The sequence below is a fragment of the Alteromonas sp. 5E99-2 genome (assembly GCF_017368475.1).
Lineage (GTDB): Bacteria > Pseudomonadota > Gammaproteobacteria > Enterobacterales > Alteromonadaceae > Alteromonas_F.
On sequence record NZ_JAFNJE010000003.1, the window covers coordinates 1 to 57,671 of the forward strand.

Genomic DNA, 57,671 nt, shown 5'->3' on the forward strand with positions numbered 1-57,671 from the left:
GTATAGAAATTCATTGAGTTTTCTCCGTTGGTTTGGTTGCCTATTAGGATAAACTCTGTTTATGCTAATTTGGAGGAGGCTCAATGAGTATCAAAGCGGTCAAGCTGACGGCTATTCCGTCGCTTGTTTATGTGGCGGGCGCTACGCTGACACAACACAATCAACTACATAGCCGCAGCTTACCGCGGCGTTAGGTACCAAGGAAACTTCAATGGATTATCAAGAATCAACAGGACGTTTTAGTGAAGTTTTAATTGGTATTGTTACTGCTTTAATCTCACTCGTCTTTTTCGGGCTTATCTATTTGATTGTTATCAATGCTACGCTTTCTGTGGTTTCAGTAGTTGGTTTCTTTGTCTTAGCGTTAATTGGATACTGGTTTGCGCAAATTTCGTATCGACTACTTTTGCAAAAACAAAGGAATAATGGCGGATTAATCTCTCCAATAGCTTTAAAGTTCTGGTGTGTAGTTTTTGCAATTTCTTCAGTTGGGTTCCTTATCTTTGCAGCGTTTGAAAAAGATATTAACGCTATGTTTAGTGCGGCAGTTATTCTGCCCGCATGTTGGTTTGGTTGGAAGCTTGCAAACAAGAGGAAACAGCGCAATGGTATCTAACAAAACAATAAACAACGCACGCTTCGCGGGCTGGGACAATTCCTCGTTGGCGGCTGTGCCATTTTCGCCAGCAAGTAATTGTCCGTTATTGGAACGTTAGGCCCAAATTTACAATGAATGATTTCCAACCAAACTATTCGACTTATTCATATTTTGAGCTCAAAGAAGCATTAGAATCAATTGATAAATCGCTATTTTCTGAACGAGCTAACCAAATTCAAGCGGAGCTAGATAAAAGAACTAGTAAAAGCCAAATGGTAGGTGATCATGCTGAACAAATAAAAGCGACGGATAATAAACTCAAGACTCCGAATATTCTGACAAAGACCGACTCGAAAATCGTTCATTTTATTATCCGAGTATGGTGCATGATATTGTTTTATTTACCAGCTGTTGAATTATATGAAATTATTACAGTAGGTACTACGTATGCTCGTAGACACGGAACAATTACGTTCGACAGTGATCCTTTCATTTTTAGTATTGAGGTCGTTAAAAGTTTAATTTTTGCTGTTTTACTTGTCCTAGGATTTTTTAAAAACCCTATGATGCTAGGGAAGAAGAATGAGCCAAAGGCCTAACAAATACATAAACCGGATGTTGGCAAGAGCGGCCACCACCGGTTATGTAAGGTGTTAGGCGAACCAGAAGGAATCAACTTTGTCTGAAATCATCAACTATCTTCAAATCGGAACAAATGCCTTTGCTTTATTGGTAGCAGGATGGATTTATGCAGCATATATCAAAAACTTAAACTCAACACTTAAGTTGAAAGATGAACAAATAAAAGCTGTAGATAAAAACATTTCGTTTTTAAGAGACAAAATTACAAACCTTGAGAAAAAGAGCCCAGAGAATATAGAAAAGATACTTAATGAAAGAATCAAAATCAGAGAAGAAGAAATCATTAGGCTTAATGATGATAAAAAAGATCATGTAAGTGAGGTCTCTACAAAAGGAGAGGAAGTTAAGAGGCTTAAAAGCGAACTGGAAAAAGCTAAAGGTATCAGAAGAACAATGGATTTATTAGAACTCGATTTGGAAGAAGAGGATGATAAATACTGGTTGTTTTCAGTAGATGCTGAATATGAGATTGAAGAAATGGGTGAAGTTGCTGTGGATAGTGGGCAACTAATGATAACTGACCCTGGGTATATCAATTCTGAATGGCAAGATGACGAGTTTGAAGATATTCGATTGGTAAAAGATGTAGATACAGGTGAAATCTACCAATTCAGAAAAGACTTTAATAACTACGGTGAAAAAATTTCTGGTTTTGATAATACGGTAAATGAACTAGTTGAATCTGGAAAGTTTGAACATTTAGAAGTGGATAACTCGGATAAAATAAACTTTTCATATGCTGGTGTGTGCCATGCAACTTTGTCAGAAAAAGGTTATGGAGAGTTACCTTTCAAACTAGGTCATGTGGGAGCAGGTATCGCAGTTAGAACCGTGCTAGGTGATGGCATGTATCCTGTGTATGCCGAAAAATATGATGGTAAAATTGTTCGAGTATATTTTAATCTGATATAAAAGTTCGCCTAACAAGTCATTAAACCCAATCGCTTTGCTAGCTGAGACAAAAACGCAATGGGTTTTCGTCCGTTAGTGAAGTGTTAGGCATATATAGGAAGTATTGTGTTAGATTCAAATATAAATAAACCTCTTATTTTGGGGGCATTTTTCAGTGCAGTTGCTGCTTTAGCTCATCTAGGGTGCGTTATATTTGGTGGTGATTGGTATCGCTTCTTTGGGGCAGGTGAAAAAATGGCTATGATGGCCGAGGCAGGAGAATATTATCCTACTATTGTTACATCAGGTTTGGTTTTAGTACTTTTAATTTGGTCTATTTACGGGTTATCTGGTGCGAGGTTGATCATTAAACTTCCACTTTTACGTACAGCTTTAGTTCTTATATCATCTATTTATGTATTACGTGGCGTAGTATTCGTTGTGTTAATGCCTATATTTCCTGAAAATAGTCTTACATTTTGGCTTGTAAGCTCCGCAATATGTTTAAGTATTGGTATGCTATATTCTATTGGTACTTATCAAAGCTGGTCAAAGACGACACTCACACCTTGCCGCCACACAAGTGAGTAGAAAAGATTAGCCGCCCGTTATTGGGTAACACCAACGTAAACAATGAATGAGGGACAAATTATGGATTCAAGTATGATGGAAGTATATGTAGGTGTGGTTGCAGCGACGATAGCAATTATTGCATTATTTCTACAAAGGTACGAAATAATTAAAAATGGGCGAATGAGTGCATTAATTCATGCTTCAAACTTAATTCAGCAACGGATAGATTACTATGAGAATATAATTCAAGGAGTCGAGGAGCGGGGCGAATCTTCGTTTGGATTGAAATCTAGAATTAATGATGAGTTGCGCCCATTAAAACATAAAATAGATTTCGAACTTCTGGATTTAATGGGGCGACATGACGGGGTAACTCAAATACCAGATATTAAATCAGCTTTAAAGTCTAAAAATACACAATAAAAACATAAAGACTATACCTTAGTTTGAGTCGGAATTTTCATTCGGACTCGTTGTTTCATGTTGCACTATCGCTTTACTTTTTATATCGAAAGGCTGATGGGTGAATAAATCGTGCTGTTTAGCTAACGATGATTAATCTTTAGGTTTATACAAAGCATAATGCTTGCGAATAACGTTTTCTGCCTCTTTTCCTTGAGGTGTAAATTTGTTATCGGTTGGACCACCGCTGTTTGGTTTAAGGTGCCATTTCCATAGAAAGCCGCCAAGAAACCATTCTTGAGACCAAAGCGAATTAAATAGTGCAGTATATCCATTTGCTTGCTCCGACATACTTACAGGATCGCTATCTTTTAGTTCCCAATGGTTACCTGCTGCTTTTTGAATATTCCTGTATCCGAATTCTGTGAATAGTATTGGCTTTTGCCATTGTTTTGAGTGGGTTTGCAGTTTGCTAACAGTAGGTAGCCAAGCAGACTCTAATTCTTCTACGGATGGTTTAATTTTATCTGAGAGTGGGAAATAAGCGTCAATACCTATGATATCTACATAAGGCCAAAATTCTATGTTGTCATAGTTGTCCCAATTACTTGCGTAGGTTATTTGGCCAGAGTAAATTTTTCGAACTTTACTTATAAGATCTATCCAAAAGTCAGGTTTTTTACTCGCAACGAGCCGAAATTCTGTGCCGATACAAAAAAGCGCAACGTCGTGCTTTTCTGCTAAGGCAGCCAGTTCCAGTATATAATTTGAGTAAGACTCAGAAAAAACTTTCCATTGTTGATCTGAGTTAGTTTCGAACTCTCCTGGCCAGCCATCGCCTTTCACCCAAACATGAGGTTTTAACATGATTTTTAGGTTCTGCGCTTTTGCATTAGCTATGGTTTGAGCAATGCCTTTGGGCTTTTCGCCCCACCACTGTCGGCGATAGTTATAGTTAACCTTGGCGTCGTTTTTATTGATAAAGGCATAAGGCACAATGGCAATGTAATTCGCATTGACGTTTTTAATTGGCTTTAAAAGCTGAGTGTCGAAGGGAGTTCTTGATGCTTCTAGAGTTACGCCGTTAAATTTTGTGGGTAATTGCGTTGTTGCTTTTGTTTCACCAAAGATGCTCAATGAAAAACAAAAAATAGCGAGGCGTAAAAAATTGATCATATGCAACGGCCTAAGAGAACGTGACCTTGTTAAAAAGTAGTATGTAGTAAACAAATGTATTATTCGGATAGCTGATATCTATTTCTGCCATTTTTCTTAGCTTGATACAGCGCTTTATCTACTTTATCTAAAGAATTATCATCGTTTTTTGATTCTACGGGATCGATGACACTGATACCAATACTAACTGTAATATATGGGTTAATTGGTGAATCGGGATGTTGAATACACTCTTTTGCAACGGATTTAAGTAGAGCGTCGGCTACATGTTGTGCCCCTTTAACATCAGTATTGGGTAACAAAACAGCAAACTCTTCGCCGCCGAAACGGGCAACAAAATCCGTTCTTTTGTTACTTAGCACTGTATCTAAATGTCGGGCAACTTTAACCAGAACTTCATCGCCAAGAACATGTCCTACAGCGTCGTTGAAGCGTTTGAAATAATCTATATCGATAAGCATCAGCGAAAATACGCTTTTATCCTTGTAATGAGAATGCCAAATTTTATCGAAATATTCGCGAAAAGCGCGGCGGTTTGGGATTTGAGTGAGTTCGTCGAGCAATGCTAATTTTTCTAAAGCTATATTGGCTTCTTTCAATTCTTTGGTGCGCTGGATAACTCGCTGCTCTAGTTCCTTATTCAAGGCTTCAAGTTCAAGCTTAGCATTAATTCTATCTGTAACTTCAATAAAGGTACCTATTACACCACTCACGTTACCTGAATCGTCATATAGTGGTAATTTGTTGGTTTCGAGCCAAACATGTTCACCATTTGCTTTGATTAGTGATTCAATAATATGAAGTTCAGCTTGGTCATTTTTAATAACACGTTGATCGAATTCAATAAAAAGGTCAGCTTGCTCTTTATTCCATGGCATGTCGTAGTCAGTTTTACCAACGATATCTCTCGGTGAGCTAACACCTGCAACTTTTGCAAAATACAGATTACAACCTAAATAGATGCTGTTTTTATCTTTCCAAAAAATAGCTTGGGGAAGCGTATTTAACACTCTATAAAGCGTATCTTCCTTATTGTCTGAACTGATCAGAAAGTTTAAGCAATCATTCATTGAGGGGAAAACCCCGAATGTTTGTTATAGGTAACTGCGAGCATATTTTTTACCCAAAAAATCCATTGTATAGGTGACGGTTATTTATACAGTTATTATAGGGCAATTTTATCTTAAAAGTGCATATGATTAACAACCACTGCTGGGTAAAACGCGTTAACAAACATGATGCTTAAATACTAAGGAGAAATCTGAAACTGCTTTTTTAAATATTAACTCTTTGTTTTATTTTGATTAATCCTTTACACACACTTATTCTGGTCACGTATTTTAATGATCACAGGACAAATAACTTATAAGGAAAGGTAATAAATACCTTTAGCGCTAGAGCTTGTCTTTTCACATTCTTAGGTTTCTATATATCTAATCTTTAATAAATATGTCATGAATTTGCCTTAAACAAATGACTTAATTGGTTAACCAAATAATGAATGTAAATTAAATTTAAGGGAAGAGTTTTGACTGCATATAACATCAATTATGGTGATATCGCTGTTTATCCTATGTACGTTTGGGAGGGCGATCTTCCAAAGGTAAGGAAATTTATTTCTTCGAAAATATCAGACAAACAAGACGTGGATGATTTGGTACAAGAAACCGTACTTCGAACAATAAAAAGTCGAGGGGAGAACGCCCCTTTAAACTCTTTAGCCTATCAATTACAAGTAGCCAAAACAGTTATTTATGATTATTGGGAAGGAAGTGCGGCAACAAATAATAGCTATGACAATGATGATCTTGATTCTCAGATAGAGATTACTCATACCCCAGATGAACAATTTATCCATAGCGCTAAGTTAAGAGAGTTATTTTCAGTCGTTGAACAAATGCCAAAGCTTCGTCAAGAGGTGTTTACTTTACGTAGAATAAACGAAATGAGCCGAGAGCAAATCGCCAGCAAGTTAGGTATATCCATTGATGCAGTTAAGAAACATATAAATAGAGCTACCGCCGATTTAGCTCTGCATATGCAACAACAAGGATGGAATGAAAAAGAGTAAAATAACAATATGCTAAACCCTAGTTACACTCTTATTGCTAATTACTGTCTGTGTCTTTAAAGCCTAGATATAAAGATAAGGCATCAGTGTTCGATAATCCTAATCCAGTAACGCCACCCTTGCTCATCGCTCTATTTTTGTTAAACGGTGTGCTTAACGAGGGTAGATTAGAGATAACAATATCTGATTCTTGTAAATAAGCTGATTGATACCCAAGTTGGTCGTGTTTAACTAATTGTAAATAAGGTTGGTTGTTTTTAACCTTGAGATAAGACTGAATTGCCCGTTCTCCTAGAAAATCATAATCAACAATACCGTGTTTATTTTCCCCTAACCACCTTGGTGCTAAAAAGATATGACTGTCTATGAGCTTTTCTATATACGTTGAATTAGCCAACAAGTCTAAACCTTCGCTAATACTCAGTGTTTGACGTGCCGATGCGCCCTCATAGTTAACGTGGTTGAGTTGCGTGTTGAACTTTCTATATACTGCAACAAGCAGTTTACCTCTATGGTTATTTAAAGCTTTTGAACTTTCTCCATAAGACACTAGTTTCTCTTCAGAAACTAAAGGAGCTACCGCTTTGACAATTTGCTCGATTTTCTTTTGAATAACCATATTGGGTGGTATATCGGTGTTATTGCCATTTAAGTGGGTCAGTTCAAACAACACGATCACAGGCATATGCTGTGGGTGAGCATCAGACCAATTTACAACATTTTGTAAACACGTAGTGATGCTTTCGCAATGCTGAGGCTCACCTTTTTCATCATGGGCAACGCGACCCGAGTTATCCCACACATCAAATTCCAGTATGCGTATACCCTTATTCAGTTGTTGGGTTAAATTGAGGTTTTGCCATCGCTCAGGTGTGGCTAAATAGCTGTTATGGGAGTAGGTGATATAAGAATGATATGGTGGGAGTTCTGCGCTTACTGTACTTTCTGCCAGAAGCTTAAAAGGCATTATTAAACAGGCGAACTGTATCAGAATATAGATACGCATTTAGTGCTTTTCCTTATCCGCTTCGGATTGAATAACAGCATATTTCCCTTCGCGATTTATCATGGCCCAAAGTGTTTGGTTGTTGTGGTTATAGCCCCACAACTTCATGTGGCAATGTTCTGGCAACACTTTTCCATTTTTATCTTTTGGCATTCGGCCGCGGCGTTCTTTGCCGTACACAACACTAAAGTCGTCACTGTAGGCACTAGCAATAAAACAAGCCTTGTTGGTGACAACGTGCCATTGGCGTTTATTGTCGTCATATCGGGCTAAGTACGCATTGGTTAACTGTGCGTTTGGAACACTGAGAGATAAAGTAACTGTATCGGCGTAGCCTTGCTGAGCTTGTTCAGGTGTTATTGCTTCAGGGTTAGCAACTTGCTTACCTTTATTATCAAAGAAAAACGTTGATGGTGACGCAGTTAACGGCATTCCTTGTGCGTTGAAACTACTTCCTGTTTGCCCACTGATACCGCTGATCATGACAATATCAGAAACAGTAACGAGGTTGTTATCACTAAACCAACTGAAGGTAAGTAATTCGTTAAGAGGAACCCTTTTTTTATGGTACGTATTGCCCGATGGCGTTTGAATTTGATGAGTGTTAAAGGTTAAATTGTATCCGTCGTATATGGCCGCTGTGGACCCCAAATAGTCACTTTTCTTCGGTGCTTCACTGGTGAACCAGTAGTTTTGTCTGGGTTTAACGATGCGTTTATCGGCGTCTATGGCGTAGTGGTATACGTCGCCTTTTTGCCAATTGGCATCCAAGCGTTGCCAGTTGACTTTATTTGAAGCTTTATCCAAAGTGGGTTTTAACCATTGCTGGTTTTCGCTCTCCCAGTGTAATCCTTGGGTCATATCATCAGGACTAAACGAAATAGGGTGATACCAATTAGTAATGCGTATTTCTCGAGACGACATTTCTACTATTATAAAAGACAGAGAAGAGGTTCTGTGATGCTCATCGACAAAGTTGTGCTGGGCTAAACCCACTTCATATTCAGGGCTGAAGCCGAATCGGTTTTCGTAGGCTTTCCACGAGGCATTACCAGTAATGATTTGAGTGAACATGTTCTTTACAGGGGCGTTCGAATTCGCCCGAATGAGGCTGCGAGAGTATTGATGGTCGTGGCCAGATAAATACATAACCTGATGTTTAGCGAACAAACTTAAAATATCTTGGGTTAGGTTCGGAGCAATAGCTTCTTGCATATGCATGTAACCAATTTGCCCTATGTCTAAACCAAAGAGGTTTTCTGTAGGCGCATTAGCGGTGTTGATGCCTTGGGAGCCTGTTAATGGACGTTTTTTGGGGGCCAATGGTTCATGGGCAAATACCACTCTGTGTTTTACTGAGTGTGTGTGTTTTTCTAGTACGTCTTGCAACCAAGGTTTAAGTAAGGTCCATGAGCCTCGGTAGCTATTATTTATTAGGCTACTGAAGTAATAGTCGAGACCAATAAATAACGTGTCGCCTTCAACAAAGTAATACACCAAATCTTCAATACCGGGATAGCCAATCACCAAGCCTTTGGCTATTTTGTCTTGAATTAAACTTCCAGGATAAGCTTGATAAAGTTTATAACCTTGATCGAAGGTATCGTTTGCTTGGTAGGCATCAATGCCGTTATCTACATTGTTAACCGATGTAGGTTTGCCAACATGAGGGGCAGCATCAAACCATTGTTGCCAGTCGTTACCGTCGACAACCTCGTGATTTCCCCGCACAGGGTAAACATTGATGTTGTTTGTTAAGAGTGGTTTGGCAACCTTTGTCATCCACTGTTGATATTCGTGTTCACTGCGCAAGTCGGTTAAATCTCCAACGGCTAAAACCATATCGACTTGTTCTTCAATGATTTTAGCGACAATTGGTTCAACGAGAGGGAGGGGTAAGTGACGGTAGCCAATGGGGAAATCTTTTGGATTTTCGACTATCACCGGGTTCTGGTTTTCGTTCAACACAAGCATAGGATGCCAATAGCTAGCGCCATTATTGCTTATATCAATAAGGAATCCTTCACCGTCGTAATAACCATCTTTGTTCCAATCTATGCCTAAGTGAGTTTTAGTCCCATTGGGAAGTGTGACTCTATTTTTACCCCAGTTGTCGTCGGCCCCTTGAGTGTCGGGAATAACTGCAAATTTTAATGAGAACTCATCGGTATTAGCGTGGGCAAATGGAACACTGAGTAGTAGTGAGACGAGTAGGGCGAGTAAACCTTTATTGGCAGGAGTAACAGGGTAAAGCATGTTCAAAGCTCGATATGTAAAGCAAAAATAGGTACGGCATGTGCCGTACCTTGTTAGGAGTTAAAACTGATATGACGCACCAAGGTAAATAATACGTCCACTATTAGTTACATTATAAAGTCGGTCAACATTGTCTTTACGAGAAAATTGCTGATCGGCTTGGTCCGTTAAGTTAGACCCTTCTAATGTAAGTTTAAGGCTTTCAGTTAATTGGTAAAACGCGCTTAAGTCCCAAAATGTAGAAGCCTCGAAACCAGAGAAGTCTTGGTCGTTGCCTACCGCACCACCGTTAATGTACTTGCTTCGGTAGTTAAACGACAGTCTCACGCCCCATTTCTCAGTTTCATAGTAAGTGGTTAAGCTTCCTGTGACATCTGATAAGTTGGGGAAATCGCGAGTATCAACCACTTCACCATTAACAAAGTTTTCTACTTCACCGTCAGTAAAACTAACATTACCCACCATACCTAATTTATCGAAAGGTGCAGGTAAAAAGTGAAAATCACTTTGCAAACTAAATTCAGCACCTTGAATGAAGGCTTCACCTGAGTTAGTCGAAAATGACACTAACGTCGGAGAGTTGGCAGTAAAACCTGCTGGCAACAAATCGAGGGATACACCGGTTTCGCCAAAGGTAGAGTTTTGATTAACATCAATAATGTAGCCGTCTAAGTCTTTTCTGAATAAACCTATGGCGAGATACCCAACTTCATCAAAATACCATTCAAACCCAAGATCCCAGTTTAGTGACGTGTAGGGCTCAAGTTCAGGGTTGGCGCCATTCACTTCTAAGCTTTCACCTTCCGCACTGACTGTGGGAGTGCCGGCAAGATCATTGTATGATGGACGAGTCAGGTTTTCGCTAACACTGAATCTCACTAAGTGATCTGCGCCAGTTTCGAGTACGAGGTTGAGTGCGGGTAATATTCCATCGTAGTCTCTACCAAAGGTATCGACTTCATCATTAATCAAAAACTCAGTACTGGTGTCGGTTTGATAATAGCGAGCGCCTAAGTTGCCTCGAAAAGGCATATCCGCAATCATGCGATCCCATTCGTATTGAACATACAAGTTCGTGGTTTCTTCAGTTACACCGTTGGTGGAATCACCAATACCCAAATCAATACTAGTTTCTTGAGTACGATTTGGGTTGTTTTGCACAAAATCACTATTTAATACTGCTTGTGCATCAACTACAGCCCAGCTAACTTGTTCGTTGTCAGATACCGTAAAGAAAAAGTTGTCATCTAATGCTTGTGCATATTCAGCGCCGTTGTCTACATTATTTAGTATATCGCGAATATCAACTCTTACGGTGGCATTGTCTAATTCTTTATAAGATACACCGGCTTTCAAAGTGTCAGTATCATTAACTAAATAATGCAAATCCAGTTTGAAAGTGGTGTTTTCAGTACTGTTGTAACTTTCTGCGATATCGATTTCTTCTAGCCAGTATTCACTTGCATCGGTTAAGTCTTGGCCATAACTAATCTCTGGCGAAAGAATGTCGTCAGTGTAATCAAAGGTGAAATCACCACGGCGCTCTACATACACTTTTAAACTGTTTACTTCTAAGTCGGATGTTTCCTTTCCTACAAGAGCGTGAAGAGAAAGATTTTCGCTGAGATCCCAATTTCCAGTTAATGCAATTTGAGTGAAGTCAGTGTCAACTTGGTGATCTCGACTCTCTACATTGATATTGGTGTTTAAAAATTCGCCAAACAGTAGCACGCCATCTTCAATAATGACGTTATTAGTAGTGACGCCCGCACCATAGGCCATAGAGCCTTCATTGCCTCTGGGGTTAACGTGGTATTCGTCTCGCTCGTTGTCCAATTGCCCGTATAGCAAATCTAGGGTTAAATCGAAACTGTCGGCTTTGTATTGCAATGCTGACGTTATCCCTAAACGGGTTTGTTCATTGCCCCATTGAGATAATCGGCTGGCGCGAGGCGCAAGCACTTCTCCAGCGCGAATGGCGGCTTCATCTTCTGCTGATACTTGCGGGCCGTAAATTGATGCATCGCCATTGTCGTCGGCTCTTTGTCGCCAGCGAAATGTGTTTACGCCTTCCTCAATAGATTCTCGCTTGCTATAGGCGATAGACACTAATGCGCCAAATTTATCCCAGGTGTTTGATGCAAGAAAAGCAACCCGAGGAGCCACGCCGTCCACTTTGTCATTGTAGCCGAGTTGCCCAGAAAGAGCTCCGTTAAAGCCGCTGTAGTCAAAAGGTTTTGCGGTGCGTAATGATACGTTTCCAGATAGTCCGCCTTCATCTTGCTCGGCAGAATATGATTTGGTGACGTCGATTTGGTTGAATAATTCAGACGCAAATAAATTGAAGTCAAATGCTCTGTCTCGACTCCCTTGAGAGCGACTGTCTTGGGCGGTGTCGGTATTCCCCAGCACATCCATACCATTTAATTGCACCAAGGCGAAATTGGAATCCATTCCTCGTATCGCGATTCGACGGCCTTCACCGCCATCACGGGTTATTGCAACACCAGGAATACGCTGAAGTGCTTCGGCTAAATTCAAGTCTGGAAAGTCAGCAATGTCTTCTGCCACAATACTGTCGCGAGTTCCTACTGCATCACGCTTTAAGTCACGACCTTTTATTAACGTGCTGCGAAACCCTGTAATATTAATTTTTTCTACTTCTTCTTCACTTACTTCTTGTGCATATACAGTTTGGCTGCTGGCTAATATAGCCGTTACGCAACTGGCAATTAGTGTCTTGGTGTAACGTGTTTTTGTTGTTTTTAACATAATACTTCTCTTGGTTATTTATGTGTTTTCTTTACCTCGGAGACGTCCATAAGTTGTAAAAGGGGACAAAAAGTTTTGTTAAGCTTTTGTGATACTTTTAATAGGGCGTTTATTTTTTAAATCGATTTAAGGGAAAAAAACGAGGTATTGGCTTATTTACGAGTGATTTTGTGATACAAATGAAAGGAATAGAGCGCATTGATTCCGCATCTTTATAGGCAAATTGAATGAATAGGGATAGCGTGATTTGTTTGTAACAAGAAGTTGTGATTTGGCAAGATTGTTTTACCATTCCAACGTACAATGGTCACAAAGGATAGTTAGATAGTAAGGATATTTGGGGTTTGTTTTCGTTTTATCATGTTTTAATGTTGGTTGGGACGACACATGGCCTAGTCACCAGTTTTTTATTACTAACGTCTGAAAAAAATAAAACCAGTAACCGTTTCCTTGCTTTAGGTTTGTTCTCTTTTTGTCTCGTCTGTGTACATAACGTTTTAATTACATCTGGGATGAATAAAACCTTCGCGTTATTCAATTTTTTTCCTATGGCCACTGATTTAGCCTGCGGCCCTCTTTTTTACTTTTATATTTTGTCTTTGGTTACGCCTAAGTCTTCTTTCAATAACAAAATGTTGTGGCATTTATTCCCTTTCTTGTTTTTTCAAAGCTATGTCACCTGGTGCTACTTTAGTGTTGTTGATTTGCCTACTTATGAGCTTAAAGTTGAAGGCGTTATCTCGCTTGCGTATCGGCCTGTAAAAACATTAGAAAATTATCTTACGGTAGTATCTGCGGTTGTTTATATTTTCATGGCATATAGAAAGTTAAGTGAATACCGAAAAAGGGTCGCAGATAATTTTTCTGACAGTGAAGTTGCGACTTTTAGTTGGTTGAAGAAAGTAACTTACCTATTTGTTTTATTAGTTCTATTACTCATTACTATCGCGATAGTCGATTTGATTTTTAATGTAGACGAAATCACTAAAATTCATTGGCGAGTACTTTTGTTATACCTTGCAGGCTTGGTTTACTATTTTGGTTTTGCTGGATATATACAACCGGAATTTAAAATCCCTGTAACTGAATCAACAATAGAGCCTGTAAAGGCTAGCCCTCTTTCTCAATCGCAGGCTGAACAATTAGTAAACCGCTTAGAATCTCTACTTCAAATAGAAAAAATGTATTTGGAGCCAGATTTAAATTCAAAAGAATTGGCTCAGCAGTTGGGTACCAGTCAAAAAAATCTCTCGTATATCATTAACAGTCATTACAGAAAGAACTTTCGCGAGTTGATTAATTCATTGCGAATAGAAGAAGTAAAATCTAAGTTACTAAGTAACGTGGGAGAAAAATATTCAATTCTTGCTATCGCACTTGAATCTGGGTTTAGCTCTGAGGCCAGTTTCTATCGTGTATTCAAAGAACATACAGGATTAACTCCTAAAGCCTTTATTGTGTCGCAAAGCAAAGCTGATTAGCTAAAAACGGATCAATCTAATAAAGGTATTGATTTACCGATTTTTTTCTACTCTCAAAACTTGTTTTGAGAGGTTTTACTATTGTAAAAGTCATAGCCTTTTGGTGTTTTCAACACATGGAAATTTTGTGAAAACAGGCGTAAATCGAAAGCGACCTGTTTTTACCCATAATTTAGTATTAAAGGATATGTATGTTTAATAAATTGATTTCAAAAGCCAAAGGTAAGCTTATCGACATGATTAAGGTTGAGCCTTTTCGTCAGAACGAAAATGCACCCATGCTCACCAACGCAGAACAGTTTTCACTTAGTATCGGCTCAATGTTAGCTGAACATCGCCAAGCTTATTCGAACTCTCTGGAAATGGGGGAAGATGATTTAGACGAAGTGGCAGAGGGGCTAGCGCAAGCATGGGAGATCATGGATTCTGAAACGGCTAAGGATGTGTTGAATTGGCTTTTGGCAGAAGGTCACCGAATTTTATATCCATATGTTTTCAATGGCTTAAAGTATGATGACGAAGATGAATTACTAGAATATATCCACTCGATTACTGATGACAAAAAAATTGGTGCAAAAATATACCACTTTAGTATGCAACTAAAGCAATCCCGAGTGGATCTTTTCGAGTCTGATGTTGTTTCGCTCGATACTGATTTAGATATTGATATTACAGCCTGGGATATGGGGCGCTGTGTTGCCGTTGCTAGAATGTGTTATGAGGTAAGCTATCTTAGTGAAGATGAAGCGTGGGATTTTATAAAACATGCCGCTGAAATAGCAAAGCCTATTTATTCGTCATGGAAAACGTTTGGACATGCTTACCTTGTTGGTAGAGCAATGTGGTCTGGACCGGGCATGCAACTAGATAACATGATTTTTGACTTTAAAAACCATATTGAACATGAAAATAGCCCTTGGCTTAAACACCCGTGGATAAAGAGCCTTTGAAAGTAAAAAGCTTTGTTAAGCTAGCCGCTATTCTTTTTATTGTACTGGTCACTTTGTTTGTGGCCAGCATATTTTTCGCAAATAAAAAAGTAGCTACACAGGTAGAACCATACAGGCCATGGTGGGAGACATTAGAGCCCGATGCAGTCGTAGGCGAAAAAAATTATTACTCTCGTTCTTGCTCCCTTGTTGAGCTTGATACGCAAAGTGAACACCCTTTACCCGAAACTATTTTTAAACCTCCAATTAGGCTCATTGCATCTTGCAGGGGAAGTGATCTTATAATTAATAAGAATGGCTACCTTATTTTTAGTGTTTGTCGGGTCGATTTCGGAGGAGGGGGGTGCGGTAAGGAACGCTACCGAAGTAGTGATATGGTGCATTGGCAAGAAGATATCGGCACCACATGGATTAAAGGGGAGCAGTATACTGCTTGGAGAGAGCTGGGTTCTACTTCCTCGAAAGCCGATGCTGTCAGCAGAGTTGAATAAGGTGTTATGGATGTATAAATGACTAAATCTTGTTTTTAGTCATTTTATGTAAAAGACAAAGGGTGCAATTGTAAGAAAAGATTAATAGTTTATTTTGTCTCCTGTTTGCGTCAAAACCTCTCTACAGAGAGGAGGTAGCCACAATTCAGTTGGTTGTCATTAGGCGTTTTACACACGGAGTCATAAATGAAAAATTTAATTGCGAGTTTACATGTATTTGCGCTGTTGTCTGGCGGAGCTTATGCGTCAGATGTAAAAGATTTTCGTCCGGTTTATAAATTGAGAAATGATTTACAATGCTGGCCTACAGACCCTGACCAAGGTCAAAATTCAGGGCAGTGTACTAGCCGAGGAAACTTCCAGTCTTCGCCACCACCTGTCTATCACGAAACCTATTCAGAAACGGTCAATGGTAAACAACATGAGCTTATTACGTATTGGGCTTATTACGGTAATCAAAACCGATGCACTACGTTAGATAGCGGTCATACTGATGATTGGGAAGCATTAACCGTACATACTGTAGATGGCGACATGTGGCACGTAACCTATTGGCAGCACAATGGTCGTTATACTAGAAGGGTGAATGATATAGAGCGAGAGGGCGACCACCCTGTTGTGTATGTTGGGAAATATTCACATGGTAATTACCATGACCAGCGAAGCCGGGCATCTTTTGACGCATGGGCTTTTGCAACGGGCAATTATTGCTTTTATTGGAAAGATCCAAGAGGTCCAGGAGAAACTTGGTCTCAAGGCGTCGAACCATTAGAAAATATTGGTCAAGGCAGTCAGTTTCCAGGCTCTACAAATCCGCTTCAACGTAATGACAGGCCCCATATGCGAAGTGTTTGTCGAGTGGATGGAGGTAGTGTGATTGGCGGTATTATAGATGGAATAGAAAATACCTGTGATAGAAATCCAAATTACCTCAAAGACGACTCTCTGCTATTGAAAGATTTGTTTTATTTAGATATTTACTAGGTGGATATTGTAAAGTCGTGACCTTATACATTTAAAATGTCTGCTTTTATTGGTAACGGTAGGTATTTCGATACCTAGTTAATGCGAATAAAAGCAGCTGTTCTATACAATACGATTTATATATTATAAATAGAGTAAGAAATTAGGAATATAGAATGGCAATTCGTAGGGTGAAAACACCGTTTTGGTTGGTGGCGATTTATTTTATTGTGAGTTTATTCATAATGCAGTTGTTTAAAGCACATGAATACCCGTCATTGTTGGGGCTGGCTTTAGCAATTGTTATTGTATTGGCTTTGTCAGTGTTATGGAGTAAATACAGTCTGGGTAAAGTGAAGAATTAAGTTTTTCCATCATAAAAAAAATACTTTGTAAGTTAGTTGGTCTCTAAATTAGCGTATGCTTTTTAACTTTTTATAAAGTCTGTAAATACATATTGGTTTCGCCCTTTTGATTTCGCTTCATATAGAGCTTTATCGGCTGTTTCAATGATACTTTTTGAAGAGCAAATCGTTTCGTTAGTGAAATGGCACACAGTTACTCCTAAACTAACAGTTACAAAAGGTGAAATTTGACTTTTTTCGTGGGGGACAGCTAATGTTTCAATGGCGTTTCTCAACCGTTCGGCTATCATCTGTGCTGATTCTTCCTCAGTATGGGGTAAAAGAACTACAAACTCTTCTCCCCCAAAGCGAGCACATAAATCTGTAGAGCGTTTAACTGTAGAGTTTAAGGCCGCGGCTACTTTTCGCAAACACTCGTCGCCTTGGTTATGGCCATAATGGTCGTTATATTTTTTGAAGTAGTCTACATCTATCATGATGACGGATAACGGCCAGCTGAATCGGCGAGATTGGTCAATGGATTTTGTTAAATAGTCTTCAAATGCTCTTCTGTTGGGAATGCCAGTGAGAGGATCACTTAATGACAACTCAAGTAAGGCCTTTTCTTGGGATTGTACTTTTTCGAAATATTCTGAAAAAGTTTGCCCTAAACGGGCTATTTCGTCGTTTCCGTCTAATAATTTTGGCTCTACTTCATGTGCCTTTTCGACTTGGTTAGTTAACTTTATTAATCGTATAACGAATCGTCTATATAAATAATAAATAAAGGCAAAGCTAATAAGAATCGCTATAAACGCAGAAATTAGTGCTAATTGAATATGCTCTTCGACTAATCGAGTGGCTTCTTTTCCTTCATTTAACGTTTGAATACTTATTTTGTCTGTTTGTATTTCGATATTCCTAGCTAAATCTTCAACCAAGTTTCTAACAAAATTTCCTCGACCTCTTGCTCGACCTGTAACCCTTAAAACTTCTATCTTTTTATTTACTAAACCGTTATCGCCTAAGAGCATTTGCTCAATTTTTTCAAGCTCTCGAATTTGTTCAATGTTATTGCCTTTCCCTTTCCCGTTTCTTACTTGAGAAATTTCATATTCAATGGTTTCCTCTAGAAGGCGAAGCTTGTGAATTCGGGTCTGTTGACGTATTTGCGCAACTTGCAAAAACAAATTTGCAGCGTTATTTCTCTTTTCGGGCAGTATTGGATGATGCTCAAACGCCACGGAAGTCGAAAGTATTAAATTCAAAAGTTGCTCGATGGCTGCGTCAAATTCGTCTTCAATTCGCATCCTATAGGCAATAAGGTTATTCAATTCTTCAATTTCTTGAGATAGTGCGTTGAGTTGTATAAAAAGGAATTTGTCATTTGTTTCCAATTTAAATGCCGGGCTGTTCAGGCTAAGTAGTGAAGTTTTGATTTGTTGAGAAACAAGCCGTTGAAAAGATTTACTTTGAGATTGAGACAATTGTGCTGTTAAAGTAACTAAATTCTGAACTTCGCTTGTCAATTTTGAAGCTTGGTTTATTGCCGGTACTGATTGAGTTGTTAGTGTAGAAAGTGCGTTTTTGACATCAGCTAGACGCAAAAATGTCATTGTCATTATAAATATGAATAAGCCTATTACACTAAATTGCGCTAGTGTGAAAGTAGACAGTGTGTTCTGTACTAATCTCATTTATTTATTGTTCGCAAAGTTGGTTAATCGCCCATCTAACTTTAAACTAATTGTACGTTTGTCAATAATTGCTTGTGTGACTAGATCAGAAATTAGAGGTGGTGTTAATTCTTTTGGAGTGATGTCTTCTGCATATTTAAAGACATCTAGGCCGTCACCGCCGTTTGCTAAAAAATTTGTTGTAGAGAGAGAATATAGTTTATCTGGAACTAAAGGTTTGCCATTGATTGTAACGTCGATAACACGTTCACCTGGTGCTCGAGAACTATCAATATTCACTTTAACCCCGGCTACATGAGGAAATGCTCCTTTTACATATTCGATTTCTGAGAGTGTAACCTCGAGTGCTTTAATAAAGTCGTTGCCTGTAACTCGAATTGTTTTTAACAGACTAGGGAAAGGAAGTTCAGTCGCTATTGTTCTTCGATAAATCTTTTGTCCTTGTTTATATGATACGTCGCCACGAATGCTTCCGCCGTTCAAAAGCGCTATATCAGCGTGACTAAATTCTTGCATAGTGTCAGCAATAAAGTTACCAAAACTATTTTCTTGGGTTCTTACTTGTTCTCTGAGTGTTGAAAAGTTGGATTTCCACTCACCAATTTCTACGTTGAGCAGCCTATCTAGCCGAAATTTGTAACCAGTAATTTGTTGTTCTATTTCGGATAGGGCTTTTAGTTTTGATATGTCTTTATATTCTGAAGCGATTAAATGAATACCGTTGTCAATTCTAAAGGTTGTAACGGCAGCTACGCCGGGGCGGTTTAACGTAATTATGTTGGGGTTTTTGTTAATCGTCGAATAGTTCGTTTTTGATAAACGGGAATTAGATAAAAATGCAACATCAATAATACGTTCACTTATAAGTTGGTCAATGAATTCGAAGGGGTATGAATAATGCATTAGGATAACATCAGCACCTTGCTGACGTAGCTGGAGAGCTTGTTCTTTTATTGCATTTACAGGAGGGGTAATAGAAACGTGTGTAAGTAGATATTCGTCGATAACTCGGGGGTGCAGAATTGAAATAAACCCAAGTGATATCCCTCTCTTGCGGATAAGAGTATTTGTACTTAGTTCGTCTAGTTGATTGTTTATTCTGGTGTCGTAAATATTAGAGGCCACAACTGGGAATGCTGCTTCATAGGCTCTGAGTGAAAGTTCATCTTCGAAATAGCTGAACTCGCGCTTGGTCACCCCCATAACATCAGGCTCTATAGAATTAAGTATATCAATGATATGAGAACCTTGATCGAAAGTAGACAAGGCACTAGGACCAATAGAGCCACCTCCAAATACAAAAAATACATTACTCTTGGTATTTTTAACCTGAGTAACCAAGGTACCAAGCCCCGCATAATTTGCTGATGTAGAATCATTAATATTTTGCATATCTGCAGCGGTAATAATTGTAAATTTTGATTGTGCGACAAGATTGCCCGCTGATATGAAATATGCAGTTAAAATAACAACCCAGTAGTTAACATTCCTTCGCATATCCAAATGAATTCGCTTTTTTGTTAGTTCAAAGTTACTTACTTAACTAATAATGACCAGAACAAGCGGGTGCAATCAAAGACGCACCCGTTATCGTTTTGACAGTTAAAAGAATAGACGAAAATGTCAAGTTCCACCATTTTTAAAAAGGAAAAACACTTGAAATACTGTTTTTGTCAGTGTTATTTATTTTGAGGAGGAGAGCGCTTTACAGGTTTTTAGCAAAACTAAAAACAACAAATTCCAGTTTATTTTTCATGCAAGATTATGCGTTTTGGAGTCGTTTTTATTCATTTTGGATGGTAATTGTTCTTGTCGCGTGATTTTAAAAATAAATGGACTAGTATTGAAATACTATTGGTAAAAAGGATGAGCTAATAAATGCTAAATTTAATTCAATTTCCCAGCGACATACTCATAAAAATGCTAGGTTTGAAAGTTGGCTCTTATATGTTAGCTACTCTGAATGTTATACTTTTGTTATGGGGAGTCTTTTTTTCAGAGTTGTATTTGAGTTTTATCGTCGGGTTCTTGGTTTTTAGCTATACATCTTATTTAATAACTGAGTTGCAAAGGTTGCAAACGTCGTTTGATGATTTCAGAAGCAAAGAAAGTGTTGATTGGAAAGAGATTCCCGTATATCAATCACCGCTGTTAGGTGAATTAAATTCACTTTTTATTCATATGAAAGAGCTTTCTAGGCAAAAATCTAAACTTGAGGAAAGATTGTCTGAAATTAGTTTCTCATCTGAACAAGTTATTACGTCAGCAGCAGAAGTTTCAGACAATGTTGACGCTCAGTCAGAAGCAACGACGTCAACTGCCGCAGCAATTAACGAAATGACATCGTCGTTGGAAAACGTGGCCACCAATATAAGTTCCGTAAATGCACTTGCTTGCAAAGCATTAAATAATGCTAAAACTGGCACAGTGAGTGTTAATACGTTAGCGGACGATTTTGCTATTGTGCATAAAGACGTAGAACAAACAAGAGACGCAATGGATATACTGGGTACTTACACTGACAAAATGTTTGATTTAACTTCCTCTATACAAAATATCGCGGAACAAACGAACTTGTTAGCGTTAAATGCATCGATTGAAGCTGCTCGTGCTGGAGAGGCCGGGAGGGGATTTTCGGTTGTCGCTGATGAGGTACGAACGCTTGCTGCCGATAGCAGAAAATGTGCTGATGATATTAATTCTGGTATTGTGTCAGTGAATGATCAGAGGTTGCAAGTAATTAATAGTATGTCTTTGGTCGCTGAACAGGCAAACGAATGTTGTCAAAAAGCATTAAATGCCACTAATGTATTGCAAGATATTCAATCTGAATCGGAACAAGTACAAAAAAGAATTATGGAAATATCGGTAAACACTGAGCAACAAGCACAAGCGACAATTGAGATTTCAAACAATATCGAGCATATAGTTGAGCGAGCAACTGCAAATACTAACGTTGCTGCTGAAACAAAAAGAGTGGCTAATTATTTACGCTCTGTGACTAGTGCGGAAACTCAAGGGAAAATTGCGTGAATATATTGATTCTATGTGTGTTGTTAGTGGCCATTTTTGTCAGTGCTTTTACCGTTCGCCACAAACTAGAAAAAAGGACGCTAAAACAAATATTGTATTACTTGCCGATGTTACATTCTATGATTGGGCAAATGCAAAAACACAGAGGGCTTAATGCGAGCTTTTTGCAAGGCAAAAGTGAAGCAATTTCAGCAATTAAAAGTGTTCAACATAAGTTAGAGCAGATTAGCCGTGATTTAGAACGTTTTACTATCTTAACTGAGATGGAGCGGTGGGATGCTTATTTGGATCACTGGTCTAGATTGGTTAGAAACCACCAAAACTTGTCCGTCGCAGAGAGTTTTACTCAACACACCGCGCTCATCGAAAATGCCTTGTATTTACTAGAAGATTTAGCAAATACAACTCAAAGTTTGAGTAAAATCGAAACAGACAGTAACCACGTCACCCTATTGTGGCGAGAGCTTCCGTTGTTGGTAGAATTTGTGGGGCAAACTAGGGCGATTGGAATGCCTATCGTTACCAAACAAGAAATGAATCAAATTGATAAAATAAAACTTGGCTATTTACGGGATAAGGTTGATAAAACCTCATCAATAGTTTTTGATGCATTATTAAAAGACACCCAAAATAGTAAGCAAAGCCACGTACAATTAGAGTCTGCCATTTCTGTATGCGGTGGTTTTATAACTACGTTAGATAGAGAGTTTTTAAAGACTGATAAGATTACACTCGCCAGTGATGACTATTTTGAAATTGCTAGTAATGTTATGAACTCAATTAATGAAATACTGCATTTTGAAATGGATAAATTTACTCAAAATACGTGATATTAAATTGACTTTAAGTTAGTCAGTCAGTCAACATTCGAACTTCCCTTTGTGGGTACGGAATTTCTATATTATTTTCAATGAGAGCGTCATGTATTGCTTTGTTTAAGGCAAATTTTATCTCAAAATGTCGTGTTGTTGGAGCCCAAACACGGATACCTATTTGAATACTACTGTCTGCAAACCTGTCTATACCGATAGTAGGTTTTCTTTCTGGATCAATACTTTCTATTGATAGAACAGCTTTCTCTACGATATTTAAGACAGCTTGCGTATTACTGGAATAAGCAACACCGATTTCTAAAGAAATTAACATTTGGGTTGCTGAATTATGTATAACTTCACCAATAATTAGCTTGTTAGGTATTTGTATTAAAACATTATCTTCATCTGTTAAAATTGTGTATGGCAGCATGACTTTTTCTACAATACCGGTTACACCTTGTACCTGAATTGTGTCACCTAGCACAAAAGGGCGGGTGATAATGATGGTAAACCCTGCTGCGTAATTAGATAACATCCCTTGTATAGCAAGCCCAGCACCTAAGCCAATTGCGCCTAAAGCCGCAATCAGTGGTGTAACACTAATACCTATGGTACTAAGTGCAATTATTCCCACGACACCGAGTAAAATTAACTTACAAGTTCCGCCGGTGAAACGACTCAAAGTGACGTCAATTTTACGGCTTGTCATAAGGCTTTCTACAAGCCGTCCAATCTTAGCCGCAAGCCACCAGCCGATGAAAAAAATGACCATAGCTCCAAACAATTTGAAGCTATAAGTGAGGGCAAACTCCACAAGGGTGTCGTAAATTTTTTGAGCTTTTTCTAATTCTTCTAACATAATTAGGACGTGGCAGAGTAGAGAGTAAAAAGGATAAACAGGTTCGTCTACATATACAATATTTATTCTGTTAAATAAAACAGTTAAACACTAACAAAGTATTGATAAGTATGGCTTTGCCCAATAGTTAGCAAGGAATAAATGTGACAGCAACAATATCATTTTGGTAATCATTCGTGGTTTTGTATTCTCTATAGCCGTTAGATGCGGCAATACCCACTACATAACATTTACCCTGGTATTGCATGATACTGCTTGTTTGTCGTCCATTTTCCAACATAAGCTCATTTTCATTAACAGCAATATTCTCGCAGACGTTTTGAGGGGCATGTTCTGTTGCTGAAATAATCAACCCATCTTTTTGGCAAAAATAACCAAATGGAACTACTGATTTGTCTTCAATATGAGGCATTGAGTCATCCAACATAGCCTTAAATTCAGGCTCACTATCGAACACTATACCAATGCCGCCTATGGCTTTATTGTTCGTTTTATCTTTAATCGCCGCGTTGTAGATATAAGTAGGACGATTACTATATTGTTCAATTGGTACAAAATCAGATACGCTGTAATGCTGAGTATCTTTTAATTTCAAGGCGTCAACACACCCACTATTCGCCGCTAACTCAGTCCCTACAAGGTAGTGATAATCGGAATTCGACACTGCAACAACTGTTCCTGAGGCATCATATAAATATAAATTGGTGTATACAGTGTAAAGGTCATTTATATTCTTTAAAATAGAAGTAAGTTGTGCTTGATTTTTATTAACCTCAGCGGCAGAAACTAACGCAGTTTGGAATAAGTTCGTCAATGCCCACCAGCGGCAATCATTTGCTCTTTCGTAGAGGTTTCTGTCCATTAAATCTACAGCTAGCATAGCGCTGGATTTTGTGTTGTTCATTCGAGACGCAATAACGGTTGATTGTAAGTTATCGATGGATATTGAAAATATACTCGCTATTTCAGTACCAATGTTTCTAACTTCACTTAACACGGGCATGAATTCAACAGCGTTTTGCCGTGCAGATGCGATTATTCCATTTAGAACAATGAGCGCTAAGTCTCCTTCGACTCGTTTAGATAACTTTAAAATATCTTGAATCTCATCTGAGAAAAGCACGTTACTTGTTGAGGTGGAAGGTGATGTTTCATGCTCTATAACGTCTTGGCTGTTGTTTTCAAAAGCGGTAGACAATGGCGTCACAATAAGACCACTCCATCCCAACCCAGAAAATCCTTGATACCCCGATGTTATCGCCTTATTTCCTACATAATCTTTATTCTTGAACCGCAATAAATCTGAGGCGTGTTCCATTGGAACCTTAGTTCCTATTGAAAAAATAGAAGGTGATGAACTCGCAATAACATTGTTTTTGTTGTCTAGGATCATCAAAGTACTGTCGTGTTCAGACGCAAGCAGTTGTTTAAATATACCGTCCATTTCGTCGTCAAATTTAAAACAAAGGCAAAGTACTCCAATGACGGGAGACCTAACATCATCAGTTTCCTTTATACATTGTGAATAAATAAGGGAGTGAGGTGTATTTTTCTGAATGTCGCTAGGTCCAAAAGTCTCAACGTAGTTGTTTGGATCTTTCAACGTTTTTGCAATAAGGGCATCGCTACAAACGCCAATGTCATTGGTTTCATCTAGGTGAGCTAGCACTTTTCCTTTCGTGTCTAAAATGACGATCTCATTGTATACACTGTATTTTGCTGCATATTCTCTTAAGCGTTCCTCCATATTACCGAGGTGCTCATTTTGATAATTATTTTGTAGAATAAACTTTCGAATGTCGTCATCGGTAGATAAAAAACCCACGTCAGCAGTTCTTTCAAACAAATTCCTTATTAGCAGGTCTATAGCGACAGATGCTATTTTTTCGTTTTCAGCTGTGCGTTTTTCAATTTGCTCACTAACCAGAATTGAAATAAGACGAGATTGAAGTTCAGAGAATGTATTTTTGGTGTGATGCATTTCTTCCAAAATGCTAGCAGCAACATTCTGGCTATTAATTTTACCTATAAGGGTTATTTTTTCCCACCAAGCATTGAGAGTATGAAGTCGATGATCGTAGGCTTTTATACTGGGGAGCGATTCATGTAAGCGGGAATTTAACTTAGTTGCGATTGACGTCAATTTATTTTCTCTATGCTTAAGTTATTTCGAATACAATGATGCCTTATATTTTGTTAAAACAAAGTAAGGTGTATTACTGTAATACTCTTTAAGTTCTTTTTATCGGCAAAAACAATCAACAGCTTGAATGAAATAAAGTAAATATTTGTTCAATCATTACTGTGTTGTTTTTAAGTTAAGTCAATAACTTAAAAATTTCAATTTATTAATCAATTGAATTATGTAAGTAGGGAATAAGTGAAGAGAAAAGCCAGTAAAGTAAAACTGTACTGGCTTAGACAATGTTCGTTTTAGGATAACAAGGTTTTATGCTAGCTCATCCAAGCATAACTCTTCTTTAATTTGTGCGCACCATTGCTTGACTCTTTCTTCTGTTAATTCAGGTTGTCTGTCTTCATCTATACCCAATCCAACAAAGTGGTCGTCGTCAGCCATACCTTTCGACGCTTCAAAGTCATAACCCGCACAAGGCCATTGACCTACGAGTATTGCACCTTTAGTTTCCACTATATCGCGAACCATACCCATTGCATCTAAGAAGTACTCTGCGTAATCCTCTTGGTCACCGCATCCAAATATAGCAACTAACTTATCAGTGAAATCAATTTCTTCTAAGTCGGGGAAAAAATCATCCCAATCACATTGTGCTTCGCCGTAATACCAGGTGGGGATACCGAATAAAAGCAAATCAAACTCAGCTATTTCTTCTTTGGTACTTTTGGCAATATCGCGAACATCGATGAGTTGCGAACCTAATTCTTTTTGAATCATTTTTGCTACGTGTTCTGTATTTCCTGTATCACTACCAAAAAAAAGGCCTACACTCGCCATTTATTTACCTCAAAAATTTAAAATTAAAATCACGCCATTAACTAACAACAAACGTTGAAAATAGTTGTGGCGAATCTCATTGACGCTGATTCAATGAGCACATAATGCTTAAACTTAGTTAAGCCTCACTGTATGTTTTTGCGAATATTATCACACTTATTTTGAAATTTATTGACTAACCTTAACATTCGCTTAAGTGTTAGAGGTCAGCATACGTAAAACAATCTGGTTAAATACAGTAGGTTTTTCAGCATGTAGCCAATGGCCTGTATCAGAAATGATTTTAAACGACGAATTAGGAAACATTTGTTTTATTGGCTGTGCGTGTGCTTGGGTTAAATAATTGGATTTTTCGCCTTTTATAAACAGCGTTTGTCCATGATATGTTTTGCTTGTAAACGGCCAATTAATAATATTGGAGTAGCTTCTTTTTAAACCTGCTACATTGAATTGCCAACGCCACTGGTTGTCAATTTGCTTCAAATTTTTGAGTAAGAATTGGGCTGTGCCAGGCTCGACTAAAATACTATTTAAAATCTCTAAGCCTTGTTTTCGGCTTTCAATATTTGCATCTTGAACAGCAGTTAGTGCGTTAAATACAGAATCGTGTCTCGGGGGATATAACGCTGGTGCGATGTCAGCTACTACAACCTTTTCTATTTTTGAAGGGTGTAAAAGTGCCATAGCCATCGCCACTTTACCCCCTAACGAGTGTCCAACAAGGTTACAGGGGTAAAATTCTTTTTCTATTAATAGAGCATCTAATTCTGCAACGACAGTTTCAAAGGTCCATTCACCTAAATGGGATGACTTACCGTGATCAGGTAAATCAATGGACATTACGTTAAAGTGCGTTGATAAGTGTTTATTTAAGTTATTTAAATTGTCTTTATCACCAAACAAACCGTGAATTAGAACGACTTTGGGTAAGGCGCTATTTGTTGAAGCTGATAAAGAATAGTTAATTGTGTCTGGCATTTCTAAATTGGTGTCTTAAAACAGTATAATGACTATCTTAATTAGTCTTTGACACATTTACCATTCTCGAACAGCATCAATCGTAAATTGTTTAAATAGACACTACCGAGTTATCCGCGCCGGGTATTGGGCTTGGTGCATAAGCGTCTGCGTTCCAGTCATTTTCCCATTTTTCGCTATTGCAAAGATATTTAAATTGGTAATCTTTACCAACGGTGAGATTCAGTGTTTGTGTAAAATCACCGCTTTTTAGTTTTTTCATAGGACTGACTGACTCATCCCATCCATTAAATTCACCAAGTAGCTTTACTGTTTCAGCATATCTCGATTCGTTCGCGGTTAAGCGAAAAGTGACTTTACAAACGGGTTTAGTTTTTAAAAATGACTTTTTAATACTCATTGGATTGTTCTCACTTTGAATTTAGTTAATGACGAATTTAAACGTTATGCTCAAAAATCAAACAGTTCAAGTTTTTTTAGTTATTGGTTTTTAAATGACAGGATGTTTTTCGTTTTGTTGCAACATTCAATAACAAATCCTTTAGAGATTATTGATAATCTAAGAGTTATGATGCATACATTATTCACATAATAAATTTATTCTAAAGTTCTTCGTCAGGAAAAAGTATGAAAAAACACTCTGTAGTACGGTGGTTATTACCTATTGCCATTATTATTGTGGCATTGGTGATAGCGTTTATTTTAATAACATCAAAAAAACCACTTGAACAAGAGCCAATTGTAGATAAAGCCTTTCTTGTCAATGCTCAAAGCGTTTACACTGAGTCGGTTGACTTCACTGTAAAAACCCAAGGTAACGTTATACCTAAAAATCAAACTAAGCTTAGTAGTCAAGTCAGTGGGGCGATTGTTAAGGTGTCTCCTGTTTTTGTTGAAGGTGGATTCTTTAGTATAGGCGATGTACTTATAGAATTAGAGCAAGATGACTACTTAACCGAAGTGAAATTAGCAGAAGCACAATTAGCGCAAGCAGAGGCTGACCTACAAGAAGAAATCGCTCGTGGAAAAGTAGCAGAAAAGGAGTGGCGTTCAGTAAATAGCTCGGCGCCGCCGGCTTTAGGCTTAAGGGAACCCCAATTAGCTCGAGAGCAAGCGAATGTTAAAGGTGCTCAAGCTCAGCTAGAAAGAGCCAAACGAAATTTATCTCGTACTCAAATTAAAGCGCCCTACAATGGTGTTGTGGTGCAAAGAGATGTTGATTTAGGACAATTTTTACCCGTCGGTTCGGTCGTTGGCGAAGTTTTTTCTACGGATGTCGCTGAAGTTCGTTTACCTATTACTAACTCAGATCTTGCCTTTTTACATTTAGATACCGGAGTTTCACAGAGTAATGTAGTGAATTTAAGCGCCAACGTTGCAGGTAAGCTCACGCAATGGGAAGGCAAATTAGTGCGAAGTGAAGGGGTGTTGAGTACAGATAGTCGCGTTATATATGCAATAGCTGAAATTGATGACCCTTACATGCGAAAAAATACGAGCGAACAAAAGCAGGCATTGCGTTACGGCCAATTCGTTCAAGCCACAATCAGTGGTACACAAACAGAAGATGTTATTGTGTTACCAAGGCAACTAGTACGTTTAGACAATACGGTTCTTACCGTTTCCGATAATCGAACACTGGCTATTAAAAGCGTTGATATATTACGTAGCGACGAACAACATGTGTATATTGGTTCAGGTATAGATTCTGGTGAACAAATAGTGACAAGTGCAGTACCTAATGCCTATACGGGAATGAAAATAAGATTGCCAGGTGATGAGCCAGAAATAGATACGCCGTCAGAAAATGATCAACCTGATGACAAAAATGAAATAGAACCTCATAACGAGGACCAGTAATGACTAGTTCAGACATTAACGATACTCATAAAGGCCTCATTGCATGGTTCGCACGTAACAGTGTTGCAGCCAATTTGTTAATGTGGGTGTTGATTTTTGGTGGCATATACACGGCATTTACCATACAAAAGCAAATATTTCCTAATTTTGAATTTAATGTAATACAAGTCAGAGTCGCTTATTTAGGCGCAGCTCCTCAGGAAGTTGAAGAAGGTGTAATTCTTAAAGTTGAAGAAGCGATAAAGGATTTAGAAGGGATAAAGCAGATTACTTCTACTGCGATTGAAGGCTCAGGTACGGTAAGTATTGAAGTAGAAGACGATTACGATGTAGAGAGTTTACTTGATGAAGTAAAAGTGCAAGTAGATGCTATTCCTAGTTTTCCCGCGAATACGGAAAAGCCCATTGTTTACCGTCAAAAGGCGCAATCAGATGTGCTGTGGATTTCTGTGCATGGCGATGCGACTGAGCGTGAACTGAAAGAATATGCTAAATCTATGAGGGACGACATTGCTAATTTATCTGGAGTGTCTGCCGTTCAGGTTGTTGGCTCTAGAGACTACGAAATTAGTATTGAGCTTAGTGAAACAACGCTTCAACAATATAATTTAACTTTTGCTGATGTTGTGCGTGTTGTGCAGCAAAGTAGTGTTGATTTGCCTGGCGGATCAATTAGAACAGATAATGGCAGCATTTTATTGAGGACTATTGGTCAAGCCTATACAGGTTATGATTTTTCACAAATAGTACTAGTGACTCAAGCCGATGGAACACGGCTGAAGCTCGGTGATATAGCACACATAAATGATGGCTTTGTTGAAAGTAATGGTTTTGCTCGTTTTGACAATAAAGCGACAGTGAGTATTCGAGTTCAAGCTGTGGGCGATCAAAATGCATTAGAAATTTCAAAGAAAGTGAATGCCTATATCAGCGAAAAAAATGAGGATTTGCCACCTAATATTCAAGCAGACACTTGGGGTGATAGTTCGTTTTATTTGAATGACAGGCTAAATATGATGCTGAAAAACATGTTTTTTGGCGCATTGCTAGTGTTCGTTGTTTTAAGTTTGTTTTTGCGTATAAAACTTGCATTTTGGGTGATTGTTGGACTCCCTGTCTGTTTCTTGGGAGCATTATTTTTAATGCCAACGCCTTTGTTTGGCGTTTCTATCAATATGCTGAGTCTGTTTGCCTTTATTCTCGTGCTCGGGATAGTAGTGGATGATGCCATTATTATGGGGGAATCGGCTTACTCTGAAATTGATAAGCATGGTCACAGTATTGATAATATTATCCGTGGTGTAAATAAAGTGGCCATGCCAGCAACGTTTGGCGTATTAACGACCATCGCAGCTTTCATTCCTATGCTAATGGTTACAGGAACCTTTGGAGTTATTTGGAAAACCATTGGTGCTGTTGTGGTAGTTTGCTTAATCTTTTCGTTGGTTGAGTCTAAGCTTATTTTACCTGCGCACTTAGCGCATATGAAGTTAAAGCCTTATGATCCTTCAAAGGCAAATGCTTTTCAAAGGTTTAGAGATTTTTTTAGTGAAGGAATTAAAACTTTTGTTCAAAAATATTACGCCCCATTTTTGAAAAAAGCCGTTAACAACCGATATACCACCTTATCCGTTTTCATTGCGTCACTTATATTAACCGTCGGCCTTTTTTCTGGTGGCGTTGTTCGTTTTGTTGTATTCCCCTCTATCCCGAGTGATTTTATGTTTGCCGACGTAAGTATGGAACCAGGATCTTCAATTCAACAACGTGACGAGGCAATCGAATCTATTGTAGCGGCTATGCATGCAATGGATAAAAATATTGAAAAGGAAACAGGGCAGCGAGTGGTACAGCACTCAATTGCCTTTGATGAAGGCGATCTTGGTGGAGCAGTGTTTGTTGAGTTAACTAAAGGCGAGAACAGAACCCTTAGCGATTCAGAAATTCATGAATATTGGCGTGATGAGATTGAAGAGATTCCAGGGGTAAGATCGTTAACGGTAGGGAATCCAGGTGGTGGGCCTGGTGGTGGGTCAGACTTAAATTTTGAGTTTAGTTCAGCCAACATAGACGAACTGAAAAGCATCAGCAAAGAGTTGAAAGATGCCCTAGCGACGTACAGCGGAGTATCAGATATAAACGATACGTTTTCCGGTGGCAGTGATGAAATACAAATAGATGTAAAGCCACAGGCTGAAGCTTTGGGGGTGACATTGCAGCAGTTAGGTCAGCAAGTTCGTTTTGGTTTTTTTGGAGCGGAAGTTCAGCGTATTCAACGGGATGATGAAGAAATAAAAGTCATGGTTCGCTATCCTGAAGAAGAACGTAATTCGGTAGGGTATTTGGAGAATATGCGGATCCGTTCATTGACCGGAGATGTTATTCCTTTTGAAGAAGTCGGTGAAATTTCGTTAGGGAGTGGATTCGACTCAATTATTCGAGTTGATGGTTCCCGTTCTGTGAGTGTCACGGCCGCAGTTGATGCTAATAGTATTGACCCAGGTGAAATTACTGGAGAAATGATAACCGAAATCATTCCCGACTTATTGGAGCGTTATCCCAATGTGGATTTTCAATTGCAAGGTAATTCCAAAGAACAACAGCAAGTGGTTGTGTCGTTGGCGATTGGTATGTTGGGCGCAATGTTCGCAATTTATGCATTATTAGCGATTCCTCTGAAATCCTATTCTCAGCCGATTATTATTATGTCGGTGATCCCATTTGGGGTAGTAGGCGCAATATTTGGGCACTTAATTTTAGGCAAAGTCGTCAGTGTATTGTCTATTTGCGGGATCATCGCATTATCAGGTGTTGTGGTGAATGACAGTTTGATTATGGTGGACTTTGTAAATAAGGCGAGAAAAGAAGGCTTCTCTCTTATGGAGTCTGCTATACAAGCGGGAACTCAACGATTTAGAGCTATTATATTGACGTCACTTACTACATTTATGGGGTTACTGCCCATAGTGTTAGAGAAAAGTTTACAAGCTCAAATAGTTATTCCTATGGCGATATCACTAGCCTTTGGAATTTTATTTGCGACAGTTATAACCTTATTACTTGTTCCTTGTTTGTATTTAATCCTTGATGATTTTAAGCGGGGAGTGAGAAAGTTATTTGGCATAACGCCTAAGTCTATTAGTAATAAACAGTCAGCTTAGGATAGCCAATTAAATAAAAGGTTGTTTTTTATACCAATCAACATATACTGTTTATATATACAGTATATGTTGAGATTATCTAATGAGTTTAAAATCTGTTGACCAGCTTATTGATAAATTTGGTGTATCTGCGTTTGCTTCTGATACGCCATTTTTAAAACGCAAAGTGCTAACATCGTCAAATGCATGTGATGTGGGCATGCCATTTTGTTTCTATCAAAAGTTATCTGCTCTGAAGCGCAACCAAACTGTGTGGTGCTTTACTGCTTACTTACCCGGTAAAAATAAACGCTTAGCTCTATTTCTAGTTAATGAAAATAATAAAATTATTGAACAGGTTTATTTTCCTCGCGACAGAAAAGGCGTTTTGTCGTGTCAGAAAATTCAGAAATTATTGCAGCGGTCACTACTTTCGGCTAATAGTGATTCATACAGACTGGTTGCTTAGTTGATGATACCACCACGTTAAAAGGGGAATTTAACGTGGCTGTATATTATAGAGTTATTTCACTAATCGGCTACGATGCATTGTAGTTTTTCCGTTCTAGAGTTCGAAATATCATATGAAGTTACATTTATTAGTATAGACGATCGACATCGACATGATGATGATGATGATGAGCTTTTAAACTTATAACTATACATATAGCTTTCGTCATTACTATCGGTTAGGGTACTATTAATTCTACATGTTGTTGTGGGACTGCCAATGTTTCTAGTCGATTGCCCATAAGCAACAACTTTATAGCTTTGTAATGATGATGAAGCTTCAACTTGCACTGATTCTGCCTTTACTGCATCGGCAATCACAAACCCATCTGTTCCATTAGTACTCAGTACTACTTTTGTCGGGTTAGAAAATTCTCCTAACGGAAACCAAATAGAGCCGTTTTGTGATTGGGATACAGGGATATCGGTGACGCCGTTGTCGTCGTGTACAGAATAAATTGCATCGGAAGAACGGTTCACATTTGATGTCCAATATGCAGATACTTCATAGCTACCCGAACCAGAAAGACTAAACTCCCATTGTGCAGATCCGGTGTTTGTTCTTGCATCTAAATAGACGTAGTTATTACCCCAAAAACCGTTAAGATTTTCGCTAGTTGTCCAATTTGAAATGACCGAAAACCCGCTGTCGTCGTTATCGATTACGTTTATCTCTGCAGAGGTATTAGAAATGTGTAGAAGTGACGCGATTAGTGTTGCGGTTGATATTAACTTCATTACTTAATCCTTTAATTTTAATAGTATCAAAATCACCTTAACTAAAGCATATTTATATTTCAAGTTAATATAGGATGAAATCTAAGCGGGGAGGCAATTGATTGGTTTTTTCAGAAAATAGTCTGAATTCAACTAATGGGTTACATCATGCCAAATAAAAGGGAATTTAGAATTAGCACTAATGTCGCAAGTATTGCTTAGTCGTGATAACCAATACTTGCGAAAGCGGGGGTTTTCCAGGGTATTAAAGTACTGATACCAATGCTTTTGCTAAAGGCTCAACATTGTTTTTGTTAATACCTGCAATATTGACTCGGCTTGAATCTACAAAGTAAACACTGAATTTCTCACGTACTTCACGGACTTTTTCTGGTTCGATACACAAGTAAGAGAACATACCTTTTTGCTGTTCGACAAAACTAAAGTCTTTGCTTGAGCCTTGTTTGTGTAAATTAGTAACCAGTAATTGTCTTAGTGTTTTCATGCGATCGCGCATCTCGTTCACTTCGTCTTGCCACTGAGCGGTTAACGTTTCATCACTCAATATTATATTAACTAATTGACCGCCGTAACTGGGGGGCATTGAGTATATAGCGCGGGCAACGGACTGAATTTGAGATTGAACAATTTTTCTCGTTGCTGAATCAGCGCATACTACAGCAGCTAAACCAACACGTTCGCGATATAGACCAAAGTTTTTACTGCATGATGCTGCGATAATCACTTCTGGTAGATTATCGACAAGTAAGCGAAGGCCGTAGGCATCTTCTTCTAAACTATCGCCAAACCCTAAATAAGCTAAGTCTACAAAAGGAATGAAACCCGTTTGCTGGGCAACTTCAAGTACACTTTGCCATTGCTCTTTTGTTAAGTCAGCACCCGTTGGGTTATGGCAGCAGCCATGTAGTAAAACGATATCGCCTTTTTTAACTTGCTTAAGGGTATCGATCATTTCATCAAATTTTATTGATGCTGAGGCTTTATCAAAATAGGGGTATTTAGCAAGTTCAAGTCCAGCATCACCAATTAGTGGAATGTGGTTTGCCCATGTAGGGTCGCTTACCCAAACTTTCGCATCTGGTGTTGCGCGTTTGACAAGCTCAGCAAGTACACGCAATGCACCACAGCCACCTGGAGACTGAACAGCAGCAACACGATCGGCTAATACCGCTGTGTTTCCTTTGCCTAAAATTAAGCTCAGCATATTGTCTATGTAACCTTGTACACCTTGAGGCGTAATGTAGGTTTTTGACGTTTCTTGCTCTAAAAGCTTTGTTTGTGCAGCGGCAACTGCCGCCATAATTGGCGTATTACCGTTTTCGTCTTTATAAACACCAACACCTAAATCAATTTTATTAGGATTGGTATCTTCGCGATAAGCAGCTGATAAACCAAGGATTGGATCTGGCGCAAGAGCAGGTAATACGGTAAACACGATATAGTTTCCTTTAGAATTTATTCACTAAAAAAGCGTCAGTATTATGCCATTTTTAGTTTAAAATACGAGGAAACTTTCATAATTTATTCGAGTTTAATTTTGCAGCTCGAAGTCGAAGTGACTTTCAGTGGTTTTATTCGATTCTGCATCGAAATTACGCTCTAGCCATGAGACTTTTCGGTCTTTTGATACTAACAATAATGTCGAAGTCCGAGTGCCGTATTCAGGGGTAACAATAAAAGCTGAAGAGATTTTCTTTTCCCACTCGTAAGGTACGCCTGTTTTAGGTAACTTATCGTCATCGGCTTTCACGTCATCCCGTAAAATAGTAAACAAGTCTTCATATTCAATATTGCTTTGAGTTTGACAATACCTTGAGAGCGCTTCCATACCTTTAGTTGTTTTTGGCCAAGGTGAATTTAATGCGGCGTTAGATAAACCGTATACACCTTGCTCAAGTTGGCTGTGGGTGTTTTCAAAGTTGTTATACACTTTTAAGTTATCGACATCGCCATGTAGCAAGTTATAGCCGTTATAATCTTCTCTGCTTGATTGTAGAGTGTGATCTGAAATTCCATTTTCTTCGGTCAATGCATTTAGCACTAACTCTCCACGACTTTTTGCATTGCTTTTTATTCGCTTAGGGTCGCGAATATTAGTTAATGCGCCGAATTTACCTGTTTTGGTGATGCCCATCCATGTTCCACCTGCTTGTAGGTCTTTACCTGCAAGAATGCCATCGTTGCCTTCCCACCAGTGGCTGTCTTGAGTGGGCCTAGCGTGGAATTCATCGCGGTTTGCAGCAATGATGAGTGGATAATCAGAATGTTGTTTTACAGCAATAAAAAGAATACACATATAAACCCTGCGTTATGACATCGTGTATTAGTCAATAAGATAAAGACCTGCGAAATTCAAAAAACTTTTTCAATTTATGCAAGAAGGTAATAATTGAAGACGCTATAATACCATATGATAGTGTTACTACTGTGATAAATAAAGAGGTTATGTGGTGTCTGGTAAAGGTTTTACAACTCAATGTGTTCATTCTGATGGCAATGTTAATCAACCTGCTCATGGCGCAGCTCATGAACCTATTTCTGCGTCTGTTTTGTTCAATTATGAAAGTGCGCAAGATTTAGTCGACGTTTTTCAAGGGAAGAAAGTAGGGCATGTGTATTCTCGTTCGTCTTCAGGATCGGTTTCGGCATTGCAGAACATTCTCAATGAAATGGAACAGGGGGTAGGTGCAGTTTGTTTTGCCACAGGAATGGCGGCCATTAGTTCAACATTGCTTGCCTTGTTTAGGCAAGGTGACCACTTAATTGTGAGTCGCTATTTGTTTGGCAATACTCGCAGTTTTTTTAATACCTTAATTCGCATAGGCATTGATATTACCCTCGTTGATATTACTGATGCGTCAAATGTAGCTGATGCGTTAAAGCCCAATACCTTAGGTGTATTTACGGAAACACTTGCCAACCCTGTAACACAAGTGGCTGATATGAAAGGGCTATCATCTTTTTGTCGTGAACACGACTTGTTGTTTATGGTTGATAGCACAATGACACCTCGTACTATGTTTAACGCCAATGATTTTGGGGTTTCATTGCTGTTTAGTTCATTAACAAAATATGTTGGCGGTCACGGTAACGCTCTGGGTGGTGTCGTGGTTGACTGTGGCAATATGAACTGGGCTAAATTTCCTCACATTTTGCCTTTGTATCAAGGTGATGATGAAAAACAATGGGGCTTAACGCAAATTAAAAAGTTAGGGCTAAGGGATTTTGGCGCAACCTTATCTCCTCATGCTGCTCATATGTTTTCTGTGGGTTTAGAAACCTTGTCTATGCGTATGGAACGAAACTGTAAAAATGCAGCAAAGTTAGCCGAATTTTTAGATAGCCATAGTGCAGTAAAAAAAGTGTATTACCCCGGTTTATCTAATCACCCACAACATGGCCGTGCGGCGGAGTATTTTTCGGACTTTGGGGCTTTATTGAGCTTTGATTTAGTGGAAGGCGTGAGTGAAATTGAAGTTTTAGATAAAATGAAATTAGCTTTGTGTGCGACTCACCTCGGTGATAACCGCACGTTGGCGTTACCTGTGGCATCAACAATCTTTTTTGAAAATAGCGACGAAGAACGAGCTGCAATGGGTATCACAGATTCTATGATAAGAGTGAGTGTCGGTATTGAAGATACCGATGATTTAATTTCTGACTTTAAACAAAGTTTAGATAGTTTTGTGAAATAGAATATTAATTTATAACTTTTTTGAACTTATAGAAATAACCGCTGACTAACTTTATAACAGGAGTTATGGATGTGGTTTCCTTTCTCGTGTGTTTTAAGTTGAGTGTACTTGTTAACCCCGCAAAATTTGCGGGGTTTTTTTATGGGGTAAACTCCATTGACTGCGCTTGGTAGTACGTGACTATAATGAGGTTGGTCAAAAAACGTATTACAAGCTATGAATATTAAAACTGTGTTAATTGGTTTCTCCACTGCTTTACTTCTTCTAGTAGGTTGTACTAGTCCTATTTCTGAAATTAAAACTACTGCAGTTGAAAATGTACATTTTAAAGAAACTTCAGAACCGGTTAAAAACATTCAGGAAGATGAGCATTCGACAGCACAGCAGTCATCGAAATTCGATTCAGATAAAGGCTTTCCCCTTACTTTAAAACAGATTATGGCTGACCCCGATTGGTTGGGAAGACAACCAGAAAAGCCTCGCTGGTCTGTTGTAGGAAAGCAAATTGTATATAGTCGAAAGAAAGAAAGTTCCCCGTTAAAAGCACTGCTTAAGAGCCATGTTAGTGAACCTGAAAACGTATCTTCAATCAGTGATGAAGAAATGCACTTGTATGTGTCAGATGCACAAGCCATGTCCGCAGATAAAACTTGGTTAGCGTGGACGTTTGGTGACAGTTTGTTTGTGAAATACAAAACTAATGAAGCTGTTATTGTTCGCCAAGGTAGTCATTACTCTAATTTACTGTGGACCACGACTAATAGCTTATTAGTGCAAATGGGGGATAAAATTGTTTCAATTGATCCTGAAACAGGGAGTGAGTCCGTTGTTTTTTCATGGTCATTTTCACCCGATCCTAACCTTGTTTTACCTCCGGCTGATTATTTAGCGGAAGAGCAAATTAAACTGATTGGTTATATTGAAAAAACGAGGGAAGATAAGTTTAAAAAGCGAAGTCAGCAACGAATGTTGGCTGAAAATAGCAGCGCATATGGGGTTGAAAAAGTGTACTTTCAATCCAATAAGCAGCTCGTGTCTGTGCGTGTTTCACCATTGCTGAATTATGCAATTGTGGTGACCGAAGGCAAAAAGAAATATCGAAACGATAGCGATATTATGCCTCATTACATTCAAGAGAATGGTCGGATTAAGGCTGAGTCTGTACGTCAGCGGGTTGCAGACGCAACGCCGGATAATGATGATGTGTGGTTAGTTGATTTGAACACCATGACAAAGAAACATCTCAGTTTCTCTTCTTTACCGGGTTATAACGATGATGTGTTAGCCACTGAAAAGAGTGAAAATGCCCAAGTCAAAGGGGACATTTATCAAACAAACCGCTTACCTAGACCGATAACTCTACTGAGGAATTGGTATAACAGCGAGCCTTCTATTCGTTGGCATGTTTCAGGAGAGCACGTTGCACTAATGCTAGAGGCTTGGGATAACAAAGATAGATGGATTACTACGGTAGATTTTAATGACAAAAAATTGGTTACCCAGCATCGTCAGAGTGATGAAGCATGGATAAATTACGCGTATAACGATTTTGGATGGCTGAATACGTCAGCGACCTTGTATTATTTGACGGAAGAAACAGGCTATAGCCAGCTTAATGTAAAGGCGTTAGGCCAAAATGCTGTGGCACTGACAAGGGGAGAGTTTACTGTCGACAATATGACTCCGACGTTAGATGGCGAATTTATTTATTACACGGCAAACAAGCAGCATCCTGGTGTTTATGAAGTATTTAAAGTGAATACAAGAACAGGAGAACATCAACAAATCACCTATTTAGAGGGGATGTCATCTTATCTGTTAAGCCCTGATGAAAATCATTTACTGTTGACTCATAGTAAGTTGAATCAACCACCAGAGCTTTACCTTAAAGCGACTCAAATAGCGAACCCTAAAGAGGTAAAGGCAAAGCGAATAACTCACACAGTGAGTGACGAATTTAATGCTATTTCATGGACGATACCAGCAATCGTACCAATAGCATCTTCTAACACCGATGCTGATATATACTCCCGAGTGTACTTACCTGAAAATGTGCATAATGGAGAACCAAGACGAGCCGTGGTTTTCACTCATGGAGCGGGTTATTTACAAAATGCGCATAAAGGTTGGTCTTCGTATTTTCGTGAATATATGTTTCATAGTTTACTTGTTCAGCAAGGCTATGTGGTTTTAGATATGGATTACCGTGCATCGAAAGGTTATGGCAGAGATTGGCGAACAGCAAATTATAGAAATATGGGCAAGGCCGAAATAGAAGATCTTAAAGATGGGGTTGATTGGTTGATCGAAAATGCCAATGTTGACCGACACCGAGTTGGTACTTATGGTGGCTCTTATGGCGGTTTTCTTACTTTGATGTCGTTGTTTAAAGCACCAGACTTATTTCAAGCTGGGGCTGCACTCAGGCCAGTCACTGATTGGGCTCATTACAATACTGGGTATACCGCTAACATATTGAACTTACCTTCCATTGATCCGATAGCTTATCAACGAAGTTCTCCAATTTACTTTGCTGAGGGATTACAAAAGCCATTATTAATCAATGCACCAATGGTCGATAGTAATGTTTTCTTTGCCGATGTTGTACGTTTGGTTCAGCGATTAATTGAATTAGAAAAAACTCACTTCTTTGAAACGGCTATTTATCCTGTAGAGCCTCATGGTTTTGTTCAACCAAGCTCTTGGTTAGATGAATATACAAGGATTTATGCGCTTTTCGAAGAAAATTTGTGAGCAAAGCAAAGAACAAAATACACTATTATGCCCGCCAGAACGCCATATAGGTGGGCATCAATAGCAACTGTAGCGTTTATTGTTTTTCCTAATTCGGGATCTGGGCCATTCCATTGCTCACTTGCTACTTTTATTAATGATCCGATAATCATGAGATAGCCTGTTTTATAGCCTTTGCGTATATCATCACAAGCACCCCACACAAACATGCCATGCAATACCCCAGATAGGCCAACATAGCGAGTTATATCAGTGGTAAAAAAAAGCATGCATGTCGATATGAAGACAGAGATAAATAAAAATAAAAACAGTAAGCGGGAGTTCTTATATTTTTCTCCATGTAGCCCCCATAAAAGAAAAAGCCCACCAATATTTAATACCAAATGGTTAAAATTGGAATGGAATAGGTGGCCAGTAACACTGCGCCATATTTCGCCATTTAACAAAGCGTGTTTGTCGTATTCAAACAGCTGGATAAAAGGGGCGTAAAAAAATGTTGTAACAACATAACTACCAACACTTAACGAAGCGAGTATTAAAATGGGTAATAAGTGTTCTTTTTCTGTAGGTAAGCGTATTAGTTTCAAGTAAGTAGGTCACTATTGAGTGAGTTTTGTTAATTGCAGTTATAGTACTGAAATTTACTTGTTTTGACGAACTTAACAAAACAGCAACATAAAACTATTTTTCCTTGCTGTTGATATTCATAAGGTTATGATACTTGTATGGATATAAAACAAGCAAACTAGGGCAAAACATGGATATTCAAGTTGAACATAAATCTGGTCAATGTGTTATTACACTTAATCGTCCAGAGAAAAAAAATGCACTTATTCCCTCTATGTATGAAGACATTGCGGCAGCAATTACAGACGCGTCTTCTCGCGATGATTGCCATTTAGTTTTACTCAGGGGGAATGGTAAAGACTTCACAGCAGGTAATGATATCAGTACGTTTGCCAATGCTAGCGAAGAAAGTATAAAGAAAACAATTACGTTTATGCGTGCACTTATGTTGTGCAAATTACCGGTAGTGGCAGAAGTGAAAGGGAATGCAATAGGTATAGGCACTACGTTATTACTTCATTGTGATTTTGTAATCGCGTCTTCAAATACTCATTTTATGATGCCATTTATCAATTTAGGCTTATTACCAGAATATGCTTCAAGTTATATTTTACCTAAAACATCGGGTTATCTTAACGCCGCTAAATGGCTAATGCTTGGTGCCCCGTTTAATGCAAATGAGGCGTTAGATGCAAATATTGTGACTTATGTTTGTGAACCAGAAGAACTAACTAATGCTGTAAATGAAGTTTGCGGACAACTATTAAATAAACCACGTAGTGCTTTAATCGAGACAAAAGCGTTGTTGAAAAACAATAGCCAGGATATTGCTGAGCATATGGATATCGAGCTTAAACAATTTGCAAAAGCACTTCAAAGTGATTCGGCAAAAGAAGCCTTTGACGCATTTTTAAATAAAAGAGCGATAAATAAGCAGATATTTTTGAAATAAAAATAAGAAATGGAATTTATCTTAGTTTTTAGGTTTTCTAGCTTAAACGCATAGTAGCGATTGCATTTGCTTATTTAGTACGAATAGCCAATCTAGTTTTAGAATTTAGGCTATCAATACAGTGCTGCTCTTTTTTTAATCTCACTTCCCATATTTGCTAGAAGACTGAAATTCATTTTCATGAGCATAAGCACTGCCTTTGTGCATTTGTCTATTTTTGATTCTTTTTTGTTCATTCCTTAAGTGTGTGTTCGCTCTATTTTTAATTCCAAAAGAACATAAAAAACAAGTTTTTTGTAACATTAGTGTAACGGTTGAGATGAAATTGTGATTTATTTAATTTTATTTCGTTAATGGCACTGGTCTTGCTGAACACCCTTTGCGTAGTTATATGATTTCGTTAGTTTTGTTTTAAGCCTAATGCTATTTATGGCTACGTGAACATATAAAACATCAAAGTACCGCCATAGAGCACACAAAATTCACACATATTTACGAAGGAATTGTCCATGCTAAAAGAGCGCCATATTTCAAAAGCAGTTAGAGTTGCGCTGTCAGGTTTATTATCAGTGAGTGCATTAGGAGTTTCATTTGCTTCATTAGCTCAAGAAACGCCAGACCAAGCTGTAGATCAAACTGAAAAAATAGTCATTACAGGTGCCCGTGGTGCACCTAGAACTATTTCAGACTCAGCTGTACCCGTTGATATTTTTTCTGCCCAAGATATAAAAGATGTGTCATTTACTGATACTAACGACATTCTTAAAAACTTGGTTCCTTCGTTTAATTTAAACAGACAACCCATTTCTGATGGTGCATCATTTATTCGCCCCGCTCAAATGCGAGGGTTACCTAGTGATAAAGTATTGGTGTTGGTTAACTCAAAACGTCGCCACCGAGCTTCTCTTGTTCAAATTGGTGGCTCAGGTACTCAAGGGCCTGATTTAGCAACAATTCCTTCATCGGCATTAAAAACAGTGGAAGTTCTTCGCGATGGTGCTGCTGCGCAATATGGTTCAGATGCAATTGCTGGTGTGATTAACTTACACCTAAAGGACAACTCTGAGGGCGGCTCAATCAATGTGCAAGTGGGTCAGCATTATGAGGGTGATGGAGAACAATTTACTGTAACAGGGAATATAGGTTTTGCGCTTGGAGACAATGGTTTCTTTAGCCTTTCTGGTGAAATTTCCGATCAAGGTTTTACTGAGAGAGCTGAGCAGCCTTGTGAAGATTCATATTGTTTAGATCCCGATGATCCTCGATTTTTAACAGGAAGTGATTTCGACACTACCGTTGTAGGTTACTCTGAAGAAGCGTTTTTAGCCGGTTTAGAAAGTGCCAGTTTAGAGGGCGAAAATGTTATTCCATGGGGACAACCTAACGCAGAAGCGGTAAGAGTGTTCTTTAACTCGGGCTATGATTTGTCTGATACTACTAGCTTATATGCCTTCGGCAGCTATTCTGACAGTGAAAGTGATAGTAGCTTCTTTTATCGTTTTCCGGGCAATGGAACCATTGAAAACCTGCGTTTAGAAGATGGCTCATTGTATAGCCCTCTTTCACTTTTCCCAGGCGGTTTTACTCCGAGATTCTTTGGTGAAATTGAAGATGTATCGATTTTAGCGGGTATTAAAGGCGAATTTAATGAAGACTTTACTTATGATTTCAGTGCGCGATTTGGTAGCAATGAAATTGACTATCGTCTTATAAACACGATTAACCCATCATTAGGTCCTGATAGTCCAACTGAGTTTAATCCTGGAGCGTTGGCTAACGAAGAGTTCCAACTACAAGCTGATTTTGTAAACTACGTAGAAGTTGGTTTTGATTCACCTCTGACAGTTGCATATGGACTAAGTTATTTAGACGAAGCATATGACATTACTGAAGGTGAAGAAGATTCATATATAGACGGCGATTTTGCATTGTCAGACCCTTTCGGTTTTTGTACCGATACAGACAGTGTTGCAGATTCTACTCCAACAGCAGCGGGGTTAGCCGTTATTGCTGATGGTTCATCTCTTGACTGCTCAAATGAAGATGATGCTGTGTATAACGTAGTAGGTGTAGGCTCAAATGGCTTCCCTGGTTTCTCTCCTGGTTTTAGTGAAGACTTTGAAAGAGATTCGTATGCTGCTTACATTGATGTTAGTTCAGACGTAACCGATACCTTGTTTTTACAAGGCGCATTGCGTTATGAAAGTTACAGCGATTTTGATCCAGAGCTTGTTTGGAAGTTAGCTACACAAATTGATTTAAGCGATAACGTTGGATTAAGAGCATCAATTGGTACTGGGTTTAGAGCACCAACACCAGGGCAGCAAGGAACAACTAACGTATCAACGCGATTACCGAATGGTGTGCCCGTTGCAACAGGTTTGTTCCCAGCAAGTAGCGACGTAGCGCAAGCATTGGGAGCTGAAGAGTTAAGACCAGAAACATCGACAAACTATACTTTGGGGTTCACTGCTGATTTAGCAGGGGTCAATATTACGATAGATTTTTATCGTATAGAGCTTGATGATAGATTTAATGCTATTTCTACGTTGGATGTGTCGTCTGATCCTGATTCAGGAGATGCATTTGATAACTTCTTAGCACTAGAAGCCGCAGGTATAGCAGGTGCAGCCTCTATTGGTGGTGTATTCTTCTTCCAAAACTCGTTTGATACTACAACTCAAGGCTTTGATTTGGTTGCGACCAAGACATTTGATTGGGATTTAGGCTCAACAGTAGTTACTGCATCGTTTAACTACAACGAGCAAGAGTTTGATAGTGATCCAAGCGCAGTTCTGAACGAAGAAGATACTTTCGACTTCATCAACAATGATCCAAACGTAAGAGGGATTGTTACTGCAAGACACACCATTGAAGATTGGCACTTTCTCGTAAGAGCTAATTACTATGGAAGTTATGAGAACTTTAATGCTGGCTTGGTTCAAGAATTTGACCCTGAAATCTTTATGGATTTTGAAGCTGGATATCAATTGACTGATAATTGGAATGTATCGTTAGGTGCTCGTAATGCATTTGACAACTTCCCAGACAGAGGTGTGATTGGTGACGCTAGTTTCGGTCGAATTTACCGCTCTGATTCTGTGGTTCCATGGCAAGGTGGCTTCTATTACTTAAGTGTTAACGGAAACTTCTAATCTAAATTGTTTTGACTGCCCCTCATTGACGTGAGGGGCTTTGTTTTTTGCGGATATACAAAACTCAAGAGTCTTTCTACTCTAGTAAATCAGGTGTTTTATTACTAGAAAAAGTGAGTTTTATGGTTTTTTATCTCATTGTTTTGAATGGCGTTTAACCTTGAAATTCAAGGCACTTTAGACTTGATTAATAAGTTATTCGTTTAATTGTTAAGGAAATTTCAATATGCATTTGAGCCGAAGGCATTTTTTGAATATGTTAGCTGCTGCCGGTGGTTCTTCGTTAGTTTACAATGCAAGCTTGGCCATGGACTTTATGTCCAAAGACGCCAAATTAACGAGCTTAAACCTTCCTCCTGCAAATGATAAAAATAAGTCTATCGTTATTCTCGGAGCTGGTATTGCAGGACTAGCGACAGCCTATGAATTGGAAAAAGCAGGGTACAACTGCACTATTATCGAGGCATCTCACCGTGCGGGAGGAAGAAACCTTACTTTACGTCATGGTGATTTGGTTGATGAATTAGGTAATCCGTCAATCTGTAATTTTGATGATAATCATGAGCTATACATGAATTGTGGACCGGCACGTTTGCCTGGGCACCACCAACGTATATTACATTACTGTAAAGCCTTAAAAGTACCATTAAGAATTTTCGCTAATAGTAATCGTCTGGCTTACTTGCATGATTCTAAAAATTTTGGCGGAAAGCCTGTCCGTATTGGCGAACACATGGCTGATGGTCGAGGGTTTGTTGCTGAGTTAGCCCATAAATCGCTGACAACTGGGCAACTCGATGCTGGTTTGACAGAAGAGGATATCGCTAAGTTTAAACAGTTTATTGCAGCGTTTGGTGATTTAAAGGAAAGTGGATTATATGAAGGAACCGAACGCGCCGGTTCGACTGTGGACCGGATGTTATTTCATGCTAAGCCCAAAGCTCCGAAATCGCTTACTGAGTTAATTAATTCTCCCTTATTTAGCCGACTTCAATTTATGAGTGAAGCTTATGACTGGGGAGAGCCATTAATGACTCCAGAGGGCGGAATGGATAAAATTGTTGATGGCTTCATGGGAGCACTTAAGTCTCCAGTTATCTTAAATGCCCAAGTTAAATCGATTTATCAAGGTGATAATGAAGTTGAAGTGAGCTATGTGAAAGATGGCAAGGTTGTTAAACATAAGGCAAATTATTGTTTTAACAACATTCCAGCTCATTTTATGAGTGGAATATATAACAACCTCTCAGAGAATTATAGAACGGCACTCGGAGCCTTAAAACGAGGCAAGTTGTTTAAAATCGGTTTTCAAATGAAAGAGCGGTTTTGGGAAGATGAGGGGATCTATGGTGGCATTTCTTACACTGATCTTCCAGTGACTCAAATATGGTATCCATCAAATGATATATTTGGTGAAAAAGGGATCATGCTAGGTGCTTATGTTTGGGGGAACGAACAAAACGAGTATTTTGAACGTATGACACCAAAGCAACGTTTGATTGTTGCAGCGGAAAATGGCGAAAAAATACATCCTGGTTATGCGAAATATATTGAGACCGGAGTGTCTATTCCATGGAGCAGAATGAACCATATGATGGGGTGTGGTAGTCGCATGTCAGAAGACGACCACAAAAAATACTTTTCTTTATTACAACAACCCGATGGGCGGCACTTCATGATTGGTGATCAAATTAGCTATCACCCTGGCTGGCAAGAAGGTGCACTAGCATCTGCTGAAAATGCGCTTAGTATTTTTAGTCAACAGGTTGGCAAATAGAGGAATAATTTTATGTATAGAATAATAGCCATTAGCTTTATGCTGCTTTTTGTTTCTTTCTCGAATGCCCAAAATATGATTGCAACACCTAGTTCAGTCGTACCTTGTACAGTGTGTCATGGGACTCAGCTTATGGGGAACAAAAGTAATGAAGCTCCACGACTTGCTGAATTACCAGCCTGGTATATTGAACGCCAAATTAATGAGTTTAAGGCCCAAGGACGAGGAGTACACCCTGACGATCATTCAGGCGCAGAAATGCTACCCTCTGCGATGTTGCTGACTCCAGAAGCGTTGCAAGAAGTATTTGAATTTATTGCTGTAGTTAAGCCTCCGCAGCCTGAGAAAACACTACACGGAGATATAGAACGAGGGAAGCAATTGTATATGCAATGTGTGGCATGTCATGGAGCAGCAGGAGAAGGCGTCGAAATTTTAAAAGCTCCACCTTTGGCGGGTCAAAATGACTGGTATTTACTTAAACAGCTTCAGCATTTTAAAAGTGGAGTTCGGGGCGCGAACTCAAAAGATAGCAGTGTTCAGACTATGGTATTTGCTTCTAAGGCTTTATCTAATGAAACTGATATGATTGATATAATAAGTTATATTTCAACACTCAATAATGAAACGGGAACAAACTAAAATGAAAACACTTATTTCTTTATGTGCCACAACGCTATTACTTAGCACCTCTGCGATGGCTGAAGTGACTAGACACAAGCTACCTAACAACAGTACGTTTCCAATTGCTAGAGCAGTGGAAGTTCCTGCGGACACAGCCTTAATTTATCATAGTGGGCAAGTGCCAAGCCCAGCTAATCCTAAGGCAGAAAAGTTCACAGCGGAATACTACGGAGATACTGAAGCTCAGACTTTGTCTATATTTAAGAAGTTTGAAGAGTCATTTAAAGATTTAGGCGTAGACTTTGGTGATGCAGTAAAGCTTACTGTCTTCTTGGTTGGCGATCCGAAGCTTGATGGTAAGATGGACTTTGCAGGGTTTATGAAAGCTTATACTCAGTATTTTGGTACGGAAGCACAGCCTAATTTACCTGCGAGATCTGCAGTTCAAGTTGCCTCTTTAGTAAGACCTAATATGCTCGTAGAAATTGATATGGTATTAGCTAAGCCAAGCAAATAACATTCGTAATTTCCAAAAATTAAAAAATGGGAATATTAGAACGATTTCGCACTATATTCCCAAATTTTCAAAAAATCTTCACATAAATGTCATCTTTTTATTAAAATCATCCTAATTTAGGTGTATCTTTGCCGCCGTGAATTAGTTTTTTGGCAAAAACACAGCATATTCAATTAGTTTTACCAATAATTGAAACGAAGCGTATTTTGTTACTTACTTATTTCACAGGCTCATTGCAGCTCGATATCAAAAAAGTTCGTCATGATGACGATATACTAATAATTAGGAAAATAATGCATTTAAAATTACAAAAAAGAACATTTAAAAAAAGTACATTAGCTATCGCTTGTACACTTCCTCTTTTGTCAGCGCTACCTTTTCAGGTTTTATCCCAAGAATCCGAAACAGAAGCGGTTCCTGAAAACATAATTGTTACAGGTACCCGTGTTTTTGACCGTTCAGCCGCCGACTCTCCTGTTCCTGTAGATGTTATAGGTGCACAAGAGTTTAGACAAAATTCGTCTTCTGATGTTCAAGATTTACTTCGTACGGCTGTGCCGTCATTCGCTGTTAACGCTCAGCCTATTAGTGACGCAGCGACAATTGTCAGACCTGCTAACTTACGTGGCTTATCTCCCGATAATGTACTTGTTCTTGTAAACGGAAAAAGACGCCACCGTGGTTCTGTTATCTCATTTTTAGGTGGTGGCATTTCTGATGGAGCTCAAGGCGTTGATATTTCTGCCATACCTTCGTTAGCGTTGAAACAAGTTGAAGTTCTTAAAGATGGAGCGTCGTCTCAGTACGGTTCAGATGCTATTGCAGGTGTACTTAACTTCATATTGAGAGACGATGCTGAAGGGGTAGATTTACAAGCTCGTTACGGTTCTACCTATGAAGGTGATGGCGACAACTTTATCGTTGCAGCAAACATTGGTCTTCCTTTAGGCGATAACGGTTTTGTTAATTTGACCGGTGAGTTTAGAGAAGCTGACGCAACAATCCGTTCAGTGGTACGTGATGACGTTCAGTTTGCGATTGATAACGGCTATACCCCAGCAGCTGATTTCAGTGCTATTAATGCTTTTACCGATGAAGTTCCTCAGTATTGGGGACAGCCTGATGTTGAAGATGATTTCAAGTTATTTGTGAATTCAGAATATGAAATCAATGAAAAGGCAACCGTTTATCTTTTTGGTAACTACGGCGAGCGTACGGTTACTGGTGGTTTCTTCTATCGAAATGTAGTTGGAAACGAATCTGGAGGTGGCCAACGTGGTGGTGTATTTGCAGGCCCAACAGTTGACCCATTAACTGGTTTGGCGTCTGATACAGGAGTTAATTCAGTTTTAGTTGGAGACTTAGACGGTTTAGGCGTTGGCGGTGAGTGTATAGCAGGGATTCCATTAGGGGGATCTGGCGGTGTAATACCGGATGCAGATTTATTAGCTGAGGTTGTTGCTGATGACAACTGCTTCTCGTTTATCGAAACTTTCCCTGGTGGTTTCACACCTCGTTTTGGTGGAACAAATGAAGACCAGTCGATTACCGTAGGCATACGTGGCGATTTAGATATTGGTAATGGGCTATATTATGATTTTAGTGGCCAACGTGGGTCAAATCGCACAGATTTCGTTATTGAAAACACAATTAATGCATCTTTAGGCCCATTGACTCCTACGAGTTTCGAGCCAGGTGGTCAAGAACAAACAGAAACACTGTTTAACTTAAACTTTGTTTATGGTGTTGATATTGGTTTCTATTCAGATCTAAATATCGCTTTCGGTGCTGAATATCGTGAAGAAGAATTCGATCTTTTTGCAGGTGATGCTGCATCGTTTGAATTGGGTCCACTGGCTAGCCAAGGATTTGCGTCAAGTTCAAACGGTTTTGGTGGTTTCCCTGAGGATACCTCTGCGTCTCAAGACAGTACGGCATTTTATATTGACTTAGAAGCTGAAGTCACTGAGAAGTTGACAGTACAAACTGCAATAAGAACTGAAAATTTCAGTGAGTTTGGAAGTACAACTGATTTTAAATTAGCAGGCTTATACCACCTTAATGATAGTGTAAGACTGCGAGGTGCATTCTCTACAGGCTTCCATGCGCCAACAGCAGGGCAAGCTAATATTACCAACGTAACAACACAAAATGTTAACGGTGTGCTTATTGACCAAGGTACCTTACCTCTTTCTTCTGTTGCAGGCCAGCTTGCCGCTGACTTCGTAGAAAGCGCCGGTAATGGTCGACCTGACTTAGGCCCTGAAGAAGCTGTTAATTATTCTGTAGGTATTGGTTTTGACATTGCGGGATCTAACTGGACAATAGACGCATACCAAATTGAATTGGAAGATCGCGTTGCACTTGGTGCCAATGTAGATTTCCTTGATGCGCTTAATTTTGCTGGTGGTGGAGCTGATTTTGAATCTGTATCAGAAGCATTAACAATACTTGATGCTAACGGTACGATTGATCGTGCAGATTTCCTTGGGCTAGATGATTTATCAGAATTCAGATTCTTTTCAAATAGCTTTGATACAACTACTCGTGGTATAGACGTTGTAGGTAATTTAAGCTTTGATTTAGCTGGTGGCGAATCTCGTCTAACCGTTGCTGCTAACTATAACGAAACTGAGGTTGATGATGTAGGCGTTCTAAATCCAATAGATGATGATCGAGTTGCTGCAATCGAAGATTTATTGCCGAATTTAAGAGCCAACATTTCTTGGTCTCATACCCAAGGTAAATTCACAACTCTGTTGCGTGCTAACTACTTCGGTGGTTGGGATGACACAAGTAATGGCGTTGACAATATTGATGCAGAAGTGCTTATTGATGCGCAAGTAGCATATCAATATAACGATAATTTGAAGCTTATTGCTGGTGTTGACAATTTGTTTGACACATTCCCAGAGGAAAACCCTGATGCAGGGGCGTTGGGTCAATTATACTCTCAAGCAAGTCCATTTGGTTTTAACGGTGGAAGTTGGTATTTAGAAGTACGATACGCTTACTAAATATAAGGTAATTTAACTATAAAAAACCGAGGTTAACACCTCGGTTTTTTTTTATAAGAATCTGTCGGGATGAATTTTATCTACTCGCCATTCTCCGTTTACTTTTACCATTTCAATGGTTCTTATATCATCCATTTTATCCCCATCTTTATATCCGGTGAAAAATAAATGTATTGTAGCTTTTTGAGAAAATTCTGAACGACCTGCTGTACCTGCGCCTTTAGGGTTAATTTCTACAGTATCAAACATAAGGTTAACAACATTACGTTGAATGTTTCGATTACTACGGTAGCGTTTTAGTACTCTAGCCAAACGTTCAGTGCTCAGTTCTAGTACTTTATTTGTATTGGGATCATTATAAAGACTTTGCATAAATTTTACGGCGGTAAACTGAGGTGTTCCATCATCAAGCATACCATAACGACCTACGCCTTCTTCTTCTTCATCTTTGTCTTTCTTGCACCCAGAAAGACAAATACAGATTATAACTAACAATAAACTTAGTTTTCTTAATAGCATGATAATTGGGTAATTAAATATAGTTGATATCAGTATAGTAAATTCAGTGTGATTGGCGAATATGAATAAACAAAAAGGAAATTGTGAAGGTAGAGATAACAAAAAACCAGTTTCAATAGGGTAACTGAAACTGGTTTTTTAATTGAATTGTTGGCTAATTAACTAGCGATGTTTATTGAACTTCTTCTTTTTCGCTAAACTCACCTGCAAACAAAGGGCTGCTTAAGTAACGTTCGGTGCCACTTGCAAGTAAGACAACAACAACTTTATCTTTGTTTTCAGGACGTTCTGCATACCTTTTCGCAGCAACAACCGCAGCACCAGATGAAATACCAGCGAGGATACCTTCTTCTTTTAATAACCTTTGAGTCATTTCCATGCATTCGTCATTAGTCACTTGTTCTACTTCATCAACTAAATCTAAGTCTAAGTTTCCAGGAATGAAGCCAGCACCAATACCTTGAATTTTGTGCGGTCCAGGAGTCAGTTCTTCACCGGCTTTGGCTTGGGTAATAACTGGGGAGTCTGTCGGTTCAACAGCAACAGAGGTAATCGCTTTACCTGCAATTTCTTTTATATAGCGAGTAACACCGGTTATTGTACCACCGGTTCCTACACCAGCAACAAACGCATCTATAGTGCCGTCAGTATCTTTCCAGATTTCAGGGCCAGTGGTTTTTACATGAATTTCAGGGTTAGCAGGATTATCAAACTGCTGAAGGTGAACAAATTTGTCTGGGTCACTAGCAACAATTTCTTCAGCTGCAGCGATAGCGCCTTTCATTCCTTTTGGCGCTTCAGTTAGTACCAAATTGGCACCTAAGGCTTTAAGTAACTTACGGCGTTCTAAGCTCATGCTGCTAGGCATAGTTAACGTAAGTTTATATCCACGAGAAGCTGCGACAAAGGCTAAAGCGATACCTGTATTACCACTAGTTGGCTCTACAATTTCTTTACCTTCTTTTAAAACACCACGTTTTTCAGCATCCCAAATCATGTTTGCGCCGATACGGCATTTCACACTAAAGCTAGGATTACGAGACTCTATTTTGGCGTAAACGTTTCCTGTAGTTACACGATTAAGCTTAACTAAAGGGGTGTGGCCTATTGCCAATGAATTGTCGTCAAATACCTGCATGGTTTTTCCTTTTATTATGTTCGCATACGTGAATGACCACAGCATAACGCAATGAGTTGCATATCGCTTAAGAGGTCAGAGCAGTTAAAAATAATCGTATTACAATAAACGATCTTGATTGTTCTTACTATCATTGGTGCGTTTGATAAAAATTCAAAGTTATTTTCGCTATAACTTATGGTTTTAATGATTATTTATTAAAAATAACCATAGCATTGACACACTGACTAATTTTACACCAATGGTAGCTCAACGAAGGCATTCGTCGCAGCTTACTGTAAGACGCTACAAAATTGTGATAGAAAAGATATATATAGTCGTTTTTGTTTGATTCAAAAGCCATCTAATCATTTTCTTAAATTTGAGTACAACTTATGAAATCATCTGTTTTTCTGTGTGCACTAGTCTCTGCATTTGCCTTATCGGGATGCAATGCAAAAGACGAAAATAGTACTAACAAAGAGCACAAACCTTTAACTAAGCCACAAGCTATGATAGTTACGGCAAATCCTCATGCTACGCAAGCAGGTCTAGATGTTCTGCGTGCTGGTGGGTCTGCCGTAGATGCAGCCATCGCGGTGGAATCCGTACTTAGTTTGGTAGAGCCACAAAGTTCGGGGTTAGCTGGCGGGGCTTTCATGGTGCATTATGACAATGAAACCAAAGAAATAGCCGTTTACGATGGGCGAGAGACAGCTCCTGCAGGCGCTACAGCAGACATGTTCTTGCAACAAAATGGAAAAAGACTTCCATTCATAGAAGCGAAAACAAGTGGGCTATCAACCGGTGTGCCCGGTGTACTATCAATGTTATCGCTAGCCCATAAAGAGCACGGTGAGTTGCCTTGGAAAGGGTTGTTTACAAGAGCCACAGAGCTTGCTGAAGAAGGGTTTGAAATTTCACCTCGCTTGTTTGGAATGCTTGAGCGATTTGGTAAATTTATACCAAGTACACCAGAGCAAGGGCCCACAGATGCCTATGAATATTTCTTTGATGATGAAGGTAAACCGCACCCTGTCGGTTACAAGCTTAAAAATCCAGACTATGTAGAAACGCTTAATATAGTGTCTAACAATGTGGATGATTTTTATCATGGTGATATTGCTAAAAAGATAGCTGAAATGGTACAAAAATCACCGAGAGCCGGGACTATTACTGCGAAAGATATTGCTGGATATAAGGCTGTTAAACGAAGTGCATTATGTCAGCCATACCGAGACACTCAAATATGTGGAGCTCCACCGCCTTCATCTTGGCTTGCCGTTGGTATGATTATGGGAATTTTAGAAAATGGACCTAAACCCACACCAGAAGGCGCTAGTGATCCTGCCAATTGGGCTGTTATTGCGCAGGCGCAACAACTTGCGTATTCAGACAGAGACCGATTTATCGGTGATCCAAATTTTGTCGACATGCCAATAAAAGGGATGTTAAACAAAGAGTACCTCAAAAAGAGAGCTGAACTTATTACTCCTAATGCAAATACGCAAACCTATCAAGTAGGCAACCCTTGGGCATACAATGATAAGCCTGAAGATATCATTGCAGGCGTTGATACGACAGACGATGTTCACGGTACAACCCACTTTGTAATTGTTGATACCAAGGGCGATGTTGTCTCCATGACTGCCACCGTTGAAAGCATATTTGGCACAACTCGTATGGTTGGAGGTATGTTCTTAAATAATCAGCTTACCGATTTCTCGTTCCAACCAGTGGACAGCGAAGGAAACCCAGTGGCTAATGCTGTTGCTCCGAATAAACGTCCTCGTTCTTCTATGTCGCCAACAATCGTATTAGATAAAAATGGTGAATTTCTTATGGCGACGGGCTCTCCAGGTGGAAACAATATTATCGCTTATACAGCAAAAACATTAGTTGGTGTTTTTGAATGGGGGCTTGGTCCGCAAGAAGCGGTCGACTTACCTAATATGGTCGCAAGAGGCGAAAAAGTAAGATTAGAAAAAGGCGCGACGCCGCAGTCTCTTATCGATGCAATGAAGGAATTAGGTTTCAATGTAGATGCATCGAGAGGAGAAAACTCAGGTCTTAGCGTTATTCTTCGTCGGCCTGATGGTAGTCTAGAGGGTGCAGCAGATAAACGTAGAGAAGGTGTGATTGGTCAGCTTTGACAACAACATTATCGTTTCGAAGGCAGTTCATTACGACAGAACTGCCATTCTCTATAAACAATTATTATTGACTTGAATTTATTGCATTAGAGCCAAAGATAAGAGGTCTTTAAACCATCTTGTTTTAGGTGAAGTTGAAAACGATATAGTCTCCAACTTAAGGTTATTCACCTAGCGTTATTGTTTTTTCATCAAAGAATTTAGAATTAGCAATTCTGATACTTCTCTTTTTCTTTGCTTCACTGTTAAAAGTGATTTCGCTTTGCTCTGATATACTTAATTGATTTAAAGTATCTATTTCTTCAAGGGTATTAATAAGCGACTCTGACGTAAGTCTTTTTAGAACGTCATTGTTGAAGGTCAAATCAGTTTGAGTTGACGCTGTGGCTACAGTAGTTGTAAATATAAGTGTTAAAGCAGTTGATATTATTTTGTTCATTTTTACACCTCAGAATTAATTTATATAAATTAAATGGATTGTTGTTTAATTAATGACTAGGTGGTTCTATATTTCCTCTCTTTCTAGTCTTAATACGAATAAATAGTAGACCAATTGGTCAAGTTTTAAAAATGAACAATTTTAAGTCTTATGCATTAGGTAAACTAATGCTAATATGAGGTGTTTTTTTTATTTATGTGCCGACTATGAACCATAGAATTCCACCATTAAATGCGCTAAAGACGTTTGAAGCCGCCGCTAGACACTTAAGTTTTACCAAGGCTGCCAATGAATTATTCGTTACTCAAGCCGCCGTAAGCCATCAGATAAAGTCATTAGAAGATTTTTTATCAATAAAACTATTCATTCGCCGCAATCGTACCTTGTTGCTTACGGAAGAGGGGCAAGCGTATTCATTTGAACTCAAAGATATTTTTAATAGCCTACAAGATGCAACAGATAAGCTATTAATTAAAACAAATAAAGGTGTTATTACTGTTGCGACTCCGCCTAGTTTTGCAAGCCAATGGTTGGTTCCTCGAATTAGCCAATTTAGTGTTGAGCACCCGGATATAGATGTGCGTATTCAAGCTGTGGATAAAAGTGAGGGCTTTTTAACAGATGGTGTCGATGTTGCTATTTATTACGGTAAAGGTACATGGCCAGGGGTTATCTCTGAAAAATTACACAGTGAATTTTTTACTCCTATGTTTTCGCCTTTATTGTTCTCTAGAGACACGCATTTTTACACGTTAAAAGAGTTAAGAAACCAAAATTTACTTCATGATTGTTCAAGAGAAATGTGGAAGAGTTGGCTGAAGAAGTTTGATGTCAAAGGAATTAATGCTAATCAAGGAGCTGTGTTTAGCCATTCTATGATGGTGTTACAAGCCGCTGCGTTAGGGCAAGGCGTTGCACTTGGCAACACAGTGTTAGCGAGACCAGAGCTTGAAGCGGGCCGATTAATAGCACCCTTTGAGGAAAAGCTGGAAAGTAACAACGCTTTTTATGTAGTAAGTAATAAAGCTCATCATGATTTAGGTAAAATTGTTGCCTTTAGGCAATGGCTATTGAGCCAAGTTGATGAGGATGAGCATTAAGGGATGAAGCCAGTTGCACATTTATTATTAACTCACGGTGCCGGCGCACCCGTTGAATCTGATTTTATTGTTACTTTGTCACTTTTGTTGGCTAAACAAGGAATAAAGGTCACCACATTTAATTTTGCTTATATGGAAAAACAAGTGCTTTTAAATAAAAAGCACCCTCCGTCACGAATAGAACGCCTTGTTGATGAATTCAAACAACAAGTGCTTAATCTCAAATATGATCTGCCTGTATTTGTAGCAGGTAAGAGCATGGGAGGGCGGGTTGCAACTATGTTGATGACAGATATGGTATTGCGCGAAAAAGTTAAAGGTGTGATTGTTTATGGTTATCCTTTTCATCCTCCTAGGAAGGCAGACAAAACACGCTTATCCCATTTACCCGATGTTTGTGTGCCAATACAAATTTTGCAAGGTGAACGAGATACATTCGGCAACAAAACTGAAGTTGAAGGTTATGGATTACCGGCTAATGTATCAGTGAGTTTCGTTAATGACGGAGACCACAGCTTTAAACCTCGGAAAAAAAGTGGGTTTAATTTAAATGACAATATGGAAGCCGCTGCAGTAGAATCTACACGTTTTATTATGAAAACCTTATCATTAGCCTCTTCTCAAAAGTGACACAACATTAATGACGGCACAAAAATTATTTTTAATTATTTCACTCTTTATTCTTGCATCTGCAGTGGGTGCAGGTGCTTTTGGTGCCCACGGTTTAAAAGACTCTCTTTCTGCGCAACATTTTGCGACCTTTGAAACAGCAGTTCGCTATCAAATGTATCATGGGTTAGGCATTTTAATGGTGTCCATTGGGCAGCGTTTATTTCAACAAAAAGCGTGGTTATTCGGTCAAACACTATTAGTCATTGGCACAATATTATTTAGTACGACGCTCTATTTTTATATAGGAACAGGCATCAGAGCTTTTGCCATTGCCACACCGCTTGGTGGAAGCGCATTGATTTTAGGCTGGTTGTGGTTAATTGTGGGTGCGTGGAAGGGGAACAAAGAATGAACACATTAGTTGTTCTTTGTCGTAGCGGTTATGAATCTGTTGTGAATGACGAGCTGACTCATTTATTAGCGTTAAATAATATGTCTGGCTATGGTCAATTTGTAAAAGGCCGAGCGTGGTTAGAGTTTCACATTGTTGATTCAGGGCAAATGAATAATGAAAGAAAATATATAGAGGCTTATTTACAAACATTGATTTTTGCTCGCCAGATATGGTGGAAAATTACTGATGTTTCGTTAGAAAACAAACAAGACAGAATTGGCGATTGTTTGTATGCGTTGCAAGAAGCCGAATTTACAAGCAAAGGATACAGTGATGTAGTGGTAGAGTACGCTGATACAGAAGAAGGCAAAGATGTTGCCAAGTTTGCCCGCAAATTTACTGTGCCCTTGAGGCAAGCGTTACGAGCTAAGAACATTCTTTTAAGCAAAACTGACACAAATATAAAAACCGGTGTTAGGCGTTTACATTTACTTTTGAATGGTTTTGATAACGGGATTATTGGAGAGTCTATCGCAAATGTATCTAGCAAGGATGTGGGAGGTATTGTGAGATTAAAGTTTCCTAGCGCTTCACCAAGCCGTTCTACGTTAAAGCTAGAAGATGCAATATTGACGCTGCTAACCGATAAAGAAAGAGAAAGTATATTTTATCCAGGCGCAAACGCCGTTGATTTAGGGGCGTGTCCTGGCGGTTGGACTTACCAGCTAGTTAAACGGGGATTACATGTTGAAGCAGTTGATAATGGCGAAATCGCGCCAGACTTAATGGCCACAGGTCAAGTAGAGCATTTTGCTGAAGATGGTTTTATGTATAAACCTGCATATGGTCATGTAACTTTATTAGTCTGTGATATGATAGAGAAACCAGATAGAGTTGCTGAATTAATGGCAACATGGTTGAAAAACAGATTGGCAGATCATGCAATCTTTAATTTGAAATTACCAATGAAGCAACGTTTTGAAACCGTCAATGAATGTTTGACGACGATTGCAACATTACTTGGTAAAATGGACACAACATTTCGGATTTCGGCAAAGC

At 38.8% G+C, this 57,671-nt stretch carries 48 protein-coding genes (1 of these 48 running past the window's edge); 29 read left to right on the forward strand and 19 right to left on the reverse strand.

The features are described from left to right. The first annotated feature begins 211 nt into the window (after window positions 1-211). From J3L16_RS03870 to J3L16_RS03890, 5 genes are all read left to right on the forward strand, one after another. Window positions 212-616: a hypothetical protein gene (locus tag J3L16_RS03870; protein WP_207611584.1), complete on the forward strand. Its 405-nt coding sequence runs from the start codon at window positions 212-214 to the stop codon at window positions 614-616. A gap of 113 nt (window positions 617-729) precedes the next feature. Next, window positions 730-1,197 (forward strand): hypothetical protein, encoded by a 468-nt coding sequence (locus J3L16_RS03875; RefSeq protein WP_207611585.1) that lies wholly within the window; start codon window positions 730-732, stop codon window positions 1,195-1,197. A 79-nt stretch (window positions 1,198-1,276) separates the two neighbouring features. Further along, a complete protein-coding gene (locus tag J3L16_RS03880; protein WP_207611586.1) occupies window positions 1,277-2,152 on the forward strand; it encodes a hypothetical protein in 876 nt (291 codons plus the stop codon). A gap of 105 nt (window positions 2,153-2,257) precedes the next feature. Then, window positions 2,258-2,722 carry a hypothetical protein gene (locus tag J3L16_RS03885; protein ID WP_347564638.1) on the forward strand — a complete coding sequence of 155 codons (465 nt, stop codon included), beginning with the start codon at window positions 2,258-2,260 and terminating at the stop codon, window positions 2,720-2,722. A gap of 60 nt (window positions 2,723-2,782) precedes the next feature. Continuing rightward, window positions 2,783-3,127, forward strand: a complete 345-nt coding sequence (locus tag J3L16_RS03890; RefSeq protein ID WP_207611587.1) for a hypothetical protein — start codon at window positions 2,783-2,785, stop codon at window positions 3,125-3,127. 132 nt (window positions 3,128-3,259) lie between these two features. Here the strand turns inward: J3L16_RS03890 and J3L16_RS03895 are convergent, their stop codons facing one another. Together J3L16_RS03895 and J3L16_RS03900 are read right to left on the reverse strand one after the other, a co-directional pair. Continuing rightward, entirely contained in the window at window positions 3,260-4,282 is a 1,023-nt protein-coding gene (locus tag J3L16_RS03895; RefSeq protein ID WP_207611588.1) for a hypothetical protein, read from the reverse strand. A 59-nt stretch (window positions 4,283-4,341) separates the two neighbouring features. Continuing rightward, window positions 4,342-5,352, reverse strand: coding sequence for a diguanylate cyclase (locus J3L16_RS03900; RefSeq protein ID WP_207611589.1), 1,011 nt, complete (start codon window positions 5,350-5,352; stop codon window positions 4,342-4,344). A 458-nt stretch (window positions 5,353-5,810) separates the two neighbouring features. Here J3L16_RS03900 and J3L16_RS03905 point away from each other — a divergent pair, with 458 nt between their 5' ends. Then, window positions 5,811-6,353 carry a sigma-70 family RNA polymerase sigma factor gene (locus J3L16_RS03905; RefSeq protein WP_207611590.1) on the forward strand — a complete coding sequence of 181 codons (543 nt, stop codon included), beginning with the start codon at window positions 5,811-5,813 and terminating at the stop codon, window positions 6,351-6,353. A gap of 37 nt (window positions 6,354-6,390) precedes the next feature. On the opposite strand, the gene J3L16_RS03910 is transcribed toward J3L16_RS03905, so the two are convergent. From J3L16_RS03910 to J3L16_RS03920, 3 genes are read right to left on the reverse strand one after another with little or no spacing between them, the layout of a single operon-like run. Then, window positions 6,391-7,359 (reverse strand): phosphatidylinositol-specific phospholipase C domain-containing protein, encoded by a 969-nt coding sequence (locus J3L16_RS03910; RefSeq protein WP_207611591.1) that lies wholly within the window; start codon window positions 7,357-7,359, stop codon window positions 6,391-6,393. Next, window positions 7,360-9,615 carry a metallophosphoesterase family protein gene (locus tag J3L16_RS03915; RefSeq protein WP_207611592.1) on the reverse strand — a complete coding sequence of 752 codons (2,256 nt, stop codon included), beginning with the start codon at window positions 9,613-9,615 and terminating at the stop codon, window positions 7,360-7,362. A 60-nt stretch (window positions 9,616-9,675) separates the two neighbouring features. Then, entirely contained in the window at window positions 9,676-12,387 is a 2,712-nt protein-coding gene (locus J3L16_RS03920; RefSeq protein WP_207611593.1) for a TonB-dependent receptor, read from the reverse strand. Between the two features lie 344 nt (window positions 12,388-12,731). Here J3L16_RS03920 and J3L16_RS03925 point away from each other — a divergent pair, with 344 nt between their 5' ends. From J3L16_RS03925 to J3L16_RS03945, 5 genes are all read left to right on the forward strand, one after another. Further along, window positions 12,732-13,868, forward strand: coding sequence for a helix-turn-helix domain-containing protein (locus J3L16_RS03925; RefSeq protein WP_207611594.1), 1,137 nt, complete (start codon window positions 12,732-12,734; stop codon window positions 13,866-13,868). Window positions 13,869-14,059: 191 nt separating this feature from the next. Further along, window positions 14,060-14,818, forward strand: a complete 759-nt coding sequence (locus J3L16_RS03930; protein ID WP_207611595.1) for a DUF1266 domain-containing protein — start codon at window positions 14,060-14,062, stop codon at window positions 14,816-14,818. Then, on the forward strand, window positions 14,800-15,309 hold the full coding sequence (locus J3L16_RS03935) for a hypothetical protein (RefSeq protein ID WP_207611596.1): 510 nt from the start codon (window positions 14,800-14,802) through the stop codon (window positions 15,307-15,309). Before J3L16_RS03930 ends, J3L16_RS03935 begins: the two co-directional genes overlap by 19 nt. Window positions 15,310-15,495: 186 nt before the next feature. Then, on the forward strand, window positions 15,496-16,293 hold the full coding sequence (locus J3L16_RS03940) for a hypothetical protein (protein WP_207611597.1): 798 nt from the start codon (window positions 15,496-15,498) through the stop codon (window positions 16,291-16,293). Window positions 16,294-16,448: 155 nt separating this feature from the next. Further along, window positions 16,449-16,637, forward strand: a complete 189-nt coding sequence (locus J3L16_RS03945) for a hypothetical protein (RefSeq protein ID WP_207611598.1) — start codon at window positions 16,449-16,451, stop codon at window positions 16,635-16,637. Window positions 16,638-16,699: 62 nt separating this feature from the next. On the opposite strand, the gene J3L16_RS03950 is transcribed toward J3L16_RS03945, so the two are convergent. Beyond that, window positions 16,700-18,313: a GGDEF domain-containing protein gene (locus J3L16_RS03950; RefSeq protein WP_207611599.1), complete on the reverse strand. Its 1,614-nt coding sequence runs from the start codon at window positions 18,311-18,313 to the stop codon at window positions 16,700-16,702. Next, window positions 18,314-19,810, reverse strand: a complete 1,497-nt coding sequence (locus tag J3L16_RS03955) for a 5'-nucleotidase C-terminal domain-containing protein (protein WP_207611600.1) — start codon at window positions 19,808-19,810, stop codon at window positions 18,314-18,316. A 381-nt stretch (window positions 19,811-20,191) separates the two neighbouring features. Between J3L16_RS03955 and J3L16_RS03960 the strand changes: the two genes are divergently transcribed. Together J3L16_RS03960 and J3L16_RS03965 are read left to right on the forward strand one after the other, a co-directional pair. Then, window positions 20,192-21,346 (forward strand): methyl-accepting chemotaxis protein, encoded by a 1,155-nt coding sequence (locus tag J3L16_RS03960; protein WP_207611601.1) that lies wholly within the window; start codon window positions 20,192-20,194, stop codon window positions 21,344-21,346. Beyond that, on the forward strand, window positions 21,343-22,176 hold the full coding sequence (locus J3L16_RS03965; RefSeq protein WP_207611602.1) for a nitrate- and nitrite sensing domain-containing protein: 834 nt from the start codon (window positions 21,343-21,345) through the stop codon (window positions 22,174-22,176). Before J3L16_RS03960 ends, J3L16_RS03965 begins: the two co-directional genes overlap by 4 nt. Before the next feature lie 22 nt (window positions 22,177-22,198). On the opposite strand, the gene J3L16_RS03970 is transcribed toward J3L16_RS03965, so the two are convergent. The 5 genes from J3L16_RS03970 to J3L16_RS03990 all read right to left on the reverse strand — a co-directional run bounded on the left by J3L16_RS03970 (window position 22,199) and on the right by J3L16_RS03990 (window position 27,372). After that, on the reverse strand, window positions 22,199-23,020 hold the full coding sequence (locus tag J3L16_RS03970; protein ID WP_207611603.1) for a mechanosensitive ion channel family protein: 822 nt from the start codon (window positions 23,018-23,020) through the stop codon (window positions 22,199-22,201). Between the two features lie 127 nt (window positions 23,021-23,147). Then, entirely contained in the window at window positions 23,148-25,163 is a 2,016-nt protein-coding gene (locus J3L16_RS03975) for a cache domain-containing protein (RefSeq protein WP_207611604.1), read from the reverse strand. A gap of 306 nt (window positions 25,164-25,469) precedes the next feature. Beyond that, entirely contained in the window at window positions 25,470-25,994 is a 525-nt protein-coding gene (gene fldA / locus J3L16_RS03980) for a flavodoxin FldA (RefSeq protein WP_207611605.1), read from the reverse strand. A gap of 192 nt (window positions 25,995-26,186) precedes the next feature. Continuing rightward, on the reverse strand, window positions 26,187-26,972 hold the full coding sequence (locus tag J3L16_RS03985) for an alpha/beta fold hydrolase (RefSeq protein ID WP_207611606.1): 786 nt from the start codon (window positions 26,970-26,972) through the stop codon (window positions 26,187-26,189). Window positions 26,973-27,063: 91 nt separating this feature from the next. Beyond that, complete coding sequence (locus tag J3L16_RS03990) at window positions 27,064-27,372, reverse strand: isoamylase early set domain-containing protein (protein ID WP_207611607.1); 309 nt, start codon at window positions 27,370-27,372, stop codon at window positions 27,064-27,066. Between the two features lie 227 nt (window positions 27,373-27,599). On the opposite strand from J3L16_RS03990, the gene J3L16_RS03995 reads away from it, so the two are divergent. From J3L16_RS03995 to J3L16_RS04005, 3 genes are all read left to right on the forward strand, one after another. After that, window positions 27,600-28,832, forward strand: a complete 1,233-nt coding sequence (locus J3L16_RS03995; protein ID WP_207611608.1) for an efflux RND transporter periplasmic adaptor subunit — start codon at window positions 27,600-27,602, stop codon at window positions 28,830-28,832. Next, window positions 28,832-31,993, forward strand: coding sequence for an efflux RND transporter permease subunit (locus tag J3L16_RS04000; protein WP_207611609.1), 3,162 nt, complete (start codon window positions 28,832-28,834; stop codon window positions 31,991-31,993). The genes J3L16_RS03995 and J3L16_RS04000 overlap by 1 nt, the downstream gene beginning before the upstream one ends. An 82-nt stretch (window positions 31,994-32,075) precedes the next feature. Further along, window positions 32,076-32,441, forward strand: coding sequence for a hypothetical protein (locus J3L16_RS04005; protein WP_207611610.1), 366 nt, complete (start codon window positions 32,076-32,078; stop codon window positions 32,439-32,441). Window positions 32,442-32,503: 62 nt separating this feature from the next. Here the strand turns inward: J3L16_RS04005 and J3L16_RS04010 are convergent, their stop codons facing one another. From J3L16_RS04010 to J3L16_RS04020, 3 genes are all read right to left on the reverse strand, one after another. Beyond that, window positions 32,504-33,220 carry a hypothetical protein gene (locus J3L16_RS04010; RefSeq protein ID WP_207611611.1) on the reverse strand — a complete coding sequence of 239 codons (717 nt, stop codon included), beginning with the start codon at window positions 33,218-33,220 and terminating at the stop codon, window positions 32,504-32,506. Window positions 33,221-33,464: 244 nt separating this feature from the next. Beyond that, a complete protein-coding gene (locus J3L16_RS04015) occupies window positions 33,465-34,655 on the reverse strand; it encodes an amino acid aminotransferase (protein WP_207611612.1) in 1,191 nt (396 codons plus the stop codon). Between the two features lie 96 nt (window positions 34,656-34,751). After that, window positions 34,752-35,516: an NRDE family protein gene (locus J3L16_RS04020; RefSeq protein ID WP_207611613.1), complete on the reverse strand. Its 765-nt coding sequence runs from the start codon at window positions 35,514-35,516 to the stop codon at window positions 34,752-34,754. 154 nt (window positions 35,517-35,670) lie between these two features. Here J3L16_RS04020 and J3L16_RS04025 point away from each other — a divergent pair, with 154 nt between their 5' ends. Together J3L16_RS04025 and J3L16_RS04030 are read left to right on the forward strand one after the other, a co-directional pair. Further along, window positions 35,671-36,915 carry a cystathionine gamma-synthase family protein gene (locus J3L16_RS04025; RefSeq protein ID WP_207611614.1) on the forward strand — a complete coding sequence of 415 codons (1,245 nt, stop codon included), beginning with the start codon at window positions 35,671-35,673 and terminating at the stop codon, window positions 36,913-36,915. A 216-nt stretch (window positions 36,916-37,131) separates the two neighbouring features. Then, window positions 37,132-39,669 carry a prolyl oligopeptidase family serine peptidase gene (locus tag J3L16_RS04030; protein ID WP_207611615.1) on the forward strand — a complete coding sequence of 846 codons (2,538 nt, stop codon included), beginning with the start codon at window positions 37,132-37,134 and terminating at the stop codon, window positions 39,667-39,669. Here the strand turns inward: J3L16_RS04030 and rrtA are convergent. Beyond that, entirely contained in the window at window positions 39,642-40,256 is a 615-nt protein-coding gene (rrtA, locus tag J3L16_RS04035; protein WP_207611616.1) for a rhombosortase, read from the reverse strand. The two genes, J3L16_RS04030 and rrtA, sit on opposite strands and share 28 nt — an antisense overlap. Before the next feature lie 170 nt (window positions 40,257-40,426). Between rrtA and J3L16_RS04040 the strand changes: the two genes are divergently transcribed. The 6 genes from J3L16_RS04040 to J3L16_RS04065 all read left to right on the forward strand — a co-directional run bounded on the left by J3L16_RS04040 (window position 40,427) and on the right by J3L16_RS04065 (window position 50,278). Further along, on the forward strand, window positions 40,427-41,188 hold the full coding sequence (locus J3L16_RS04040) for an enoyl-CoA hydratase-related protein (protein WP_207611617.1): 762 nt from the start codon (window positions 40,427-40,429) through the stop codon (window positions 41,186-41,188). A gap of 509 nt (window positions 41,189-41,697) precedes the next feature. Next, window positions 41,698-44,343, forward strand: a complete 2,646-nt coding sequence (locus J3L16_RS04045; RefSeq protein ID WP_207611618.1) for a TonB-dependent receptor — start codon at window positions 41,698-41,700, stop codon at window positions 44,341-44,343. A gap of 256 nt (window positions 44,344-44,599) precedes the next feature. Further along, window positions 44,600-46,120, forward strand: coding sequence for an FAD-dependent oxidoreductase (locus J3L16_RS04050; RefSeq protein ID WP_242698670.1), 1,521 nt, complete (start codon window positions 44,600-44,602; stop codon window positions 46,118-46,120). A 12-nt stretch (window positions 46,121-46,132) separates the two neighbouring features. Beyond that, window positions 46,133-46,762 (forward strand): c-type cytochrome, encoded by a 630-nt coding sequence (locus J3L16_RS04055; protein ID WP_207611620.1) that lies wholly within the window; start codon window positions 46,133-46,135, stop codon window positions 46,760-46,762. A gap of 1 nt (window position 46,763) precedes the next feature. Further along, on the forward strand, window positions 46,764-47,261 hold the full coding sequence (locus tag J3L16_RS04060) for a RidA family protein (RefSeq protein WP_207611621.1): 498 nt from the start codon (window positions 46,764-46,766) through the stop codon (window positions 47,259-47,261). Window positions 47,262-47,554: 293 nt separating this feature from the next. Then, on the forward strand, window positions 47,555-50,278 hold the full coding sequence (locus J3L16_RS04065; RefSeq protein WP_207611622.1) for a TonB-dependent receptor: 2,724 nt from the start codon (window positions 47,555-47,557) through the stop codon (window positions 50,276-50,278). Window positions 50,279-50,329: 51 nt separating this feature from the next. On the opposite strand, the gene J3L16_RS04070 is transcribed toward J3L16_RS04065, so the two are convergent. Both J3L16_RS04070 and cysK read right to left on the reverse strand, forming a co-directional pair. Beyond that, entirely contained in the window at window positions 50,330-50,773 is a 444-nt protein-coding gene (locus J3L16_RS04070) for a hypothetical protein (protein ID WP_207611623.1), read from the reverse strand. Window positions 50,774-50,969: 196 nt separating this feature from the next. Next, complete coding sequence (gene cysK, locus J3L16_RS04075; RefSeq protein WP_207611624.1) at window positions 50,970-51,935, reverse strand: cysteine synthase A; 966 nt, start codon at window positions 51,933-51,935, stop codon at window positions 50,970-50,972. Between the two features lie 374 nt (window positions 51,936-52,309). Here cysK and ggt point away from each other — a divergent pair, with 374 nt between their 5' ends. Further along, window positions 52,310-54,067, forward strand: coding sequence for a gamma-glutamyltransferase (gene ggt / locus J3L16_RS04080; protein WP_207611625.1), 1,758 nt, complete (start codon window positions 52,310-52,312; stop codon window positions 54,065-54,067). 163 nt (window positions 54,068-54,230) lie between these two features. Here the strand turns inward: ggt and J3L16_RS04085 are convergent, their stop codons facing one another. Further along, window positions 54,231-54,506 carry a hypothetical protein gene (locus J3L16_RS04085; protein WP_207611626.1) on the reverse strand — a complete coding sequence of 92 codons (276 nt, stop codon included), beginning with the start codon at window positions 54,504-54,506 and terminating at the stop codon, window positions 54,231-54,233. 206 nt (window positions 54,507-54,712) lie between these two features. Here J3L16_RS04085 and J3L16_RS04090 point away from each other — a divergent pair, with 206 nt between their 5' ends. The 4 genes in view from J3L16_RS04090 to rlmM are tightly spaced (at most 10 nt apart) and all read left to right on the forward strand, a layout consistent with a single transcriptional unit that may run on beyond the window. Continuing rightward, the gene (locus J3L16_RS04090) at window positions 54,713-55,606 is read left to right on the forward strand and encodes a transcriptional regulator GcvA (RefSeq protein ID WP_207611627.1); all 894 of its coding nucleotides are present in this window, start codon (window positions 54,713-54,715) and stop codon (window positions 55,604-55,606) included. A 3-nt stretch (window positions 55,607-55,609) separates the two neighbouring features. Continuing rightward, window positions 55,610-56,236 (forward strand): alpha/beta family hydrolase, encoded by a 627-nt coding sequence (locus J3L16_RS04095; RefSeq protein WP_207611628.1) that lies wholly within the window; start codon window positions 55,610-55,612, stop codon window positions 56,234-56,236. Between the two features lie 10 nt (window positions 56,237-56,246). Beyond that, window positions 56,247-56,630, forward strand: coding sequence for a DUF423 domain-containing protein (locus J3L16_RS04100; RefSeq protein WP_207611629.1), 384 nt, complete (start codon window positions 56,247-56,249; stop codon window positions 56,628-56,630). Beyond that, a protein-coding gene (gene rlmM / locus J3L16_RS04105) for a 23S rRNA (cytidine(2498)-2'-O)-methyltransferase RlmM (RefSeq protein WP_207611630.1) crosses the window boundary here: on the forward strand, window positions 56,627-57,671 show its 5' portion. Its footprint extends 53 nt past the window's final position; the window shows 1,045 of its 1,098 coding nt (coding positions 1-1,045); its start codon is at window positions 56,627-56,629; its stop codon lies off the right edge, out of view. Before J3L16_RS04100 ends, rlmM begins: the two co-directional genes overlap by 4 nt.

Coding starts and splice junctions, on each gene's coding strand:
- J3L16_RS03870 (WP_207611584.1), top strand. CDS start 212: ATGGATTATCAAGAATCAACAGGACGTTTTAGTGAAGTTTTAATTGGT.
- J3L16_RS03875 (WP_207611585.1), top strand. CDS start 730: ATGAATGATTTCCAACCAAACTATTCGACTTATTCATATTTTGAGCTC.
- J3L16_RS03890 (WP_207611587.1), top strand. CDS start 2,783: ATGGATTCAAGTATGATGGAAGTATATGTAGGTGTGGTTGCAGCGACG.
- J3L16_RS03895 (WP_207611588.1), bottom strand. CDS start 4,282: ATGATCAATTTTTTACGCCTCGCTATTTTTTGTTTTTCATTGAGCATC.
- J3L16_RS03900 (WP_207611589.1), bottom strand. CDS start 5,352: ATGAATGATTGCTTAAACTTTCTGATCAGTTCAGACAATAAGGAAGAT.
- J3L16_RS03910 (WP_207611591.1), bottom strand. CDS start 7,359: ATGCGTATCTATATTCTGATACAGTTCGCCTGTTTAATAATGCCTTTT.
- J3L16_RS03915 (WP_207611592.1), bottom strand. CDS start 9,615: ATGCTTTACCCTGTTACTCCTGCCAATAAAGGTTTACTCGCCCTACTC.
- J3L16_RS03920 (WP_207611593.1), bottom strand. CDS start 12,387: ATGTTAAAAACAACAAAAACACGTTACACCAAGACACTAATTGCCAGT.
- J3L16_RS03930 (WP_207611595.1), top strand. CDS start 14,060: ATGTTTAATAAATTGATTTCAAAAGCCAAAGGTAAGCTTATCGACATG.
- J3L16_RS03940 (WP_207611597.1), top strand. CDS start 15,496: ATGAAAAATTTAATTGCGAGTTTACATGTATTTGCGCTGTTGTCTGGC.
- J3L16_RS03945 (WP_207611598.1), top strand. CDS start 16,449: ATGGCAATTCGTAGGGTGAAAACACCGTTTTGGTTGGTGGCGATTTAT.
- J3L16_RS03950 (WP_207611599.1), bottom strand. CDS start 18,313: ATGAGATTAGTACAGAACACACTGTCTACTTTCACACTAGCGCAATTT.
- J3L16_RS03955 (WP_207611600.1), bottom strand. CDS start 19,810: ATGCGAAGGAATGTTAACTACTGGGTTGTTATTTTAACTGCATATTTC.
- J3L16_RS03960 (WP_207611601.1), top strand. CDS start 20,192: ATGCTAAATTTAATTCAATTTCCCAGCGACATACTCATAAAAATGCTA.
- J3L16_RS03970 (WP_207611603.1), bottom strand. CDS start 23,020: ATGTTAGAAGAATTAGAAAAAGCTCAAAAAATTTACGACACCCTTGTG.
- fldA (WP_207611605.1), bottom strand. CDS start 25,994: ATGGCGAGTGTAGGCCTTTTTTTTGGTAGTGATACAGGAAATACAGAA.
- J3L16_RS03985 (WP_207611606.1), bottom strand. CDS start 26,972: ATGCCAGACACAATTAACTATTCTTTATCAGCTTCAACAAATAGCGCC.
- J3L16_RS03990 (WP_207611607.1), bottom strand. CDS start 27,372: ATGAGTATTAAAAAGTCATTTTTAAAAACTAAACCCGTTTGTAAAGTC.
- J3L16_RS03995 (WP_207611608.1), top strand. CDS start 27,600: ATGAAAAAACACTCTGTAGTACGGTGGTTATTACCTATTGCCATTATT.
- J3L16_RS04000 (WP_207611609.1), top strand. CDS start 28,832: ATGACTAGTTCAGACATTAACGATACTCATAAAGGCCTCATTGCATGG.
- J3L16_RS04005 (WP_207611610.1), top strand. CDS start 32,076: ATGAGTTTAAAATCTGTTGACCAGCTTATTGATAAATTTGGTGTATCT.
- J3L16_RS04010 (WP_207611611.1), bottom strand. CDS start 33,220: ATGAAGTTAATATCAACCGCAACACTAATCGCGTCACTTCTACACATT.
- J3L16_RS04020 (WP_207611613.1), bottom strand. CDS start 35,516: ATGTGTATTCTTTTTATTGCTGTAAAACAACATTCTGATTATCCACTC.
- J3L16_RS04030 (WP_207611615.1), top strand. CDS start 37,132: ATGAATATTAAAACTGTGTTAATTGGTTTCTCCACTGCTTTACTTCTT.
- J3L16_RS04040 (WP_207611617.1), top strand. CDS start 40,427: ATGGATATTCAAGTTGAACATAAATCTGGTCAATGTGTTATTACACTT.
- J3L16_RS04045 (WP_207611618.1), top strand. CDS start 41,698: ATGCTAAAAGAGCGCCATATTTCAAAAGCAGTTAGAGTTGCGCTGTCA.
- J3L16_RS04050 (WP_242698670.1), top strand. CDS start 44,600: ATGTTAGCTGCTGCCGGTGGTTCTTCGTTAGTTTACAATGCAAGCTTG.
- J3L16_RS04055 (WP_207611620.1), top strand. CDS start 46,133: ATGTATAGAATAATAGCCATTAGCTTTATGCTGCTTTTTGTTTCTTTC.
- J3L16_RS04060 (WP_207611621.1), top strand. CDS start 46,764: ATGAAAACACTTATTTCTTTATGTGCCACAACGCTATTACTTAGCACC.
- J3L16_RS04065 (WP_207611622.1), top strand. CDS start 47,555: ATGCATTTAAAATTACAAAAAAGAACATTTAAAAAAAGTACATTAGCT.
- cysK (WP_207611624.1), bottom strand. CDS start 51,935: ATGCAGGTATTTGACGACAATTCATTGGCAATAGGCCACACCCCTTTA.
- ggt (WP_207611625.1), top strand. CDS start 52,310: ATGAAATCATCTGTTTTTCTGTGTGCACTAGTCTCTGCATTTGCCTTA.
- J3L16_RS04085 (WP_207611626.1), bottom strand. CDS start 54,506: ATGAACAAAATAATATCAACTGCTTTAACACTTATATTTACAACTACT.
- J3L16_RS04090 (WP_207611627.1), top strand. CDS start 54,713: ATGAACCATAGAATTCCACCATTAAATGCGCTAAAGACGTTTGAAGCC.
- J3L16_RS04095 (WP_207611628.1), top strand. CDS start 55,610: ATGAAGCCAGTTGCACATTTATTATTAACTCACGGTGCCGGCGCACCC.
- J3L16_RS04100 (WP_207611629.1), top strand. CDS start 56,247: ATGACGGCACAAAAATTATTTTTAATTATTTCACTCTTTATTCTTGCA.